51 protein-coding genes (2 of these 51 only partly in view) are annotated in these 57174 nt (G+C 67.7%); 26 read left to right on the top strand and 25 right to left on the bottom strand.

Annotated elements, in window-relative coordinates:
- The 11 genes from ACQZ13_RS06105 to ACQZ13_RS06055 all read left to right on the top strand — a co-directional run.
- Positions 1-720, top strand: partial view of an extracellular solute-binding protein gene (locus ACQZ13_RS06105; protein WP_431050322.1) — the 3' portion only. Its footprint begins 582 nt before the window's first position; only the last 720 of its 1302 coding nucleotides appear in the window; the start codon falls outside the window, past its left edge; it ends in the stop codon at positions 718-720.
- Positions 721-736: 16 nt separating this feature from the next.
- Complete coding sequence (locus ACQZ13_RS06100; protein ID WP_431050321.1) at positions 737-1672, top strand: carbohydrate ABC transporter permease; 936 nt, start codon at positions 737-739, stop codon at positions 1670-1672.
- Between the two features lie 57 nt (positions 1673-1729).
- On the top strand, positions 1730-2602 hold the full coding sequence (locus ACQZ13_RS06095; protein ID WP_431050320.1) for a carbohydrate ABC transporter permease: 873 nt from the start codon (positions 1730-1732) through the stop codon (positions 2600-2602).
- Between the two features lie 48 nt (positions 2603-2650).
- A complete protein-coding gene (locus ACQZ13_RS06090; protein WP_431050319.1) occupies positions 2651-4048 on the top strand; it encodes a GH1 family beta-glucosidase in 1398 nt (465 codons plus the stop codon).
- 13 nt (positions 4049-4061) lie between these two features.
- Positions 4062-5150 (top strand): ABC transporter ATP-binding protein, encoded by a 1089-nt coding sequence (locus tag ACQZ13_RS06085; protein WP_431050318.1) that lies wholly within the window; start codon positions 4062-4064, stop codon positions 5148-5150.
- 216 nt (positions 5151-5366) lie between these two features.
- Positions 5367-8414 carry a TonB-dependent receptor gene (locus ACQZ13_RS06080; RefSeq protein WP_431050317.1) on the top strand — a complete coding sequence of 1016 codons (3048 nt, stop codon included), beginning with the start codon at positions 5367-5369 and terminating at the stop codon, positions 8412-8414.
- Positions 8415-8558: 144 nt separating this feature from the next.
- Positions 8559-9308 (top strand): SapC family protein, encoded by a 750-nt coding sequence (locus tag ACQZ13_RS06075; RefSeq protein ID WP_431050316.1) that lies wholly within the window; start codon positions 8559-8561, stop codon positions 9306-9308.
- Positions 9309-9341: 33 nt separating this feature from the next.
- A complete protein-coding gene (locus ACQZ13_RS06070; protein WP_431050315.1) occupies positions 9342-10340 on the top strand; it encodes a cupin-like domain-containing protein in 999 nt (332 codons plus the stop codon).
- A 10-nt stretch (positions 10341-10350) separates the two neighbouring features.
- Complete coding sequence (locus ACQZ13_RS06065; RefSeq protein WP_431050314.1) at positions 10351-11904, top strand: tryptophan halogenase family protein; 1554 nt, start codon at positions 10351-10353, stop codon at positions 11902-11904.
- A 499-nt stretch (positions 11905-12403) separates the two neighbouring features.
- Complete coding sequence (locus ACQZ13_RS06060) at positions 12404-12736, top strand: hypothetical protein (protein ID WP_431050313.1); 333 nt, start codon at positions 12404-12406, stop codon at positions 12734-12736.
- Positions 12737-12753: 17 nt separating this feature from the next.
- A complete protein-coding gene (locus ACQZ13_RS06055; protein WP_431050312.1) occupies positions 12754-12927 on the top strand; it encodes a hypothetical protein in 174 nt (57 codons plus the stop codon).
- A gap of 93 nt (positions 12928-13020) precedes the next feature.
- Here the strand turns inward: ACQZ13_RS06055 and ACQZ13_RS06050 are convergent, their stop codons facing one another.
- Positions 13021-13872: an amidohydrolase family protein gene (locus ACQZ13_RS06050; RefSeq protein ID WP_431050311.1), complete on the bottom strand. Its 852-nt coding sequence runs from the start codon at positions 13870-13872 to the stop codon at positions 13021-13023.
- A gap of 79 nt (positions 13873-13951) precedes the next feature.
- Here ACQZ13_RS06050 and ACQZ13_RS06045 point away from each other — a divergent pair, with 79 nt between their 5' ends.
- Complete coding sequence (locus ACQZ13_RS06045; protein WP_431050310.1) at positions 13952-14245, top strand: DUF2007 domain-containing protein; 294 nt, start codon at positions 13952-13954, stop codon at positions 14243-14245.
- A gap of 179 nt (positions 14246-14424) precedes the next feature.
- Here ACQZ13_RS06045 and ACQZ13_RS06040 read toward each other — a convergent pair whose 3' ends face one another.
- Positions 14425-15093 carry a PEP-CTERM sorting domain-containing protein gene (locus tag ACQZ13_RS06040; RefSeq protein WP_431050309.1) on the bottom strand — a complete coding sequence of 223 codons (669 nt, stop codon included), beginning with the start codon at positions 15091-15093 and terminating at the stop codon, positions 14425-14427.
- A gap of 246 nt (positions 15094-15339) precedes the next feature.
- Between ACQZ13_RS06040 and ACQZ13_RS06035 the strand changes: the two genes are divergently transcribed.
- A complete protein-coding gene (locus tag ACQZ13_RS06035) occupies positions 15340-16038 on the top strand; it encodes a hypothetical protein (RefSeq protein ID WP_431050308.1) in 699 nt (232 codons plus the stop codon).
- A 35-nt stretch (positions 16039-16073) separates the two neighbouring features.
- On the opposite strand, the gene ACQZ13_RS06030 is transcribed toward ACQZ13_RS06035, so the two are convergent.
- Both ACQZ13_RS06030 and ACQZ13_RS06025 read right to left on the bottom strand, forming a co-directional pair.
- Entirely contained in the window at positions 16074-16499 is a 426-nt protein-coding gene (locus tag ACQZ13_RS06030; RefSeq protein ID WP_431050307.1) for a hypothetical protein, read from the bottom strand.
- Positions 16500-16606: 107 nt separating this feature from the next.
- Positions 16607-17419 (bottom strand): GNAT family N-acetyltransferase, encoded by an 813-nt coding sequence (locus ACQZ13_RS06025; protein WP_431050306.1) that lies wholly within the window; start codon positions 17417-17419, stop codon positions 16607-16609.
- Between the two features lie 75 nt (positions 17420-17494).
- Between ACQZ13_RS06025 and ACQZ13_RS06020 the strand changes: the two genes are divergently transcribed.
- Both ACQZ13_RS06020 and ACQZ13_RS06015 read left to right on the top strand, forming a co-directional pair.
- Complete coding sequence (locus ACQZ13_RS06020) at positions 17495-18085, top strand: TetR/AcrR family transcriptional regulator (RefSeq protein WP_431050305.1); 591 nt, start codon at positions 17495-17497, stop codon at positions 18083-18085.
- Positions 18086-18088: 3 nt separating this feature from the next.
- Positions 18089-19117 (top strand): SDR family oxidoreductase, encoded by a 1029-nt coding sequence (locus ACQZ13_RS06015; protein WP_431050304.1) that lies wholly within the window; start codon positions 18089-18091, stop codon positions 19115-19117.
- A 4-nt stretch (positions 19118-19121) separates the two neighbouring features.
- Here ACQZ13_RS06015 and ACQZ13_RS06010 read toward each other — a convergent pair whose 3' ends face one another.
- Entirely contained in the window at positions 19122-19481 is a 360-nt protein-coding gene (locus ACQZ13_RS06010; protein WP_431050303.1) for a hypothetical protein, read from the bottom strand.
- 264 nt (positions 19482-19745) lie between these two features.
- On the opposite strand from ACQZ13_RS06010, the gene ACQZ13_RS06005 reads away from it, so the two are divergent.
- Together ACQZ13_RS06005 and ACQZ13_RS06000 are read left to right on the top strand one after the other, a co-directional pair.
- A complete protein-coding gene (locus ACQZ13_RS06005) occupies positions 19746-22367 on the top strand; it encodes a phosphocholine-specific phospholipase C (protein WP_431050302.1) in 2622 nt (873 codons plus the stop codon).
- Positions 22368-22375: 8 nt separating this feature from the next.
- Positions 22376-22960, top strand: coding sequence for a cohesin domain-containing protein (locus tag ACQZ13_RS06000; RefSeq protein WP_431050301.1), 585 nt, complete (start codon positions 22376-22378; stop codon positions 22958-22960).
- Between the two features lie 129 nt (positions 22961-23089).
- Here ACQZ13_RS06000 and fusA read toward each other — a convergent pair whose 3' ends face one another.
- The gene (fusA, locus tag ACQZ13_RS05995) at positions 23090-25141 is read right to left on the bottom strand and encodes an elongation factor G (RefSeq protein ID WP_431050300.1); all 2052 of its coding nucleotides are present in this window, start codon (positions 25139-25141) and stop codon (positions 23090-23092) included.
- Between the two features lie 601 nt (positions 25142-25742).
- On the opposite strand from fusA, the gene ACQZ13_RS05990 reads away from it, so the two are divergent.
- Entirely contained in the window at positions 25743-26120 is a 378-nt protein-coding gene (locus ACQZ13_RS05990) for a hypothetical protein (protein ID WP_431050299.1), read from the top strand.
- Positions 26121-26186: 66 nt separating this feature from the next.
- On the opposite strand, the gene ACQZ13_RS05985 is transcribed toward ACQZ13_RS05990, so the two are convergent.
- On the bottom strand, positions 26187-27521 hold the full coding sequence (locus tag ACQZ13_RS05985) for a C13 family peptidase (protein WP_431050298.1): 1335 nt from the start codon (positions 27519-27521) through the stop codon (positions 26187-26189).
- A 191-nt stretch (positions 27522-27712) separates the two neighbouring features.
- Here ACQZ13_RS05985 and ACQZ13_RS05980 point away from each other — a divergent pair, with 191 nt between their 5' ends.
- Complete coding sequence (locus ACQZ13_RS05980) at positions 27713-28393, top strand: type 1 glutamine amidotransferase domain-containing protein (RefSeq protein WP_431050297.1); 681 nt, start codon at positions 27713-27715, stop codon at positions 28391-28393.
- The gene (locus ACQZ13_RS05975) at positions 28390-28692 is read left to right on the top strand and encodes a putative quinol monooxygenase (RefSeq protein ID WP_431050296.1); all 303 of its coding nucleotides are present in this window, start codon (positions 28390-28392) and stop codon (positions 28690-28692) included. The genes ACQZ13_RS05980 and ACQZ13_RS05975 overlap by 4 nt, the downstream gene beginning before the upstream one ends.
- A 28-nt stretch (positions 28693-28720) precedes the next feature.
- On the opposite strand, the gene ACQZ13_RS05970 is transcribed toward ACQZ13_RS05975, so the two are convergent.
- Positions 28721-29134, bottom strand: a complete 414-nt coding sequence (locus ACQZ13_RS05970; protein ID WP_431050295.1) for a VOC family protein — start codon at positions 29132-29134, stop codon at positions 28721-28723.
- A 212-nt stretch (positions 29135-29346) separates the two neighbouring features.
- Between ACQZ13_RS05970 and ACQZ13_RS05965 the strand changes: the two genes are divergently transcribed.
- Genes ACQZ13_RS05965 through ACQZ13_RS05955 form a run of 3 tightly spaced genes read left to right on the top strand, consistent with a single transcriptional unit; the run spans position 29347 to position 31012 of the window.
- Positions 29347-30339 carry an ABC-three component system protein gene (locus ACQZ13_RS05965; protein WP_431050294.1) on the top strand — a complete coding sequence of 331 codons (993 nt, stop codon included), beginning with the start codon at positions 29347-29349 and terminating at the stop codon, positions 30337-30339.
- Positions 30336-30584 carry an ABC-three component system middle component 6 gene (locus tag ACQZ13_RS05960; protein WP_431050293.1) on the top strand — a complete coding sequence of 83 codons (249 nt, stop codon included), beginning with the start codon at positions 30336-30338 and terminating at the stop codon, positions 30582-30584. Before ACQZ13_RS05965 ends, ACQZ13_RS05960 begins: the two co-directional genes overlap by 4 nt.
- Complete coding sequence (locus tag ACQZ13_RS05955; RefSeq protein ID WP_431050292.1) at positions 30581-31012, top strand: hypothetical protein; 432 nt, start codon at positions 30581-30583, stop codon at positions 31010-31012. Before ACQZ13_RS05960 ends, ACQZ13_RS05955 begins: the two co-directional genes overlap by 4 nt.
- Here ACQZ13_RS05955 and yddG read toward each other — a convergent pair.
- Both yddG and ACQZ13_RS05945 read right to left on the bottom strand, forming a co-directional pair.
- Positions 30987-31901 carry an aromatic amino acid DMT transporter YddG gene (gene yddG / locus ACQZ13_RS05950; protein ID WP_431050291.1) on the bottom strand — a complete coding sequence of 305 codons (915 nt, stop codon included), beginning with the start codon at positions 31899-31901 and terminating at the stop codon, positions 30987-30989. The genes ACQZ13_RS05955 and yddG overlap by 26 nt on opposite strands.
- Positions 31888-32823, bottom strand: a complete 936-nt coding sequence (locus ACQZ13_RS05945) for an AraC family transcriptional regulator (RefSeq protein ID WP_431050290.1) — start codon at positions 32821-32823, stop codon at positions 31888-31890. The genes yddG and ACQZ13_RS05945 overlap by 14 nt, the downstream gene beginning before the upstream one ends.
- A gap of 92 nt (positions 32824-32915) precedes the next feature.
- Here ACQZ13_RS05945 and ACQZ13_RS05940 point away from each other — a divergent pair, with 92 nt between their 5' ends.
- Positions 32916-33680: an SDR family oxidoreductase gene (locus ACQZ13_RS05940; RefSeq protein ID WP_431050289.1), complete on the top strand. Its 765-nt coding sequence runs from the start codon at positions 32916-32918 to the stop codon at positions 33678-33680.
- A 31-nt stretch (positions 33681-33711) separates the two neighbouring features.
- Here ACQZ13_RS05940 and ACQZ13_RS05935 read toward each other — a convergent pair whose 3' ends face one another.
- The 4 genes from ACQZ13_RS05935 to ACQZ13_RS05920 are packed head-to-tail and all read right to left on the bottom strand — an operon-like array spanning position 33712 to position 38232.
- Positions 33712-34581, bottom strand: coding sequence for a glycoside hydrolase family 16 protein (locus ACQZ13_RS05935; RefSeq protein ID WP_431050288.1), 870 nt, complete (start codon positions 34579-34581; stop codon positions 33712-33714).
- A gap of 27 nt (positions 34582-34608) precedes the next feature.
- Complete coding sequence (locus tag ACQZ13_RS05930) at positions 34609-35916, bottom strand: extracellular solute-binding protein (RefSeq protein ID WP_431050287.1); 1308 nt, start codon at positions 35914-35916, stop codon at positions 34609-34611.
- Entirely contained in the window at positions 35913-36821 is a 909-nt protein-coding gene (locus tag ACQZ13_RS05925) for an MOSC domain-containing protein (protein ID WP_431050286.1), read from the bottom strand. Before ACQZ13_RS05925 ends, ACQZ13_RS05930 begins: the two co-directional genes overlap by 4 nt.
- 7 nt (positions 36822-36828) lie before the next feature.
- Positions 36829-38232, bottom strand: a complete 1404-nt coding sequence (locus ACQZ13_RS05920) for a glycoside hydrolase family 30 protein (protein WP_431050285.1) — start codon at positions 38230-38232, stop codon at positions 36829-36831.
- A gap of 268 nt (positions 38233-38500) precedes the next feature.
- Here ACQZ13_RS05920 and ACQZ13_RS05915 point away from each other — a divergent pair, with 268 nt between their 5' ends.
- Positions 38501-40123 carry an AAA family ATPase gene (locus tag ACQZ13_RS05915; RefSeq protein WP_431050284.1) on the top strand — a complete coding sequence of 541 codons (1623 nt, stop codon included), beginning with the start codon at positions 38501-38503 and terminating at the stop codon, positions 40121-40123.
- Positions 40124-40981, top strand: a complete 858-nt coding sequence (locus ACQZ13_RS05910) for a hypothetical protein (protein ID WP_431050283.1) — start codon at positions 40124-40126, stop codon at positions 40979-40981.
- A 19-nt stretch (positions 40982-41000) separates the two neighbouring features.
- Here the strand turns inward: ACQZ13_RS05910 and ACQZ13_RS05905 are convergent, their stop codons facing one another.
- The 11 genes from ACQZ13_RS05905 to ACQZ13_RS05855 form a co-directional block, all read right to left on the bottom strand.
- Entirely contained in the window at positions 41001-42098 is a 1098-nt protein-coding gene (locus ACQZ13_RS05905) for a hypothetical protein (RefSeq protein ID WP_431050282.1), read from the bottom strand.
- A gap of 67 nt (positions 42099-42165) precedes the next feature.
- Entirely contained in the window at positions 42166-44154 is a 1989-nt protein-coding gene (locus tag ACQZ13_RS05900; protein ID WP_431050281.1) for an RICIN domain-containing protein, read from the bottom strand.
- A 112-nt stretch (positions 44155-44266) separates the two neighbouring features.
- The gene (locus ACQZ13_RS05895; protein WP_431050280.1) at positions 44267-46120 is read right to left on the bottom strand and encodes a glycoside hydrolase family 2 protein; all 1854 of its coding nucleotides are present in this window, start codon (positions 46118-46120) and stop codon (positions 44267-44269) included.
- A gap of 40 nt (positions 46121-46160) precedes the next feature.
- Positions 46161-47165, bottom strand: coding sequence for a galactofuranose ABC transporter, permease protein YjfF (gene yjfF, locus ACQZ13_RS05890; protein WP_431050279.1), 1005 nt, complete (start codon positions 47163-47165; stop codon positions 46161-46163).
- Positions 47162-48250 (bottom strand): ABC transporter permease, encoded by a 1089-nt coding sequence (locus ACQZ13_RS05885; protein ID WP_431050278.1) that lies wholly within the window; start codon positions 48248-48250, stop codon positions 47162-47164. Before ACQZ13_RS05885 ends, yjfF begins: the two co-directional genes overlap by 4 nt.
- On the bottom strand, positions 48247-49938 hold the full coding sequence (locus ACQZ13_RS05880; RefSeq protein ID WP_431050277.1) for a sugar ABC transporter ATP-binding protein: 1692 nt from the start codon (positions 49936-49938) through the stop codon (positions 48247-48249). The genes ACQZ13_RS05885 and ACQZ13_RS05880 overlap by 4 nt, the downstream gene beginning before the upstream one ends.
- Positions 49938-50930 (bottom strand): ABC transporter substrate-binding protein, encoded by a 993-nt coding sequence (locus ACQZ13_RS05875; protein ID WP_431050276.1) that lies wholly within the window; start codon positions 50928-50930, stop codon positions 49938-49940. The genes ACQZ13_RS05880 and ACQZ13_RS05875 overlap by 1 nt, the downstream gene beginning before the upstream one ends.
- 249 nt (positions 50931-51179) lie before the next feature.
- The gene (locus tag ACQZ13_RS05870; RefSeq protein ID WP_431050275.1) at positions 51180-53963 is read right to left on the bottom strand and encodes a TonB-dependent receptor; all 2784 of its coding nucleotides are present in this window, start codon (positions 53961-53963) and stop codon (positions 51180-51182) included.
- A gap of 243 nt (positions 53964-54206) precedes the next feature.
- Entirely contained in the window at positions 54207-55631 is a 1425-nt protein-coding gene (locus ACQZ13_RS05865) for an ABC transporter substrate-binding protein (RefSeq protein WP_431050274.1), read from the bottom strand.
- 35 nt (positions 55632-55666) lie between these two features.
- Positions 55667-56506, bottom strand: coding sequence for a carbohydrate ABC transporter permease (locus tag ACQZ13_RS05860; protein WP_431050273.1), 840 nt, complete (start codon positions 56504-56506; stop codon positions 55667-55669).
- On the bottom strand, positions 56503-57174 hold the 3' portion of the coding sequence (locus ACQZ13_RS05855; protein WP_431050272.1) for a carbohydrate ABC transporter permease. It continues 324 nt past the right edge of the window; the window shows 672 of its 996 coding nt (coding positions 325-996); the start codon falls outside the window, past its right edge; it ends in the stop codon at positions 56503-56505. The genes ACQZ13_RS05860 and ACQZ13_RS05855 overlap by 4 nt, the downstream gene beginning before the upstream one ends.

The raw sequence follows: 57174 nt of genomic DNA, 5'->3' as shown, positions 1-57174 counted from the left end.
GGCGCCTACCTGATGGCCCACGCCCGCGACATGAAGGACATCCTCATCCGCACCGGCCTCGAGCCGGGCGAGGGCCTGTTCTTCGACAAGGATTCCCGCCCGCTGGTGAACACGCCGCGCTTCGTCCGCGCCTTCGAGCTCGCCCGCGCCGTGCGCCGCCAGCAGCTCGACGCCAAGGTCATCGCCTGGTCCTCCGACTGGTCCGAGGGCTTCAAGCGCGGCGGCATCGCCACGCAGATGTCGGGCGCCTGGCTGGCCGGCCACCTGAACACCTGGCTCGCCCCCAGCACCCGCGGCAAGTGGCGCTCGGCGCAGCTCCCCGAGGGCGCCTTCGCCGCCTACGGCGGCACCTTCTTCGCCATCGCCCGCCACGCCGACGCGTCCCGCAAGCCCATGGCCTACGAGTTCATCCGCTTCATGACGATGAACCGCACGCAGCAGCTCGCCGCCTTCAAGGCGCAGGACGCCTTCCCCGCCCTGATCGCCGCCCAGACCGATGCCTTCTACGATCTGCCGCTGCCCTTCCTCGGCGGCCAGCAGGCCCGCCGCGACTGGCGCGAGGCCGCCGACCACATCCGCGCCTACCCCGTGCACAAGCAGGACAACTTCGCCAAGGAAGTGATCGACACCGAACTCGACAAGGTGCTCGACCGCGGCAAGGACATCCCCACCGCCCTGGCCGACGCGCAGCGTCTGCTGCAGCTGCGCGCGCACCGCTGACCCGGGACCCATCGCCATGAGCTTCCGCCTTCCCCAAGCCCTGCGCCTGTCGCCGCGCTACGCCCCCTACGCACTGCTGGCGCCGTTCCTGCTGCTGTTCGTGGTCTTCGGGCTGTTCCCGCTGCTGTTCTCGCTCTACCTGGCCTTCCACAGCTGGGAACCGACCAGCGGCCTGGGCGCCATGCACTGGGTCGGCCTGGACAACTTCGCCTTCGCGCTCCAGGACGAATGGTTCTGGAAGTCGCTGCGCAACACCGGCTGGCTCGCGATCGCCTCGGGCGTGCCGCAGCACCTGGTCGCCATCCCGCTCGCCACCTTCCTGCACATCGCCTTCAAGCGCTGGCGCAATCCGATGGTCGGCGCCTACTTCCTGCCCTACATCACGTCCTCTGTCGCAATCGCGATCCTGTTCAGCTCGCTGTTCTCGACCGACTACGGCCTGATCAACCTCGCCATCGCCACCGTGCGCGAGATCCCGCTGATCGGCCACCTGATGCCGCAGGCCGCCGTCGACTGGCTCAACGACCCCGACGCGCTCAAGCCCGCCATCTCGATGATCGTGTTCTGGCGCTACGTCGGCTTCAACGTCGTGCTCTACCTGGCCGCGCTGCAGACCATCCCGCCCGACCTCTACGAGGCCGCGACCATGGACGGCGCCAGCCGCCTGCAGCAGTTCTTCCACATCACGCTGCCCAGCCTGCGGCCCATGATCTTCTTCGGCGTGACGCTGAGCGTCATCGGCGGGCTGCAGCTGTTCGAGGAACCCTTCATCCTCACCGGCGGCAAGGGCGGCTCCGACCAGGCCGGCATGAGCGCCGCCGTCTACCTCTACCGCAACGCGTTCGACTTCAACGACTTCGGCGCCGCCAGCGCGATGTCGTGGCTGCTGTTCTTCATCGTGGCCGGGCTGACCTGGCTCACCAACCGCGCCTTCCGGCGCAAGGACGACTGAGGCCCCCATGAACGTCACTCGGACACGACGGACCCCGCGGAGCCTCCGGACCCTGCCATGAGCACCACGATGCACGCCCCCCTCGACGCCGCCGCGCCGCACGCCGCGCAGCCGCCGCGCATGACGACCTGGTCGGCCTACCTGCTGGTCGGCGCCGGCGCGCTGATCATGCTGGCGCCGTTCTATTTCATGTTCGTCTTCGCGACGCACTCGCGCACCGAGATCTTCAGCCTGCCGCCGCCGATGTGGTTCGGCGACGACTTCCTGGCCAACGTCGACATCCTCACCAAGCGCCTGCCCTTCTGGCGCAACCTCGGCCTGAGCCTGTACGTCGGCATCTGCAACACCGGCCTGACGCTGCTGTTCTGCTCGATGGGCGGCTACGCCTTCGCGATGTACGAGTTCCGCTTCAAGAAGGCGCTGTTCGGCCTGGTCATGGGCACCATGCTGCTGCCCAGCTTCATGAACATGATCCCGAGCTTCATGATCATGGACCTGCTCGGCTGGATCGATCAGCCGCGCGCGCTCTACATCCCCGGCGCGGCCAGCGCCTTCGGCATCTTCCTGATGCGCCAGTTCATCGGCTCGGCCGTGCCGCGTGAGCTGGTCGAGGCCGCCCGCATGGACGGCTGCGGCGAGCTGGGCATCTACGCCCGCATCGTGCTGCCGCTGCTCAAGCCGGCGCTGGGCACGCTGGGGCTGATCACCTTCATCTCCTCCTGGAACAACTTCATCGGGCCGCTGGTCGTCATGCGCTCGCCCGACATGTACACGCTGCCGCTGGCGCTGCGATCGCTGCAGAGCCCGGTGGACACCGAATGGGGCGCGCTGATGGCCGGATCCGCCATCGCCACGCTGCCGTTGATCGTGCTCTTCGTCCTGTGCTCGCGGCAGCTCATCTCGGGCCTGACCGTCGGCGCGGTGAAGTGACACCCGACGCCCGCGCCCTCTCCTCCCACACCTAGAACAACACCCTCGATGTCATCTTCCACGCCTGTCTCCTCCGCCGCTTCGTCAGCGCTGCCCACGGCCGCCGCCAAGGACTTCCCCGCCGACTTCGTCTGGGGCGTCGCCACCAGCGCCTTCCAGATCGAAGGCGCGCACGACGCCGACGGCAAGGGCCCGTCGATCTGGGACACCTTCTGCCGCCAGCCCGGCGTGATCGCGGACGCCAGCAACGGCGACGTCGCCTGCGAGCACTACCAGCGCTGGGAAGAGGACCTGGACCTGATCAAGAGCCTGGGCGTCGACGCGTACCGCTTCTCGGTGTCCTGGCCGCGCGTGCAGCCGACCGGGCAAGGCGACTGGAACGAGGCCGGCCTCGCGTTCTACGAGAAGCTCGTGGACGGCATGCTCGCGCGCGGTCTCAAGCCCTACCTGACGCTGAACCACTGGGACCTGCCGCAGGCGCTGCAGGACATCGGCGGCTGGGGCAACCGCGTCACCACCGAACGCTTCGTCGAGTACGCCGTCGGCATCGCCAAGCGCCTGGGCGGCAAGGTCGCCTCCATCGCCACGCACAACGAGCCCTGGGTGGTTGCGCAGCTCGGCCACGAATCCGGCGTCTTCGCGCCCGGCATCAAGGACCGCCGCATCGCCGCGCAGGTCTCGCACCACCTGCTGCTGAGCCACGGCCTGGCGATCACCGCGATGCGCGCGCTCAAGCTGAAGGCCTCGCTCGGCATCGTGCTGAACATGGCGCCGATGTACCCGGCGACGGACTCCGACGCCGACCGCACCGCCGCGCGGCTCGAAGACGGCAAGCTGCGCCGCTGGTACATGGACCCGCTCTTCGAGGGCCGTTATCCGCAGGACGTGCTGGACTACCTCGGCCACGACGCGCCCTACGTCGAAGCCGGCGACATGGCCAAGATCCAGGTGCCCATCGACTTCGTCGGCATCAACTACTACTCGCGCGGCATGATCAGCGCCAACGGTCCGGTCGACAACAAGACCAGCGGGCTGGAACTGACCGACATGGGCTGGGAGGTCTACCCGCAGGGCCTGACCGACCTGCTGGTGTCGATCAAGCGCGACTACCCGGGTGCGAAGCGCCTGTACGTGACCGAGAACGGCGGCGCCTTCCCGGATCCGGTCGGCGCCGACGGCCGCGTGCACGACGCCGACCGCACCCGCTACCTCGACACGCACATCGCCGCCGTCGGGGACGCGCTCGCGCAGGGCGTGCCCATGGGCGGCTACATGGTGTGGAGCCTGCTGGACAACTTCGAATGGGCTTCGGGCTACGCCAAGCGCTTCGGCATCGTGCACGTCGACTACGCGACGCAGCGGCGCACGCCCAAGGACAGCGCGCTGGCCTACAAGGATTTCGTCGTGCAACAAGTGTCACAACGGCGCACCGCGCGCCAGGGCTGATCGGGAGACCGTCATGGGACAAGTCACGCTGCGCGGCATCCGCAAGCGCTACGGCGATCACGAGGTGATCCAGGGCATCGACCTCGACGTCCGGGACGGCGAGTTCATGGTCTTCGTCGGCCCCTCGGGCTGCGGCAAGAGCACGACGCTGCGCATGATCGCGGGCCTGGAGGAGATCTCCGGCGGCGACCTGCTGATCGACGGCAACCGCGCCAACGACCTGCGCCCCGCCGACCGCGGCGCGGCGATGGTGTTCCAGAGCTACGCGCTCTACCCGCACATGACGGTGGCGGAGAACATGGGCTTCGCGCTGAAGATGGCCGGCGTCGGCCGCTCCGAGCGCGACGAGCAGGTGCGCCGCACCGCCGAGATCCTGCGCATCACCGACCTGCTGCAGCGCACGCCCAAGCAGCTGTCCGGCGGCCAGCGCCAGCGCGTGGCCATCGGCCGCGCGATCGTGCGCAAGCCCAAGGTCTTCCTGTTCGACGAGCCGTTGTCCAACCTGGACGCCGCCCTGCGCGTGGACATGCGCATCGAGCTGACGCGGCTGCATCAGCAGCTCGGCACGACCATGATCTACGTCACCCACGACCAGGTCGAGGCGATGACCATGGGCGACCGCATCGCCGTGTTCAACAAGGGCCGCATCGAGCAGCTCGGCGCGCCGATGGACCTCTACCGCCGTCCGGCCAACGAGTTCGTCGCCAGCTTCCTGGGCGCGCCCAAGATCAACTTCATCGAGCGCCCGACGTCCAACGCGCCCGGCGCGGCGCGGCGGCTGTGGGACGCGCTCGGCGGCGCCGCGCGACCCGCGGCGAACCGGCTCGGCCTGCGGCCCGAGCACCTGCTTCTGGGGACAAGCGGCGACGAGAGCGCCGTGCCCGCCACGGTCGTGCTCGCCGAGCACCTGGGCGACACCTCGATCCTGCACCTGCGCGTCGACGGCATCGCCGACCTGCTCACCGCCAAGCTCCCCGCGGGCGCGGCGTCGCTGCATGACGGCGACACCGTCCGCCTGATCGCCGCCGCCGACCACGCACTGGCTTTCGACGCCGAGACGCGCGCGCTCGAACCGCGCGCCGCCGTCCCTGTCGCGGCCTGAGCCGCGCCCCCGTTCCGCAGTACCCCCCGCGCCCGTGTGTGGCGCGGAACCCCTCGCTAGGGAAAGTCAGTAGAGGGCCCTTGGCTGAAGCGGATAAATTCTGAAAGCGCTTTCAAAGTTACCGCCGAATACACGGATCCAGCTTGCCCTGCAGACAATCGGGCCCGCCATCGCATGGGGGTCATGGTCAAGACTGAGAGATAACAAGGAGACAAGATGAAGCACGTCCACCCCACCCGACAGCGGCAGGTCCGCGGCCTGCAACGTCAGCCCGTCGCGGCTGCCTGCGCCCTGTTGTTCTTCGCCGCTGCCGCTCACGCGCAGCAGGCCCCCGCGGCGCCTGAAGCGGCCGCCTCCGAAGCCCAGCGCAAGGCCGACGCGCAGATCGACACCGTCGTCGTCACCGGCATCCGCCAGTCGCTGGACACCTCGCTGAACCTCAAGCGCCAGCAACGCGGCGTGGTGGACGGCATCGTCGCCGAGGACATCGGCAAGTTCCCCGACACCAACCTGGCCGAGTCGATGCAGCGCATCTCGGGCGTGTCGATCGACCGCTCGCTGGGCGAGGGCTCCAAGGTCACCGTGCGCGGCGTCGGCCCCGACTTCAACCTGGTGCTGCTCAACGGCCGCCAGATGCCGTCGTCGTCGATCCTGGACACGGCGCCGTCGAACTCCCGCGCCTTCGACTTCGCCAACCTGGCGTCGGAATCGATCGGTGCGCTGGAGGTCTACAAGACCAGCCGCGCCAGCACGCCCACCGGCGGCATCGGCGCCACCATCAACATCAAGACCGCGCGCCCGCTGGACTCGAAGAAGACCGTGGCCAGCATCGGCGTCAAGGCGGTGCACGACGGCGGCAATTCGCGCCTGCCCGACAACCTCAAGGGCGACAGCGTGACGCCGGAAGTCTCCGGCATCTACAGCACGACCTTCGCCGACGGCATGTTCGGCATCGCCCTGTCGGGCAGCTTCCAGCGCCGCGACGCGGGCTACAACAACGCCGGCGTTCCCGGCGGCTGGCTGCCCTTCAAGGGCGACGAAGGTGGCTGGGGTTCGATCCCGCAGACCGGCCAGCCCGGCGGCCAGAACATCACGAACCGGCCCGGCGCGACCGACGTGTATTCGGTCCCGCAGAACATCAACTACAACATGAACGGCATCCGGCGCGACCGGACGAACGGTCAACTCACGCTGCAGTACGCGCCGACCAAGGACCTGACGGCGACGGTGGACTTCACCGGCTCGCAGAACAAGGTCCACACGCGCCGCAACGACTACTCGGCCTGGTTCAACTTCGGCGCCTCCAGCAGCTCGTGGACCAACGGCCCGGTCGCATCGCCCATCACCTACACCGAGACCATCGTGCCGGCCACGTCCGACCTGGCCATGGGCGGCGGCGACTTCGCGACGAAGAACACCAACAAGTCGGTCGGCCTGAACCTCGACTGGAAGGCCACCGACCGCCTGCGCTTCGAATTCGACGCGCACAAGTCCACGGCGACTTCCGGCGCGGACAGTCCCTGGGGATCGAACAACGTGATCGGCACCGCGAGCTTCAACCGCGGCACGACCACCGGCGACTTCTCGCAGGACATGCCGATCCTGATCATCGACGGCTCGCAGCCCGACGCGACGCGCCAGCTGGTGACGGGCTCGGCCTTCCGCAACGGCTACATGCGCTCCGAGGTGGACCAGCAGCAGGGCCGCGGCTCGTTCAAGCTGGACGACGCCTCCAAGGTGGACTTCGGCATCGGACAGACCAAGGTCAAGAACCGCTCCGCCTATTCCAACGTCCAGCTGGACACCTGGGGCGGCGCGACGAGCGCGGCGGACTACCCGGACAACATCTTCATCCCCGCCAACCTGCACGATTACTTCAGCCACATCGGCGGCGGCAACGATCCGCGACTGGCGGCCAACTTCTACACCTTCGACTTCGCGACGCTGCGCAACCTGGCCGCGGCGGCCGCGGACAAGGCGGATCCTTCCAAGGGCCTGTCGTCGAGCAAGTACCTGGCCAATCCGAACTGGGACGTGGACCGCCGCACGACGGAGAAGTCCACCAGCGCCTACGCCGAGTACACCCGCGAGTGGGAGCTGTGGGTGCCCATGAGCGCCACGCTGGGCATGCGCTACGAGAAGACCAAGGTGACCTCGACCGCGCTGGTCCCGATCATGACCGGCATCAGCTGGGGGTCCAACAACGAGCTGACGGTGCAGAAGGGCACGCCGGGCTTCACCACGCAGAGCGGCGACTACAAGTACTGGCTGCCCAGCATCGACTGGGATGCGGACATCACCGACAAGCTCAAGTTCCGCGCCAGCTACGGCACCTCGCTGGGCCGGCCGCTGTGGGACCAGATCCAGGGCGGACAGACGCTCAACGAGCTGGCGCGCCTGAACGGCGGCACCGGCTCCTCGGGCAACCCGGGCCTCAAGCCGCTGAAGGCCAAGAGCATCGACTTCTCGCTGGAGTACTACTACGCGAAGTCCAGCTACATCTCGGCCGGGTTCTTCCGCAAGAACATCTCGAACTACATCGGCACGACGCTGGTCAACGCCACGCCGTTCAACCTGCACACGCCGGTCGGCGGCAAGCTGTACACCGAGGCGTCAACGACCGGGGCCTGCGCCGGCGACATCACCTGCATCCGCAACTACATCCTGAACAAGTACAACGGGACCAACGGCGTGGTGCGGACCGGCTTCGACGACAACGGCAACGCGCAGGGCACGATCCAGGGCCAGCCCGACGATCCGGTCGCCAACTTCCAGATCACGGTGCCGGCCAACACGCACAACAACAGCCTGAGCGGCTACGAGTTGAACGTGCAGCACGCGTTCGGCCGGTCGGGCTTCGGCGTGCAGGCCAACTACACGCACGTGAAGTCGGGCCTGAAGTACGACCCGATGAGCTTCGACCAGCAGTACGCGCTGGTGGGCCTGAGCGACTCCGCCAACCTGGTGGGCTACTACGAGGATGCGCGCTTCAGCGTGCGCCTGGCCTTCAACTGGCGCGACAAGTTCCTGCAGGCGCTGAACGACGGCAACACGCTGGGTCGGTCCGCGCCGGTCTATGTCGAGCCGTACAAGCAGCTGGACCTGAGCGTGGGCTACAACTTCAGCGAGCGGCTCAGCTTCCAGGCCGAGGCGATCAACCTGACGGACGAGGTCTACCGCACCTACGGGCGGACCAAGTCCGAGACCTTGAACGTGACCTCGACCGGACGTCGCTACATGGTCGGCATGCGCTACAAGTTCTGATCGCCGCGGCGATGTGAGCTCCGGGCCGACTCCGACGGCCCTTCGCCCGGCGCGCGATGCCCTCACCGGCCCCGCGCGCCGGGCTGTTTTCAAGCCCAGGCTTTTCCCCTTTCCGGGCGGACCGCGTTCCGCCACCATCGCCCCATGACCTCAGTCCTCCTCAACAGCCGCGACCACGCCGCGATGCGCGTGGTCACCCGCCGAGGCACGGCCTACGGCGACGGCGCGATCCTGGCGCCGATCTTCCCCGCCGAGTTCCGCAACGCGCAGGCGCACTACCCGATCGTCTTCCGCGACGACGGCGCCGGTGGGCTGTATCCGGTGGCGCTCTTCGGCCTGGTCGAAGGCCGCAACCTGTTCCTCGCGCATGCGGGCTCCGAGACGGTCTGGGAGGCGCACTACCTGCCCTGGTCCCTCGAGCGGCAGCCCTTCATGATCGGCCGCTCGCCTTCGGCGGGTGCTCCGGGGGCTCCGGGGGCCGCCGGTGACGACTTGCAGCTCCACGTCGACCTCGCGCATCCGCGCGTGCGGCTGGCCGAGGACGACGATGCGGCGCTGTTCGACGAACACGGTCAGCCGACCGAGATGGTCGAACGGGCCGCCTCGCTGCTGCGCGCGATCCACGAAGGCATGCTGGCGCTGCCCGCCTTCATGGATGCGCTGCTGACGCACCGTCTGCTGGAGTCCTTCGTGCTGGACATCGAATCCGACCAGGGCGGCATCTCGCGCATCTCCGGCTTCCAGGCCATCCACGAGGAGCGTCTGGAAGCGCTGGACGCCGAGGCGCTGGGCGCGCTGCATCGCGCCGGCTTCCTTGAACCGGTCTACATGGCCGTCGCCTCGATGGCGCAGTTGCGCGGTCTCATCGAGCGGCATCGCCGCTCGGGCTCGTGAGGCCGCGCCGGTGACGACGACGAAGGCGATGACGTGAAATCGATCCGCGAGATCGTCGCGACGCCGGGCCGCCTGCCCGACGACCTGCTCGAACGGGCCGAGCCGGTCGTGCTGCGCGGCGTCGTCGCGCACTGGCCGATGGTCGAGGCGGCGCGCCGGTCCGACCGTGCGGCGGTCGACTATCTGCGCCAGTGTTGGCGCGACGAACCCGTCGCGATCATGACCGGCCCGCCGGAGATCGAGGGACGCTTCTTCTACAACGCGGACTTCAGCGGCTTCAACTTCGGCCGCCACGACGCCCCGCTGCCCGCGGTGATGGAAGCCCTGCTCGAGCTCAAGCGAGACCCGCGGCCGCCGTGTTTCTACGTCGGATCGACGAGCGTGGACACCTGCCTGCCCGGTTTCCGCGCGCACAACGACCTCGACGTCGGCCACCCCGATCCGCTGGTCAGCGTGTGGCTGGGCAATCGCAGCCGCATCGCGGCCCACTACGACCTGCCCGACAACATCGCCTGCGTGGTCGCCGGGCGGCGCCGATTCACGCTGTTCCCGCCGGAGCAGCTGCCCAACCTCTACGTCGGGCCGCTCGACTTCACGCCGGCCGGTCAGCCGGTGAGCCTGGTCGATCTGAAGCGACCCGATCTCGACCGCTACCCGCGCTTCTCCGAAGCGCTGGCCAACGGTCAGGAGGCCGTCCTCGAAGCCGGGGATGCCCTCTACATCCCCAGCATGTGGTGGCACCACGTGGAGGCGCTGGAAGGCTTCAACGTGCTGGTGAACTACTGGTGGCGCCAGTCGCCGGACCAGATGGACTCCCCGGTGGCGGCGCTGATGCTGGCGCTGCTGACGATGCGCGACCTGCCGCCGGCGCAGCGCCGCGCGTGGGAAGGGATCTTCGATCACTACGTGTTCCACGCCGACGGCGAGACCGCGGCCCACATTCCCCCGCCTGCGCGCCACGCGCTGGCGCCGCTGAGCGCCGACGGGGCGTTGCACCTGCGCGCCCACCTGATCAAACGCCTGCAACGCTGAGGAGCTCTCCATGAGCCAGCATTCCCCTTCGACCGACGCCCCTTCGACCGACCCCTCGCGCGCTCCGGTGCGCCGCGTCGTCATCGCCGGCGGCGGCACCGCCGGCTGGATGGTGGCCGCCTGCCTGTCCAAGACGCTGGGCAAAGGCCTGGACATCCGCCTGGTCGAATCCGACGAGATCGGGACGGTGGGCGTCGGCGAGGCCACCATCCCGACGCTGCTGACCTTCAACCATCTGCTGGGCATTCCGGAGCAGGAGTTCATGGCCGCGACGCAGGCCACCTTCAAGCTCGGCATCAAGTTCGAAGGCTGGCGCGATGTCGGCGAGGACTACATCCACTCCTTCGGCACCACCGGCACGGACCACTGGACGGCGGGTTTCCAGCACTTCTGGCGCAAGGGCCGGGAGCGCGGTCTGGCGACCGACTACGGCGACTACTGCCTGGAACTGCGCGCGGCGCAGGAGAACCGTTTCGCGCACCTGCCGCGGGCGGGCATGAACTACGCCTTCCACATCGACGCGACGCTGTACGGACGCTACCTGCGGCGCTTCAGCGAGGCGCTGGGGGTGGTGCGCGTCGAAGGCAAGATCGCCGAGGTGCTGCGGCACGGACCGGACGGCGACCTGCGCGCGCTGAAGCTGCAGGACGGCACGGAGATCGAGGGCGACCTGTTCATCGACTGCACGGGGATGCGCTCGCTGCTGCTGGGGCAGACGCTGGGGGTGGGCTACCAGGACTGGTCGGAATGGCTGCCGTGCGACAGCGCGATCGCGGTCCAGACCGCGGGCGTGCGCGAGGCGGTGCCGTACACGCGCTCGATCGCGCATCCCTGGGGCTGGCAGTGGCAGATCCCGCTGCAGCACCGTGTCGGCAACGGCGTGGTCTTCAGCAGCCGCTACACCGATGACGACACGGCCAGGGCGGCGCTGCTGGGCAACATCGAGGGCGAGGTGCTGACCGAGCCGCGGGTGATCCGTTTCAAGCCCGGTCAGCGGGACGTGGTGTGGAAGCGCAACGTGGTCGGCATCGGCCTGGCGAGCGGCTTCCTCGAACCGCTGGAGTCGACCAGCATCCACCTGATCCAGCGCAGCGCGATCCGGCTGATGCAGATGTTCCCCAAGGACGGCATCCGGCAGTCCGACGTGGACGAGTACAACGCGCAGATGGCGCACGAACTGGAGCACATCCGCGACTTCATCGTGCTGCACTACCACGTCACGAACCGCGTGGACTCGCCGATGTGGCGGGACATGCGGGCCATGGGCGTGCCGGCCTCGCTGCAGCATCGGCTGGACCTGTTCAGGGAGACGGGGCGCGTGTTTCGCGTGCCCAATGAGCTGTTCACCGAGAACTCGTGGATCCAGGTCATGCTGGGTCAGGGTCTGATGCCGGAGCAGCATCACCCGATCGCGGACCTCATGGACGATCGCGAACTGGGTGGCTTCCTCGGCGAGATGCGCGAGCGCATCGAGCAGACGGTGCGGCAGCTGCCGGGGCATCAGCAGTACGTGGCGCGGTATGCGCCGGCGGCGACGGGGCCGAAGGCGGCGATTCCAGCCTAGAGTTGCGATTAGTCAAGGAAAGGTGCGCGCGACGCGCCAAGCCTCGGTCACATCCGTTATTTCCTGGACTGGTCCGAACTATCATTTGCCCGTGGTCGCTTGGACCGTTAGCTCCGAGAGGAGTCGAAGAATGTCTTTTGATTCTGCTGACATTGCACGCTGGGAAGCTCGTGCTATCGCTTTCGGTGAGCGCTTGGCTGGCAACGATGCGCTACGCGCGTCCTTGGAGCAAAGTCAGGAAGCGTCCCGGAACGCCGTGGGTGGCACGGGTGGGACCAACTCGTCCGTCGCGTTGCTCGCTTCGCTGAACGACGACCCGTTTGAGTTCTCGAGAGCCTTCCAAGACGAATAACTCAAGGTCGCACCGACGAGAGCACGGGCTTCCCGTGCTTTTTTTTGGCCTGAACACATGATCCCAGTGAACCAAGTCGCCGCGGCAGTGGCCGCGCCTGCCCCATCGACGCCTGCTCAACTCTCGCCGAACCAGCAGAACTTCCTCATGCTGAAGAAGCTGGGGGTCGCCTTTCTAGATTGGAAGCCGCTCCCGCAGGACTTCGATGCTCTGTACAAGGGTCGCGACATCGACGACCCAGAGTTTGCCGGGGTGGGCGTGGGCCTCATGGACCTCTACCAAGCCGACGTGGAGTCCTTTTGTGACGTCATCGAGAACCCGACCAGCGAGTTCTTCTTGCTGCGCAACGCCGTGAAGCGGGTGGACGAGTATTGCAAGTATTTCGACGTCAAGCCCAACGGTCCGGATGTCCTGAAGTACGCATTGGCCTTCGGTTGCGCGCTGGAAAGGTATCTTGACATCACGGCCAGCGACCGATGATCGGAGCGCTCGTGCGCATGCGAACGATCCATATCCTGCGCGTGCTGGCCGGGCTCCACTGCCCTCGCAAAGCCGCCCCACCTCGGGTGATGTTCGACAAGATCCGCAAGGTCTGGCGTCACGGCGAAGAGGACAAGATGCTCGGCCTGCATGGGACGTACATGGTCTTCAAGACCTGGAGCCTGGCCTAGGTGTGAAGCGTCAGGCGTCCTCGCAGCGCCGCTTCGCCGTCGTCGCGGCGCCTGCCAACGTCCCCCTGTTCAGACCTGACACCGCGCGTGCGCTCAAGGCAAGCCGAACAGCCTGCGCGCATTCCCGTAGCGGATCTTCGCCTTCTCCTCGTCGGTGAGCTTCAGCCGGTCGAGCGCGGCGAGCGTCTGCGGCAACGTGAGCTGCGGGAAGTCCGATCCCAGCAGCAGATGGTCGATGCCGACGTTGCGCAGCGTCCAGACGAATTCGTCCGCGATAGGCGAGCCGGCGACGATGACGCTGGTCGCGGAGATGTCGAAGTAGATGTTGTCGCCGAAGAGTCCTTCGGCGGTGCGGGCGAGCGCGAGGATGTTCCAGAAGCGGAAGTTCAAGCCGCCGATGTGGGCGAAGATGAACTTCGTCTTCGACGCCTTGAGCGCGAGATTGAAGAGCTTCTCGCTGTCGCCGGGGAGGATGTTGGCGTTGTCCATCAGCACGATGACGTTGAGCTCGCCGGCGCGCTTCACGAGCGCCAGCACGCGCGGGTCGTCCGGATCGAAGCGCTGCGTGTGCGGATGGATCTTCAGCACCTTCACGCCGAGCTTCGCGACGCGCGCCAGTTCGGTCAGCGCGGCGTCGCCGTCGTAGGGATGCACGGTGGCGATGGGCAGCAGCTCGGGATGCTGCTTCGCGAGCGCGACCACGCTGTCGTTGCCAACGCGGATCCTGTCGGGATCGCCGACCAAAGCCTGGTTCGGTCCACCAAACCACATGGCCGCCAGGCCGTCTCCAGAAGACCGTCCAGCGGACTTCAACTGCTGCTGGTACTCCCGCAGCGAGGTCTCGCCGTTCCACAGATGGACGTGGGAGTCGAACACCTTGTCCTGCGCATGCGCCAAGGGCGCGAACAGCAAGGCACTCAGGACGATCAAGGGCAGCAGGCGCATGAGGTCTCCGAACACTGAGGGGTGCCCGTCGATTGTGCGTGTCTCCGGACGCCTTATGCTTCACCACACCGGAGGACCCATGCCAGCTCACAACGATCCGACATCCGATGATTTCGTCTGCGTCGCGACGCTGGACTCACCGACCGAAGCCCACCTGCTGAAGGGCGTGCTGGAAGCGGTCCACCTCACGCCGCATCTCGCGGACGAGCACATGGTGCGGAACTATTCGCTGCTGTCGCCGGCGCTCGGCGGCGTACGTGTGCTGGTGCCTGCCTCGGAAGTCGCGGCCGCGCACAGGGCCCTCGCGGAGTTCGAGGCCGGGGCTTACCAGCTTGACGACGATCAAGACGACGATCTCGGCCCCAAGGGCTGATGCAGCGCTATGCGCTCCAACTGCGGCGACGAAGAGGTCTGCATCGGTGAGCGGGCACTGCGCGGGGTGCGGGTCGCTTCATGCGGATGAACTCGCGGCCCCTGAAACAAAACGGGCTGCCCCAAGGCAGCCCGTTGTGAGGCGAGCAGGACCGGCGACGCCGGTCCATGCCCGGGCGCTCAGCGCGACTTGCGACGCGTCGAGAAGCCGAGGCCCATCAGCGCGATGGCGGCCAGGGCCAGCGACGTCGGCTCCGGGATCTTGGCGTCGATGACGCTGTCCAGGAAACGCAGGGTGGGCGCCGCGGCCTGGTCACCCCAGTCGTAGCCGGCCACCCACACGGTGCCGCGGCCGTAGGAGCCGCCGACCAGCGCCGTGGCGCCGTTGGAGCCACGCGTGCCGTAGACCGTGCCGCGGCCCAGGCTCAGGAAGTCCTGGAAGAACTCGGTCGAGCCGCTGTCCGAGTAGGACGTCAGACCCAGCGCAATGCCGGCGGCGGTCATGCTGATCGTGTCTCCGTTGCGATACGAGCTGTAGTTGTCTCGCGCAACGCCGCCCAGCAGGCTCATGCCGTACTGCGCCGACGACCATTCGGTGATCAGCTTGCCGCCGTTGAACACGAAATTGGCGATGTCTGCATTGACGGGCGCGCCGCGGCCCAGCAGCAGCACGTCCACGGTGCTGAGGCTGGCGGCGTTCAGGCTGCCCAGCGACACGACGGTGTTGCCCAGGGCATTCAGCCCCGTGACGCCGTTCACCCCATAGGTGCCGACTGCGGCGGCCTGGGCACCGACAGCGGCCAAGGTCAGGGCGGCCGTGACGGCCATCTTCTTGAAAGTCTTCGACATGGAACGGATCCTCATCCTCGTTTGATTGCCCCCTGCTTCAGCGAGATGCGTGCCATGCGCCGAAAGCTGAATGGTGTCAATCACTTAGAAGCCGTTATAGGGGACAAACTGTCGCCAGCTGTAAGTTCGGCCGACACGCCCGTCCCGGGGATTGCCCGCGCCGTTCGTGAAATCCGCACGCGGGGCGGAAAACGCCTATCTGGGCCCAGGTCTTGCCCGTTGGGCGACTCCCCCCGGAGATCCACCATGCGCGGCGCACTCGACTTCACTTCCTGGCAGACGATGCTCTCGACGCTGATCGGGCTCGTCATCGTCTCGCTCATCGCCGTCGGCGTGCGGTTGCTCGTGATGCAGTCGGTGCAGCAGCGGCGCGAGCGCGCCAACCGTCAGATCAATGAGCGGCTGAAGACGCTGATCGCCGCGTACAAGACGCTGGGCGGATCGTTCACCGGCACGCTCGCCGTCGATCCGCGCCATCTGCGGGAACTGCGCCAGCTCGCCGAGCCTGGCACGATGGCGATCGGCGCCTCGGATCGCGCACGCCGCATGCGCGACGCCGTCGAGGCTGCGCTGTCGGACATCATCCTGCTCGGCACCGACGAGCAGGTCCGCCTCGCCGCACAGGCGGCGCAGGACATGGTCACGGGCAAGCCGGTGGAGACGGCGGCGCTCGTCGCGTCGCTGCGCGACTTCATCCGCGAGGTGCTGGAGCTCGATCCGATCCCGGCGTCCGTCGTGATCCCGAAGCAGGGTCCGCTGAGGCCCGCGGGCAGCGGCGGTGGCAAGGGCGGTGGCGCCGGTGGGCGCGAAGGCGGCTCGCGCGGTGGCGGTGGCGGTGGCGGCGCCGCAGGTGCTGGAGGCCTCGGCGCAGGACTTGGGCTCGGAGCAGCGGGCAGTCATGCGGCTGAGGGCACTCAGGATCCGGAAGAAGACCCGGCGAAGTGAGCGACGCGTCGCAAAGCGCCGGGCTGGCGTTCAGTTCACCGCGATTCGCCAGCCTTCTCGACCACCCGGCTGCCCCACTCGCCCAGAGCGCCGATCCCGGCGACAACGGCGCTCGCGAGCCAGACCCAGTAGCCCGCATCGAGGCCGATGACCTTCAAGCGGGCGGCCGCCAGGCTGTTCCAGGACCAGAGCGCCTCACGCACCTGGAGCGCTCCGAGCATCAACGCCACGGCCGCGCCCAGCACGATCAGCGTGAGCACAGGCCGTCGCAGGGCCAGCAGCGCCCACGCCGCCCACACCAGGGGATTCGCCAGCCAATGGACCGTGCCGTTGAGGTAGCCCAGACACAGCAGGAAGAAGCCGCTGTGATGGTCGCCGTTGGCGAAGCGGATCGCCGGCAGCGCGAGAGAGCCCAGATAGAGCAGCACGCTGAAGGCCAGGAAGATGAAGCGGGGCGACATGGACGTGGAGGCCGGAGCGGTTGGTTGCGACGCCGCGCAGTGTGTGCGCCGCCTCGCCAGCGACGATAGTCTCGTCTTCTCGGTACCGGCTCCCGCGACCGAGGGGGTCAGGGCGTGACACCGCGCGCCGTCTGGCGCTGCCAGTTGTACGGCGTCGTCGTCGACACCTTCACCATCCCCGAGGCTTCGAGGATGGGCCGCGAGAAGTCCGTGGAGTCGCTGTGGATCAGCGTCTTCCCCAGCGCCAGCGCTTCGCGCGCCCGCGCTGCGGTCAATGCGCGGTAGATGCCTTTCCCGCGCCACGCCGGACGCGTGGCGCCGCCCCAGATCCCGGCGAAGGCCGTTCCGGCCACCGGCTCCAACCGCCCGGCGGTGATCAGCTCTCCGTCGGCCTCTGCGATCCACAAGGACATCCCGTCGTCGCGCGCGAGCCGCTCCAGCAGCGACTGCGTCATCGGATCCGGATCGAGGTCGCCGAAGACCTCCGCCTGCATCGCGCACATGCGCGCCACCTCCTGCGGCTCGCGGATGGTGCGCATCGTCACGCCCTCCGGCAGCGGGACATCGGCGACCAGCAGTCGCGCCTCGCCGATCATGATCGACTCCGGCGGATCGGGCTCGAAGCCATGCGCGAGGAGCGCCTCATGCAGCCCCGGTGCCAGGTCGTGCCCGCGTGACTTCCACTCGACATGGGTGATGGCGGGATCAGCCTGATAGTGCAGTAGCGCCTCTCCGACGAGCCGATGGATTTCCTGCGCATCCGCGCCGCCAAGATCGCGATACGTCACGAAGCCCCGACCGCGTGCGAAGGTCACCAGCCGCAACGACCCCAGCCGCGTGACTGCAATGGCGCTCGGCGTCTCGGCGTCGGAGCGGAGTTGGGAGTCGTAGGCGGCGAGCAGAGCGGTGGCGTCAGTCATGCCGCCACATGGTAGTGGAGGATCAGCAAAAACCATTAGGTTGACCATTTTGACCATTTCAGTACACTTGGTCAAATGAAATCAAGCAGCGAAGCTCAGCCGACCGCGACCAATGCGCGACGGGACACCATCCTCGACGCGGCGATCCGGGAGTTCGGACAGCGCGGTTACCGCAAGACCTCGATCGAGGATCTCGCCTCTGCGGCGCAAATCTCCAAGCAGGGTCTCTACCTGCACTTCGCGGGAAAGAACGAGGTGTTCGTCGCCGCGATGCAGAAGTACCTCACGGACGGTCTGACGCTCGTCGACGAAGCGCTCGGCCGCACCGACCAGCCGCTCTCCAAGCGACTCGCCGCCGCCATGGACGCCTGGTTCGGTCGCCATCTCGTCACCTTCACGCCGAGCGCTTTCGACGTGATCGAGGCCGGCGACCAGCTCTCCTCGAAGGAGGTCGAGAAAGTGAAGCTCGCCTTCCAGCAGCGCATCGTCAAGGCGCTGGCATCGGCGCCCGAGTTCGTGGATGTCCCCTCGAACCGGTCGCCGCAGGACGTCGCGCAAGTGCTGTTCCTGTGCGGCCTCACCTGGAAGGACGGCAAGCCGACACCTCAGGAATTCTCGAGACGCGTCCGGCTGTGCGTGCGCGTCTGCTGCCATCTGGAGGAATGATCCATGAGCAAGGTCCTCGTCACCGGCGGATCCGGCTTCCTCGGCAGCCACTGCATCGTCCAACTCCTCCAGGCCGGCCATGACGTCCGTGCCACCGTGCGCTCAGCCTGCCGGGCGTCCGTGGTGCGGGACATGGTCCGGCAAGGCGGCGCCGGTCCCGACACCCGCCTCGACATCGTGGTCGCGGATCTGGGCGCTGACGCCGGATGGGCGGAGGCCGTTGCCGGCTGCGATCACGTGCTGCACACGGCATCGCCATTTCCTCCAGGGACGCCCAAGCATGAAGATGAGCTGATCGTCCCCGCGCGCGAGGGCACGTTGAGAGTCCTGCGAGCCGCACGGGCGGCCGGCGTGAGGCGCGTGGTGCTGACGTCCTCGTTCGCCGCGATCGGGTATGGGCACACCAAGCTCGCCCATCCGCTCGACGAATCTTCCTGGAGTCGTCTGGAATCCGGCAGCACCGCCTACGTGAAGTCGAAGACGCTGGCCGAGCGCGCCGCCTGGGACTTCGTCGCCGCAGAGGGCCGCGGCCTGGAGCTTGTAGTGATCAATCCGGTCGGGATCTTCGGTCCGGTGCTCGGTCCCGACTACTCGTCGTCGATCGCCTTGGTCAAGCGCATGCTGGACGGCCACGTCAGCGCCTGCCCGCAATTGCACTTCGGTGTCGTCGACGTCCGGGACGTCGCCGAACTTCATCTGCGCGCGATGACGAATCCCCAGGCGGCCAGCCAGCGCTTCCTCGCTTCCGCCGGAGACTGCGTGTCAATGCTTGCGGTGGCGCAGATGCTGCGGGCCGGTCTCGGCGAAACGGCGACGCTGGTGCCGACGCGGCAACTGCCGAACTGGCTCGTGCGCCTCGCCGCCCGCTTCAGGCCCGAATTGCGCCAGTTGCTGCCCGAGCTCGGCAAGGTGAAGCACCTCTCGAACCGCAAGGCCAGGAGCGTGCTTGGCTGGCAACCGCGCGGCGACGCCGAAGCGGTGATCGCGACCGCAGAGAGTCTCGTCCGCATGGGCCTGCTGGGCGCCCGCTGAGCCTTCACTCCCTCGACCGCATCAAGCTCAGCACGCAGAACCCCAACCCCGCGATGCCGGCCGGCAGCGCGTACACGAGCAAGGCTTCCCAGCCGTGCCCGTTGCGCAGCCCGAGTCCCACCAGGCCGACGAGCAGCGCGCCGACGCTGCCGATCAGCAGCACGATCAGCGCCAGCCCGCCGAACACCCCATCCAGCGGACGGTCGAAGTCGTCGCGGTCGTCTTCGGCGATGGTCATCCAGATGACCGGCGATAGGATCACCAGGAAGGCCCAGTTCGGCACCACGTTGCCGTGCTTGCCGCTCCAGTGCATCACGCCCAGCACCACCGCCCCCAGGATCAGCGTCCAGATCACGCGCTTCATTTCTTCCCTCGTTGAAAAGCAACGACGCGCAGTGTGGGCGGGACCGCCGTCGCCACCCGCGCCGCGATCGCGCGGTATCGATCGGCGAGACCCACCGGGCCGTTCCGCGACACCGCGGCGGGTCTGACCGGGCGACACGAACTACGCCCCTCCGCTGCTCGCACCGATTGTGTCGCCCACGCCGGGCGCTACGTCCGCCCTTCACGCTGCTGACTTCCTCCGCGAAAAAAATCACGCGCTTCACGACCTCCCAGGTGAAGCTTCATGAGCACGACATCCCGCCGGTCCTTCCTGACCGCCGCGGTCGCCGGCATGGCCAGCAGCCATGCGTTCGCGCAGACCCTCCGACAGGCGCTCGCCACACCCGCCAACAACGCCACCGGCACCCTCGCCGACATCGAGCACGTGGTCATCCTGATGCAGGAGAACCGCTCCTTCGACCACTACCTCGGCACCCTCGCCGGCGTGCGCGGCTACAGCGATCCGCGCCCCATCGCCCTGCCCTCCGGCCAGCCCGTCTGGATGCAGCCCGGCACCGCCGTCGGCTCCCAGGTGCTCCCGTACCACTTCGACATCCGCAACACCAACGCGCTGCGCGTCGGCCTGGACCACAGCTGGAAAGGCACCGAGGCGACCTGGAAGGACTGGAACGTCTGGGTGCCCAAGAAGTCGTCCCGCACCATGGGCTACTTCGATCGCAGCGACCTGCCCTTCTATTACGCCCTCGCCGACGCGTTCACCGTCTGCGACGCCTACCACTGCTCCATCTTCGGCCCGACCGACCCCAACCGCTTCTACGCCCTCAGCGGCCACAGCAACGCGGTCGTCACCGGCATCGCCGATTCCAAGCTCTACAACGTCACCAACGGCACCTACAACGGCGACATCGCCAACGACAACCCCGCCGCCAAGGGCAATGAGTGGCTGACCTACGCCGAGACCCTGGAGAACGCCGGCGTGAGCTGGAAGGTCTATCAGGAGTGGGACAACTACGGCGACAACTACCTCCAGTACTTCAAGAACTTCCGTACCGACGCCAACGGCCAGAAGCTGACCAGCGCCTCGCCGCTGTACCGCAAGGGCCGCGCACTGGCCGCAGGTTCGACGCAAGCCAACGCGGCGGGCACGACCGGCCAATGGCTGATCGACCAGTTCGCCGCCGACGTCCGCAGCGGCAACCTGCCGCGCGTGTCCTACATCTGCGCGCCGACCGAGTACTGCGAGCATCCCGACGACACGCCCAACGCCGGCGAGAACTTCACCGCGCGCCTGCTGCAGGCGCTGGTGCAGACGCCCGAGGTCTGGTCGAAGACGGCGCTGATCCTGACCTACGACGAGAACGACGGCTTCTTCGACCACATGCCGTCGGTGATGGCGCCGCTGAACAGCGACCGCGGCCGCACGACGATGGCCAACGCCACGCAGGGCGAGATCGCCAACAGCCAGCCGATCGGCCTCGGCCCGCGCGTGCCGACGATGGTGATCTCGCCGTGGAGCAAGGGCGGCCGCGTCTGCTCGCAGCTGTTCGACCACACCTCGCTGATCCGCTTCACGGAGGAATGGCTGGTCGCGCTCGGCCATCCGCGCAGCAGCGTGCAGTGCAACGGCATCTCGCCGTGGCGCCGCGCGGTCTGCGGCGACATGACCAGCGCCTTCGACTTCAAGTCCGGCGGCGCCGAGTTCCCGTCCTCGGTGCCGGCGAACGCCGTGTACTTCAAGGGCTGGGGCACCAAGGACGCGCTGCCGCCGACCAACCAGAGCCTGCCGCGCCAGGAGAAGGCCGCCAGCGGCATCCCGCGCCGCGCGACGCCGCTGCCGTACCGCTCGACCGTCGAGGGCATCGCCGCGACCAACGCGAAGCAGTTCGCGCTGAGCTTCGCCAACGAAGGCAGCGTCACGGCCGCATTCATCGTCTACTCGACGCTGCGCACCGACGGCCCGTGGCACTACACCGTCGAGCCAGGCAAGCGCATCGACCAGGAAGTCTGGAACTGGAGCAGCGCACCGCTGCAGCTCGCCGTGCACGGCGACAACGGCTTCCTGCGCGAGTTCCGCATGAGCTTCGACGGCATCGGCCGCCTGGCCGCGACCAGCCTGAAGGAACAGCCGGCCAGCGCGAGCATCACGCTGACGCTGCGCAACGCGAGCACGCAGACGATGCGCTTCCGCATCGTCGACAACGCCTACGGCGACAAGACTGTGGTGACGATCGACGTGCCGGCGGGAGCTAGCCGCGACCAGGTCCGCGCGGTCACGGCCAGCTACGGCTGGTACGACCTGCTCGTCACCGTGGACGGCGACAACACCTTCCAGCGCCGCCTGGCCGGACACGTCGAAGGTGCGGGCCTCGACTTCACCGACCCGGTGCTGAACGGCCTCGCGCAGGTCACGTGGAACGCGCCGCCGGTGCTGCCGCCCAGCACGCCGACGGCCACGTTCAAGGCCGACGTCGACCGCGTGCGGATCGGCGGCAGCGTGTCGCTGACCTGGACCGGCCTGCCGTCGAGCACGACGAACTGGATCGGCCTCTACCGCGTCGGCATGACGCCCGGCGGCCCGGGTTCGCTGAAGTGGAACTACGTGGCGAGCCCGTCGGGATCGCAGGTGTTCGCGCTCGCGGGCCAGCCGGAGGGCGACTACTTCCTCGGCCTGTTCCTCAACGACGGCTACGGCGAAGCCGCGGCGCGCCTGCCGGTCCGCATCCGCAAGAACGGCGACGTGAACGCCGACGGCGCCGTCACCGCCGCCGATCGCGACACGCTGCGCAACGCCATCGGCAGCTGCGCCGGCGACGCGCGCTTCGAGCCGCTGGCCGACATGGACGGCGACAAGTGCATCACGCAAGCGGACTACCGCGTCTGGTACCAGCTCTTCAGCACCCTGTGAGAACCCTCATGACCCTCATGCTCCGCAACCCCCTGCTCGCCGCCGCCGCGCTGGCGATCGCCTCGCTGCTCGCACCGGCCGCCCACGCCGCCACCGTCTCGCTCACCGCCGCCGGTCCGGCCAAGGTCGGCGAAGGCGTGGACCTGCTCATCAGCCTGGTGGATCCGTTCGGCGGCCTGCCCTCCGATGAAGAGCTGCTGTCCTTCGGCTTCCGCCTCAGCTACGACACGACCAGGCTCTCCTTCGGCAGCTTCACCGCCGCGGCCGGCTGGGATGACGACAGCCCGTGGCTGGGCGCCGGCACCTTCGGCGGATCGAGCTTCCCCGGCGTCGCCAACGGCGGTCAGACCTCGCTGCTGCTCGGCACGCTGCACTTCGACGCGCTGCAGGGCGGCCTCGCGCAGATCGGCCTGATCACCGATGCCGGCAACCTCAACCACGGCCTCAGCTACCTGTGGAGCGACGTGCAGCCGCTCAACGCGTCGCTGAACCTCGCGGTGTCGGCGGTGCCGGAACCGACGTCGATGCTGCTCGCGGCGCTGGGCCTGGGCGCGCTCGGCTTCACGACGCGTCGTCGCAAGACCTCGCACTGACCCCACCGACGGAAAAAAAGGGAGCCCGTTCTCACGGGCTCCCTTGGGGACCGCCTTCCTCAGGCGGCTGTCAGACGACGATCAGTCGAGTGGCCGACCGGTCGACCAGCCTGTCCGTCGATCAATCGATCACTGGACCACGGCATCGCGCACCTTGCGCGGCGCCAGTTCGTGACGCTCGAACTGCATCGAGAACGACGCGCGGCCCGACGAGAGCGCACGCAGGTTGCCGATGTAGCCGAACATCTCGCTCAGCGGCACCTGGGCGTCAACGACGATCGCAGTGCCGCGCAGTTCCTGACCACGGACCAGCCCGCGCCGGCGATTCAGGTCGCCGATGCAGTCACCGAGCGACTCGGCCGGCGTGACGACTTCGACGGCCATCACCGGCTCCAGCAACTGCGCATCGGCCTTCGCGAAGGCCTCGCGCGTCGCATTCGCCGCCGCGAGCTCGAACGCCATGGCCGACGAATCGCGCTCGTGGAAACCGCCGTCCAGCAGCGTGACCTGGAAGTCCACGCACGGGAAGCCCGCGATCACGCCGCTGAGTGCCGCGCGCCGGATGCCCGCCTCCACCGCGGGAATGAACTCGCGGGGGATCGCGCCGCCGACGACCCGGCTCTCGAAACGCAGGCCTTCGCCGCGCGCCAGCGGCTCGAAGCGCAGTACGACCTCGGCGAACTGACCGGGGCCGCCGCTCTGCTTCTTGTGGACGTGATGCACGTCCACCGCCCGCCCGAGCGTCTCGCGATACGCCACCTGCGGTCGGCCGACCTGCACCTCCACGCCGTGACGCGCGCGCAACTTCTCGATCGAGACCTCCAGCTGCAGCTCGCCCATGCCGGAGAGGATCGTCTGCCCGGTCTCGCCGTCGAAGCGCATGCGCAGGCTCGGGTCCTCGCGCAGCATGGCCTGCAGCGCCTTCGACAGCTGCGCCACGTCGTCGCGCGTCTTCGGCTCGATCGCCACGTCGATCACCGGCTCGGGCACGCTGATCTCCTCGAGATGCAACGGGCTCGCCGGTTCGCACAGCGTGTGACCGGTCAGCGTCTCCTTCAGGCCGATCACGGCCGCGATGTCGCCGGCGCGCAGCTCGTCGCGCTCCACGCGGTCGTCCGCGTGGATCTCGTAGAGCCGCCCGACCCGTTCCATGCGCCCCGTGTTGACGTCGAGCACGGCGTCGCCGCGTCGCAGCCGTCCGCGATAGACACGCACGAAGACCATCGTCCCGTGACCGTCGGCCGCCACCTTGAACGCGAGCGCGGCGAAAGGACCGTCCGGGTCGGACGGCGACTGCTCCGCGACGTCGATGTCGGCGCGACGGATGTCCTCCGGCGCCGGCAGGTAGTCGACGACCGCGTCCAGCAGCGGCTCCACGCCGCGGTTGCGGAACGCCGAGCCCGCGAGCGCCGGCACAAACGCGCCCGACAGCACGCCGCGTCGGATGCAGCGGCGCAGTGTCGCGTCGTCGATCGGCTGACCGTCGAGCCACGCGGCGAGCACGGCGTCGTCCTGCTCGACCACGGTCTCGATCAGGCGGGCGCGATGGGCGCGCGCCTGGTCCAGCATCGCGGCGGGCACGTCCGACTCGACGTACGGCGCCGAAGCGTCGTCGCGTTCCCAGACGAACGCCTTCATCGCAATCAGATCGACGACGCCGCGGAAGTCGCCTTCCGCGCCTATCGGCAGCTGCAGCGGCAGCACGGTCGCGCCGAGACGCTCCTCCATCATCGCCACGACGCGCAGGAAGTCCGCGCCGACGCGGTCGAGCTTGTTGATGAAGGCGATGCGCGGCACGCGGTACTTGTCCGCGAGGCGCCAGTTGGTCTCGGTCTGCGGCTCCACGCCGGCGACGCCGTCGAACACCACGACCGCGCCGTCGAGCACGCGCAGCGAGCGGTTGACCTCGATGTTGAAGTCGATGTGCCCGGGCGTGTCGATCAGGTTGAGCTGCGTGCCCTTCCACTGGACGGACACGGCGGCGCTGTTGATCGTGATGCCGCGGCGGCGCTCCTGCGGATCGAAGTCCATGCGGGTGGTGCCGTCGTTGACGTCGCCGATGCGATGGCTTTCACCCGTGTAGAACAGGATGCGTTCGGTGGTGGTGGTCTTGCCGGCGTCGACATGGGCGATGACGCCGAGGTTGCGCAGGGGCTTATGGGTCGTGTGGCGCGAGTTCATGGTGAATCCTTCTTTCGAAATCTGAGGGCAAGACGCTGCCCTCAGGCGGATTCACCTGATGCGGGCTAGCGTCGAGAGGGATGCGGCGGAATGCCGGATCGAGAGCCGGAGCGCGGGCGCGCGCGGACGCAAGTCCGGCGGACGGGAATCGTCGCGATCAGCTTGTCGTAGGTGCGGGTGCGCATGGTTGAACTCGGAGAGAAGGAAGAATTCAGGAAGCGGAAAACAGAAAACCCCGGGGGGCGCTGGGCCTGCCGGGGTTCTGTGGAAGACCGGAAGGCGCGCACGCCTTCCGAATGCGATCGGAGGGCGCGTCAGGTGGCGAAAGTCGCCTTGATCACTTGGGAGGTCTTCATGATGGACTCGATTCTGAGCGAACGAGCGCGGTCGCGCAATGGGATGTCGCGATGACCGTACTCGATTCGGGGTCAGGTGTTGCGATGGTTGGACAGCGTGCGCTGCGATCACTCATTGCTGCCTATGCCGACTACTCATCCGCGTCTATTCGCGATGACGAAACCCCAGAACCAGTCAGTGCCAGATCGGACCCGCGAGCGTAGATTCATCTCTCCGCAATGACTCGCTGAAAGTGAGGTGGTGAATGGAAATCGATGTGTTCCTGGCGCTGAAGAGCGCCGGCATTCCCGACAAGGAGGCCCGCGCGGCTACGGCGGCGATACGAGAGGACGTGGGCGCTGAAGTCCGCGAGGCGACGAAGGAGATGGCCACGACCAGCGATCTGAAGGAGATGGCGACCAAGAGTGATCTTAAGGAGATGGCGACCAAGGTAGATCTGAAGGACATGGCCACCAAGAGTGACTTGGCGCTGCTGAAGGCGGAGTTCAAGATGGACATGGTCAATCTGAAGAATGAGCTCTCTGCGCAGATGGTTGCCATACAACGCTCGACCGTCACGACGATGTTCGGCGGCTTGGGGATGATGGCAGCGGTGATGGCAATGCTCCACTTTCTGCACTGACATGACGACGCGAAGAAGGAAGACCGCCCGAGGGCGGTCTTCTTCATGGTGCCATCACCATCAACATCAACGATCCCGCTGCTGCGCCTCCAAGCGCTTCAGCACTTCGCCGATCCCGGCGCCTTCACGGATCTGCGGATTCGAGTAGCCATCGGTCTTCCCCGCTTCCTTCTCGCGGACCTCGATCAGCTGGCGCGCCTGCTCATGCGCCTGCTGGAAGGACCAGGTCTGCTTCAGCGCGTCGACATACATCGCCTGGCCGAAGAAGGTCAGCGGCGATTTCGAGCCGCAGCCATACGAGGTGTGCGTCGCGTCCGCCGCCGTCATCACCAGCGTGCCGTCATCGGCCAGCGGCTCGATCCAGCTGCCGGAGAAACACGCCGAGACCGAGATCACCCGCCAGCGGATGCCCGCCTCGTCGAGCCATTGCTTGAGCAGCGCGGGCGTCATGGGCTCGCTCTCCAGCGGATACGAATCCGTGGCGAGCAGACCGTCGCGACCGCCGTGCGAGGTCAGGTGCAGGAACAGCACATCCTTCTCGCGGTCCATGACGGCGCCGATGCGCGCGATCGTCCGGTGCAGGTTCGGCCGCGTCGCCCAGGGGATCGTGTCCTGCGACTTCGCATTCGTCACCAGCTGGACGGTACGTCCGCCCGTGCCGAAGCGCTCGGTCATCGTCTTCGCGACGACGGCGCTCTCATGCATGAACACGTCCTGGGAGGCATACGGCGCATAGGTGGCAGCGTAGACGTTCACCAGGCCCGGTTGGGACGGCGGCAGCGCACGGAGGGTTTCGGCGATCAGCGTCGACTGCTTGTCGAGGACCTCTTCGCTCAGCGAGAGTCCTGAGTACTCCGCGCCCGCCTCGGCGGACCGCGCCGGCCACCAGAAGTACATCGGATCGAGCCAGCCGCTGATCGCGATCGGCAGCGGCGTGAGCAGGATCGCGATCACGCGCACCACGCCGGAGGTGGTGAGCCGCCACCACAGGCGCAGGCTCGCCAACCCTTCCCAGACCATCGGGAACAACCAGGCGACCCATCGCGCCCAGTCCGGCCAGGCGTCCGAAGGCCCGAACACCGCCGGCGAGAGTCTGGCCATGGCGCCGTCGGCGATGTTCAGCAACAGCGTCACGGCGACAAGCAGCGTCACCAACGTGCCGACGTTGACGGGACCGGGCTCGCGCCGCCCGGCCGAGGCGAGCAGCAGCCAGCAGATCCACACGGACACGACCGTGCCGCTCCAACTCTTGTAGATGGCGCTCCACTCGAAGGTGGCGGCGCCGTCGATCGCCTCGCGCTGCAGGCCGAGGCCGACAGCCAGCGACAGCAGCACGAATCCGACCAGCGTCCACGGCCCACCCTCCAGCCGCTCCCAGCGCGGCGCGCGGAAGCTCAACACGCGTGCGGCTTCGGTGAGCCAGGCCGCTGCGGGAGTCCTGCTCCGCTGTGAATGACTGATATCCATCGAATAAATTTCATGAATTGAAGTCGGACGCCCATCATTCCCTGGCGACGTCGACATCCATCTCCCCCAGGGGAGCGACGACCTTCGAATCCGCCCGCGACGCGGGCACCGCCAAGGAGCACATCATGACCGTCAAGCATGTCCTTTTCGTCCTGACAAACACCGCCCACATCGGTCCGAGCGACCGTCCGACCGGTTACTTCTTCGCCGAGGTGGCGCATCCGTTCGAGGTATTCGACCACGCCGGCGTGGCGGTGGACTTCGTGTCGCCGCTCGGCGGCACGCCGCCCTCGGACGCGTATGACGAATCCGACCCGGCGCAGCGCGCTTTCCGTGAGAGCGCCTCCTTCCGCCGACTGTCGCGCAGCCGCAAGCTGTCCGAGGTCGACGTGCTGGACTACGACGCGATCTTCTTCCCCGGCGGCCTCGGCCCGATGGCCGACATCGCGACCGATCCCGACGTGAAGCAGGCCGTGATCCGCGCCTGGAACGGCGGCAAGATCGTCTCCGCCGTGTGTCACGGTCCGGTGGCCTTCTCCGGCGCCAACTTCGAGGACGGCACGCCGTTCCTGAAAGGCCGTCGCGTCACCGGCTTTTCGAATGCGGAGGAGGAAGGCTACGCCATCGCCGACGTGCCCTTCCTGCTGGAGAGTGCGCTGGTCGAGCAGGGCGCGACCTACGAGAAGGCAGACGTGTGGCAGCCCAAGGTCGTCGTCGACGGCCGCCTGATGACGGGCCAGAACCCGGCGTCCGGCGCCCCGCTGGCCAAGGAGATCGTGGCGGCGCTGAACAAGGACGTGGCATGAGCGCCGGCACTCCGCTCGTGGTCGTGGCCCGCTGGCGGATGGCGCCGGAGGCGGTGCCGGAGGTGCTGGGGCTGGTCGCCGCGTTGCGCGAGCAATCGCTGGACGAGCCCGGCTGCAAGGGCTACGAGGCGTTCCAGAGTGTCGGCACCCCGGGCGAGCTGCTCCTGCTGGAGCGCTACGCAGACCAGGCCGCCATCGAGGCGCATCGCGCCTCGGCCCACTACCAGACGCTGGTGGTGCAGCGCATCCTGCCGGTGCTGAGTGGCCGGCAGGTGGAGCTTCTGCAGGCGAAGGCCTGAGCCTTCACGGGGCCGGGTGTTGCCCGGCTCAGAACGTGGCGACGCTCAACGCCCACGTCACGCCGAACTTGTCGGTGAGCATCCCGTAGAGCGGCGACCAGGCCGAGGGCGCGAGATCCTGCAGGATCGAGGCGCCCTCGGCCAACTGCTTCCAGAAGGCCGAGATCTCGTCGGCCTCGCCGCTCTGGATGGACACGAGGAAGGCGCGGTCGCCGCGGTCCCAGCTCAGATCGATCGGCACGTCGTAGGCCATGACGCGGAAGCCGTTGGGGGCGACGACCTGTCCGAACAGCAGGAGCGCCGTGTCGGCCTCGGAGCGCGCGGCGTGCGCCTCGCCATAGGTCACGGCCATCAGGTCGCCGCCGAAGATGCCGTGATAGAAGCTCAACGCCTCGCGGGCCTGGGCGCGGAAGTTGAGGTGGGGGGTGACGGTGAGGGACATGGAGATTCCTGGACGTGTTGGGGGTTGGGCCTACCGCCTTCCGGGGGAGAGGACTGGCGATCGGCTCCCACCAATGTAGGAATCGAGTTGGCATACGCATGGCAGCAGGCCCTGCTGCCATCCCTCGTCAGCAGGAATCGGTTAGGCGAGGCGTTGCGCCGCGGGCACAGGGGTGAAATCGGACCCGGTCAGGCGACCGCAGAATTTCCGTCTTGCAGCGAGATCCCGCTGCGACACGCTGCAAGCCCGCCTTCGCCATGCCACTCGACTCAGAGATCAACGTTGAACAGCGCTATTGGTGGCGTATCGCCCTGGAGCGCCGGCTGCGGCAATGCAGCGGCGAGGCCTTCCAGCAGTTCTTCAGCGACGTCATGGCGCTGGCGCATGGCGACGACTTCGTTCGGGTCCGGTCCTTCGGCAGGTTGGGAGACAAGGGCTGCGATGGCTATCTCCGCTCCGCCGGCCGGCTGTACCAGTGCTTCGGCGCATTGAACGGCCACACGCGTCAGGCCTCCCGGCTGGCCCGCAAGATCGACACCGACTTCGCGACAGCCGCCATGGCGCTGCCGGACCTCATGAGGGAGTGGCACTTCGTCCACAACCTGATCGACGGCATGCCTGTCGAGGCCATGGCGGCGCTGACGACTTTGGAGCGCGCCCATCCCGCAATCAGGTTGGGCTTCTTCGGACTCGAATCGTTCATCGAGGTCATCTTCAAGATGAGCACGGGGCGGATCTCAGTCCTGCTGGGACCCGCAGCATCAGAAGGCGACGTCGAAAACCTCGATATCGCCGTGCTACGAAAACTTGTGCAAGACCTCGGTGCGACCGCCGACACCAGCGATTTCCAGCCGATCGAATTGAGGCCCGCGCCTTTGGACAAGCTGAATTTCAACCAGCTCCCGAATCATTGGAAGATGTTGATCTCCGGTGGTTGGGTCAACACAAAGCTGATCGCCGATTACTTCGAAAAATCTGACGATCCGATGTTGAAGGACCGGATCTCAGCGATGTTCTCGGCCAAGTACGACTACTTCAAAGCGCAGCTACTGCCACCCAGCGAGATCATGGCCGCGCTCTTCGAGTTGGTCACCGGCATCGGCCATGTCACGCCTCCACAACAGGTCGCGGCCCAAGCGCTGTTGGCATATCTCTTCGATGGTTGCCACATCTTCGAGCGAGCGCCTGATGGCGTCTCCCAATGATCCTTCCAACCAAAGGCCTGGCCCCGGAGTACGCCCTGCTGAGCGTCGGTGCGGACATCCTCGAACACCTGCAGGACGCGATGTCCGTCGCAGAGCTTTGGGACCGCGTGCTATCGGCTCGCTACATATCTAATCCAAGGCAGCCGCTGTCCTTCGACTGGTTCAGCCTGGCGCTTGATCTGCTCTACGCAATCTACGCGATCGACTACGACGACGGACTCCTCCGTCGTGGAGCTCAAAAGTGACCACGTCATCTCCTCAAACCTCGGTCGTTCCTATGCATGCAAGCAATGAGACCCGCTACGAATCAACACAACGGATCGTTCAGTTGGCGGTGGAGCTCAAAGCCAAATTCAAATCGCTCACCTATCAGTCCATCGGCTTGAAAGATCGTCTTGCCCATATCGAAAGTGCGCTGGTCGACGACCGACCGCCGCTGCGTGTAGAGATGCGGCGCCTCTATTCATCGATCGGCATTGAATTGCCCGACGCAGCCCTCCGTCGATTCGAAGAGGTCGAGATCTTCCATGACTCCGTGCTGGCGAATCGCCGAATCCATCTCGTGCCGGAGATCGAGCAGATAAAAGCACAGGTGGATGAGTTGGACCGCCAAGCCGCGCAAGTCGATCAACTGCGATCTGACCTGCTCAGGCAGCTGGACGAGCGGCTCTAGCCCCGATCCCCGCGATCAGCGACCCCACCGCGACCATCGCCGCGCCGCCCCAGAACACAGTCGGCAGCGGCGCGCTGAGCAGTACCGATGCGAACAGCGCCGACATCAGCGGCGTCCCGTTCGCCGCCAGGCCGAGCAGGTGGATATTCCCGCGCAGCACGCCGATGTTCCAGAGCATGTAGGCCAGCGTCACGGCCGCGCTCGCCAGCGCGACCTGGATGACGACATGCGTGGACCAGTTCATCGGCGTCCGCTCCGCGTTGCACGCGTGCACGATCCAGAAGCCGACCGCGCTCAGCGCCATGAAGAACCAGAGCGCGTTCTTTCCTTCGGCCATGTGCTTGGTGCAGGTGCTGTAGAGGGCCCACACGATGGCGCCGATGAAGGCCAGGCCGTAGCTGAGCGGATTCGACGCCGCGTTGTGGAAGAACTGGCTGAGCGACAACCCTTCCGGCGGCGAGGACGCCGCGATCACCCCGGCGAACGCCAGCGCCAGTCCGCCCAGCATCAGCACATTCAGCCGCTTGCGGCCGGCGATCGCGGAGCACAACACGGTGAGGCTGGGCCAGAGGTAGTTGACCATGCCGACCTCGATGGCCTCGTGGCGCGAGCGCGCGAAACCGAGCGCCAGGACGAAGCAGAGCTCGTAGCCGACGAACAGCGCGGCGCCCAGCCACAGGTAGCGGCGCGGCAGCTCGCGCAGCGAGGTGCGCGTCGGCAGGAGCAGCAGCGCGGACACGGTGAACAGCATCGCCGGCGCGCCGGTCCGGCCGAGGAATTCGATCGTGCTGCGCGTGACGCCGACGGAGGTGCTCCAGAACAGGATGGCCACCAGGCCCAGCAGCGTGGCGCCGCTCGACACGGACTTGGACAGGTCAGACTTCGACATTCATGCTTTCGTTTGCCTGCCGGGCGAATCGCCCCGGCGGCATGCCCACGTGCCGCGTGAACGCGACGCCGAACGGACCGACGGCGCTGTAGCCCACGCGCTCGGCGATCTCCGCGATCGACAGCTCGCGCTGCCGCAGCCATTGTTTGGCCAGCGCCATGCGCCAGGCGAGCAGGTACTCCATCGGCGCGACGCCGATCGCACGACTGAATCGCTCGAAGAAGGCGGAGCGCGACATGGACGCCTCCTTCGCCAACTCCACGACCGTCCAGGGCGACGAGGGCGCCTCATGCATGCGCCGCAGCGCCTGCGCCAGCTTCGGATCCGCGAGCCCGCGCACCAGACCCGGCGTGGCCGCCGTGCTGGCCGTCGCGCGGAAGGCCTCGATCAGGAGCACCTCCAGCAGGCGCGACATGACGATCTCCCGTGCCGGCCGATCAGCGCGCGATTCGTCTCCGACGAGCTGGACCAGCGTCGACAGCCGGCTCTCCCCGCGGACGTGCACCCATCGCGGTAGCAGCGACACCAGCAGCTCCGCATCCGGTGATCCGAGCACGCAGTGGCCGACCAGCATCCGCATGTCGACCTTCCCCGCCGGATCGCCGATGCGCGCGCCGCCGGGCATGGGCACGATCGGCGTGGTGACGGGTTCGTCCTCGCGCGGCGGCTGGCGATCCAGGCTGGAGGTCGCGAAGTTGCGTGCGGCCGGAAGCAGCACGAAGTCGCCCTCGTGCACCGTGATCGTCTCGCTGTGGGTGGGGCCGTCGATCGTCAGATGGCAGGCTCCTTCGAGCGCGACGAAGTAGAACGGCCGGCCCGTCTCGCTGCGGCGCACCGCCCACGGCGCCGAGGCCACGACGAGCTTCGAGAACGGCGCCTGCGGCCGCAACAGCGAGACGACTTCAGCCAAGGGGTCGATCATCTGGACGATCTCGACAAATGTATGGACTTCGCAGTGTAGTCAGTCCTGAACGCACGCCCTATCGTGCGGACTTCCCCAACCAGGAGTTCCCGATGTCCCGTGCTTCCACCGTCCTGATCACCGGCTGTTCGTCCGGCTTCGGCCTCGAGACGGCGCGTTTCTTCCTCGACCAGGGCTGGCGCGTCGTCGCGACGATGCGCACGCCGCGCGAAGACCTGCTACCGAAGTCCGAAGCGCTGCGCGTGCTGCCGCTCGACGTCACCGATGCCGAGAGCATCCGCCAATGCCTCTGGGACGCCGGCCCGATCGATGCGCTGGTCAACAACGCCGGCGTCGGCCTGCTGTCCCCGCTGGAGGCCGTCGACATGGCCAACGCTCGCGCGCTCTACGAGACCAACGTGCTGGGCACGATCGCGATGACGCAGGCCGTGCTGCCTCAGTTCCGCGAACGCCGCGCGGGCGTGGTGGTGAACGTCACTTCCAGCGTGACGTTGAAGTCGCTCCCGCTGCTGTCGGTCTACACCGGCAGCAAGGCGGCGGTGAATGCGTTCACCGAGTCGCTCGCGCTGGAGCTCGCGCCCTTCAACATCCGCGCGCGCCTCGTGCTGCCGGGCCGCTCGCCGACCACGAGCTTCGGCGACAACGCGCGCAAGCTGATGAGCCCCGACGTCCCCGAGGCCTACGTGGCGTTCCGCGATCAGGTCTTCGCGGCGGTGCGCGACCTGTCGACGCCGGTGACCGTCGCGCAGGACGTGGCCGAGGCCGTCTGGCGCGCCGTCACGGATCCGCAGGCGCCGATGCGGATTCCGGCGGGGGCGGATGCGGTGGCGCTGGCGGAGTCGTTGACAGGCGCTTGAAGCTGAATCTGAGGCCGGGCCTCAGGCGCGTTCACTTCCCCGCCTGATACACCTTCACGTACTCGACCTCGTACCCGATCGGGAAGATCTTGTCGTCGATCTCGCCGCCGAGGTCGCCGCCGATCGCGAGGTTGAGGATCAGGAACTGCGGCTTGTCGAATGGCCATTGCGCCGTTCCCTGGCCCAGGTTGGGATACGCCGCGTGCACCTGGCCGTCGATGCCGAAGCGGATCTCCTGGGGCGTCCACAGCATCTGGTAGTTGTGGAACCCGCCGCAGGCCGTGGCGAGCTTGCGGCCGTCGCCGACGCCGTGACCGCCGTGGCCCGAGGTCGTGTGCACGGTGCTGAACACCCAGTCCGGCTTCTGCCCCATGTGCTCAAGGATGTCGAGTTCCCCCGACGCCGGCCAGTCGCCCTGGCTGCCGAGCGTCCAGATCGCCGGCCACGTGCCCTGCCCGCAGGGCAGCTTCGCGCGGATCTCGAAGTAGCCGTAGGTCCACTCGGCCTTGCCCTTCGTGATCAGCCGCGTGGAGGTGTACTTCTGGCCGCCCCAGTCGGGCTGCGACGACAGCGACTCCTTGCGCGCCGTGATCACCAGCCGGCCGTCCTTCAGCGCGGCGTTCTCCGCGCGCGGGCCCGAGTAGTACTGCTTCTCCCGGTTGTGCCAGCCCTGCTTGTTCATGCCGGTGTCGTAGGCCCACTTGGCCTCGTCGGGCAGCGCGCCCTTGTCGAACTCGTCGGACCAGACCAGCGTGTATCCCGCCGGCAGTCCGATCGGACCGGTCGCCGCGCCGCCCTTGCCCGTCGCCGTCTGCGCCTGCGCAAGCGCAGCGCCGCTGTCGATCGCCAGGGCCGCCAGCAGCGGCAGCGCCGCCCAGCGACGCGTCAGTCGTTGCTTCATGAACCAGGTCTCCGTGTCTGTGGATGATCAGCGCTTCGCGCGCCGCTGCAGCAGCTGCTCGGCATCCGCGAGCGCCGCCTTGATCGTCTTCTTTCCGCGCAGCACCTGGTCGAGCTCGGTCTGCACGACTTCCTCCGCGAACTTGGCCTGCTTGTGCACCGGCAGCGCCGTGATGCGCAGCGCGTCGTCGCGCCACAGCAGCCGCGCGCGCTGTCCGCCAAGGAAGTCCACCGGCTCGCTGAAGAACGGGTCGTCGTGGACGTCCCGCAGCGCGGGGAACGCGTCGTAGGACTTGAACGCCTGCAACTGCCGCTGCGGGTTCAGCGACATCAGCTGGATGAAGTCCCACGCCAGCCGCTTGCGCGAGGCCGCCGACTTGCGCGCGATCGCGTAGAAGGTGCCCCCATACGGCGCATGCGAGCCGCCCGGCAGCGAGGACGCGCGCCACAGCCCCTTGGTCTCCGGCGCGATGAAGGCATTGAGCTGCCCCACCAGCCACGCGCCCGACAGCTCCGTCGCCAGCCGCCCCTGCTTGAAGCCCGCGCCCCAGTCGTTCGACCATGCGGGCACCTTCGCGTCGAGGCCCTTCTGCCGCGCCCGCAGCGCGACCTCGAACGCGCGCTCGAAGCGCGGCGAGTTCACCAGCACGCGGGACTCGGTGTCGAAGTAGATGCCCTCGCCCGGCTTCAGGCCGTCGGCGATCAGGATGTCCTTGATCTCCTGCACGTTCGCGATCAGGTACGCGCCGGTGCGGGACTTGATGCGCTCGCCGGTGGCGACGTAGTTGTCCCAGCTGCGCGTCAGTTCCTCCGGCGCCACGTCGGCCCGCTCGATGATGTCCTTGCGATACAGCATCGTGCCCGGTCCGATGTCCGCGGGCACTGCCACCACCGCGCCGCTGCGCGCCACCGCCTGGTCGTAGGCGTAGGGCACCAGCCGCGAGCGGAAGGCCTCGATGCCGAACGGCGGCTGACGCAGGTCGTCCAGCCCGCCGCCCTGCGCGAAGCGGCCGACGAAGCTCGACTCCAGCGCCATCACGTCCGGCAGGCCCACCGCCGTCGACAGCGCGGTCGTCATCGCCGTGTGGTGGTCGGTGTACTGGCGCATCAGGATGCGCAGCTCCACGTCGGGATGCATCGCCTGCCACGCCGGGATCGCCGCCTTGGCGATCTCGTCCATCAGCGGGAAGGCCGCGATCGTCAGCACCTCGCGCGTCTGCGCCAGCGCCGGCACCACCAGCACGCCGGACCACGCCGGCGCCGTCATCGCCGCCAGCATCCCGCGGCGGGTCAATCCCTGGCGGATGCGACCGCCCTCGTCGTTGTTCGCGCTCAAAAGTCGAGCTCCATCGTCATGACCGTGCCTTCGCTGATCGAGCCGCCGGTCGGCGGCCGCAGATAGACGCCGAAGCGCGAGGCCTGACCCGGCCAGCGCTGCGCACTGAGCGCCGCGATCGCCGCGTCCACGCCGCCTTGCACCTCGCCGGTGTCGGGATCGACGTTGGGCACGATGCAGCGCTCGCAGGCGGCCGCGTGCGTCATGCGACGCCACCAGCCCTCCCCGTCCCGCCAGACCAGCTGCAGCAGGTGTTCCTCGATGAACGGCACCAGCGCCTCCTGCAGGCCGCGCAGCACGAGGTTGGGCCGCAGCCGCCGCACGTCGACGCGCGCGCGCCCCAGCACGGCAAGCTGTTCGTTGAGCTCGATCACCGAGCCCGTGGAGACCGCGTGCAAGGCGTTGGGCGCCGTCGCCAACGCCGCGCTCCGGTCCAGCTTCACCAGCCGGAGTTCGTCGCCCGTGACCTCGCGCAGGAACTGCGCCGCCACCGCGCCGGCATCCCGGCCGCGATGGCTCACCATGCGGCCTTCCTCCGGATTCCAGATCAGGGCGTAGGTCGACGCGCCTTCCGCTTCGCGCGCCAGCCGCAAGGGTTGCTGACCTTGCGCGCAGAGCAGCAGCGCGTCAGTCAGCAGCTTGGGCTGAAGCAGGGCCAGCTTCGGATGCGAGCCGAGCCAAGCCAGCTCGCCGCGGCTGTCGACGACGATCCATTCGCGGTCGCCGACGATGCGGCCGTCGGCGTCGAAGCGCAGGTCGGACACGCGCACGCCGGCGCAGGACTTCACCGGGTAGACGTACAGCGCCTCGATGCAGGCATAGGCCGTGGAGGACGTGGCGGCGGGCGTCTCCGAGCGATCGCCGTGGAGGGCGGCCATGGCGGCGAGGGCGGAGTGCCGGTCCACGTCGCCCTCAGCGCGGCAGCACGTAGGTCGCGATGCAGCGCGGGGGCAGCGACGCGACGCCGGCCTGGCCGTCGATGCGCAGCGAGAAGCGGTGCTCCCGTTCGCTGCGGTTCATGACGACGACGGCGACGCTGCCGTCCTCGTTGACCGCGGCCGTGCATTCGAGGTCCTGGCTGCTCGCCGAGCACAGCACGCGGAAGGCGCCCGGCTTGATGAAGCGGCTGAAGTGGCCGAGGTAGTCGTAGGAGCTCTGCGGCATCAGCCGGTTCTGCTCGCGGTCCGCGAGCATGGGCGCGCTGCACAGGTTGCCGACGTGGTTCGGACCGCCGGTTTCATCGAGCAGCAGGTTCCAGTCGATCCAGCCGACGGTCCAGCGGTTCAGGTCGTTGAGGATGCTGCGGCCGTAGCGCTCGCCGGTGTTCCACGAGCCGATGTGCGGTCCGCCTTCCTGGCAGCCCTCGGTGAACAGCAGCTGCTTGTCGGGATACGCGTCGTGCAGCAGGCCGACGTGGTCGAAGTGGTCCTCGACGTACCAGTGGAAGCCGCAGCCCCACACGTACTTCGCGGCCTCGGGGTCCGAGTACACGATGTCGGCGCGCTGCACCATCTGGTCGCGGTTGTGGTCCCAGATGACGACCTTGATGCGCTGCAGTCCGGCCGCATGCAGGGCGGGGCCCAAGTGGTCGCGGACGAAGTCGCGCTCCTCCTCCGCGGTGTAGACGCAGGAGTCCCAGCGCTGGACGGCATCGGGCTCGTTCTGCACGGACACGCCCCAGACGGGCACGCCCTCGGCCTCATAGGCCTGGATGAACTTCACGTAGCACTGCGCCCAGGCCTTCGCGTACTGCGGCAGCAGCTTGCCGCCGTTGTTCATCTGCCCGTTGGTCTTCATCCACGCGGGCGGGCTCCAGGGCGATACCAGCAGCTTCATCGGACCCGGCGCGACCTTCATCGCGGCCTGGATCATGGGCAGCAGCGCGCGGCGGTCGCGGTCGATGTTGAAGTGTTCAAGCGCCTCGTCGCCCGGCACGTCCGCATGCGCGTAGTTGCCCAGCGAGAAGTCGCAGCTGTTCATGTGGACGCGGTTGAACGTGTAGCCGTGGCCCGCGGTCGCGTCGAAGTAGGCATGGAGCAGCGCGTTGGCCTCGGCGGGCGGCAGCTTCTGCCACGTCGTCGCGGCAGACTCGGTGAACGCGCCGCCGAAGCCCTCGATCCGCTGGAAGCGCCGCGCGCTGTTCACGACCAGCTTGGGCATGCCGGCGATCGCGGCATCGGCCATCAGTTGCGCCACCGGCTGAAGCGCGAGCTCGGGCTGCGCTTTCAGGCGTGTCGAGCTCGCCAGGTCCGCGCCTTTGGCGGACAGGGTCCATCGCAGGGACGCGCGTACGCCCGCTGAAGTTGTCTCCGTCATCGAACTACCTTTTGTTGTCGTGTCAGGCCAGCGCGTGAAAGCGCTTTCATGACCCGAGCATAGAGGCAGTCGCGACGACGGTCAATTCAGGGATGGCCCGGAGTCGGGGCTCTCCGCGCGCCAGAAAGAGTCCGGCCGATCGGGAGGACGGCGCCCGCTCGACCACCGGCGATCCATGGATGAGATTCGGACCTCTGAGACTGAGCCAGAATCACATCAGGCGCATGCCCAGGGGAAATGCCGTTCCCGCCCAGCAAGAGAGAACCCGATGACCGATGCAGCCGCCCTGCCAATGTCCGACGCCGATGGCGGGAGCCGTCACGCGATGTTGGCGTTGTCAAGTCTCTACCTCGATCCGGACAACGGTCGCCTTTCCAGGCAGCGTGCTGACGAATCGCTCGCTGGGAGTCACGTGACTGACGAATCCGTCCAGCGGCGCCTGCTGCGGCAGTTCCTGGGCGCTCATGGAGAGCACGTCGGCGATATCGTCGCAAGCCTTCTCCAGAACGGGTGGCAGGACATTGAGCCGATCATCGTACGCAAGCTGTCCACGCAGCGATATCTGGTCGTGGAAGGCAATCGACGGGTCGCAGCCCTCAAACACCTGGAACCCCGAAGGAGGGAGCCGGCGGAGGCGCTCGGTCAACTCGACCCTGCGATCTTTGACAAGGTGCCATGCATCATCATCCGCGAGAACCTTGACGGCCCCGAGCGCCTTGTGGACCTTCTGCGCCACATGTCGAGCAGCGATTTCGATCGCCTCGCCACGCTCGTGACGCGCCTCGACGCCCCGTCATGGCGGGGGAACCCGGAAACGGCCAGCGTCTCCGACCAACCCTGGAGAATTCACTCCGACCCCACGGGAAGCAGCTTCAGCCTCGTCGACATCAAGCAGTACCGCGGTCTGGCGGGACTGTCCCTCAAAGACCTGGGGCGCGTGAATCTCATCGTGGGGATCAACAACGCCGGCAAGACCAGCGTACTGGAAGCGATCTATCTGCTGGCCAACCAGACGGACCCCCGCGCGCTGCTCGAGCTTCTGCGCCGTCGGACTCGTATCGACCCTGTCGCGAGTCCCACGTTTGCCGTGACCCAGTTGCCGTCCCTTGTCTTGCTGGGCGCTCAGGCCGGTACAGGGAGTGCGGGCGCCGTCACGCTGGATATCGACCTCCTGGACCGGCCGGAAGACAAGAATGAGGACTGGGCCGCTTATCTGCGGACCTTGCGCATCGTGGTCAAGCACGGGAGCGAGACCCGGTCGTCGATGACGGACTTTTTCGCCGGCCGTTCACGTCGAACGCGCCTGACCGGCGAGCCTCGCTGGCTCAGCAGTTCGGTGTTCCATTCGCCCTTTTCGCTGTCGGACCCCGAGCTTCTCGTGCGCTGCAACGAGGAGAGCATCAAATGGAAGCTGAAGGACCGCGTCGTCGAGTTCATTCGAACGCACATCGATCCGGACCTGCGTGACGTGGCGCTCGCCAATGAGCATCGTCGCTTCCTCGTCACACACGACAGTTTCCCGGAAGCCGTCGACCTGTCGTCGTTCGGCGAGGGACTGCAACGCGTCTTCCTGACGGGTCTGCTGTTCGCGGGCGCACGCGGAGGCGTGGTCCTCATCGACGAGTTCGAGAACGCACTCCACACCTCGCTTCTCATCGCTTTCACCAAGTTCGTCCATGAACTTGCCGTGGAGTTCGGCTGCCAGGTGTTTCTCACGACGCACAGCAAGGAGACCGTCGATGCGTTCCTGCTGAATGGCTACCGGATCGACGAGATCGTCTCCTACCTGCTCAAGCGCGGAGATGACGGCCAACAAGCGGTTGTTCGAATCGGCGGCTCAGACCTCAAGCGTGCCGTCGAGGTTGGCGATGTCGATCTGCGGAGGATGTGAATGAAGGCAGTGTTTGTTTTCTGCGAAGGGCATCACGACGTCACTTTCATCGCACGCAGTCTTGGTCAACTGGCTCAAGCCACCTGGGTCGGCGGTCCCGTCGGCAAGCTGCCTTCACCGCTCGGTCCCGTTCCAGACCCGGAGAACCCGCTCAGGCCCAAGCTGGAAGGCCTGATCGTCAGGCGCTATTCGAATCGAAGCTTGAATGACCTGCAGTTGAGGGCCGCGGCACATGCGCCTTTGCCTGCGTTTGACGCCGTCGTCCGAGCTGGCGACACGCTCTACGTGCTGGTCCGGTGCCAGGGCGACGCTGCGGCAAGGGCCGCAATGGATCTCCTCGACGATGTGGCCGCTGTCCTGAATCCAGCGTTCGGAACCGACATCACGACCGTCGCGGCAGCGTTCTTCTTCGACGCGGATGCAGCGGTTGCCGTGCGCGAGGCCACCTTCTCCATCGACTTTGCTCCGTTGCTGCGCGGGCGACTGTCTCCATTGCACGGCGCTTGGGCGACGGGAAGCCCGCATGTCGGCCTGTTCGTGTTTCATGACGCAGCCTCCCGCTCGGGTACCCTGGAGGAGTTGATAGCGCCAATGCTGGCAACGGAGTGGAACGCCCGGTGGCAAGCCGCCGACGCCTTTCTCCAGCAACACGCCGAGCCAGCCGACCCTGTCAGCGAGAAACGTTCGGAACGTCTCAAGGCCCAGATCAGCATGACCGGCCAGTTCCTCTTCCCAGGCGATCCGATGAGCGTCGTGATCGGCAGGCCCCAGGGGAACAGGCCCGGCCTGTCCGACCAGCACTTCAGTGGCCTCGCTTCGCAATCGCTCGTCGACTTCCTTCTGGGCGTGCCCTGGTGATGCCTTGGCGGCCTGAGGCTTATCTCTCCGGATACGCCTTCCGCAGCGCCTCGTACTGCGCCTTCGTGATCGGCATCATCGACCCGTGGCGCAGCTGCGCGGGCATCTCGAAGCGGTCCCATTCCTTGCGGCGCGAGTTGCCCCAGACCTCCACCCACGGACCTTCCAGCCGTGGCGCCATCGACAGGCCGTAGCCGTTGCCCGCGTACTGCTCGTAGTACAGCAACCAGTCGACGCCGTTGGGCGCGCGCACCAGCGTGGGCGCCTCGCGGAACGCGGGGCTCAGCGCCGGGCCGGGCTCGGGGTATGGGCCGAGCAGGTCCTTCGCGCAGGTCATGCGGATCGTCTTGCCGGTCGTCCAGATGTAGGACGGGTAGCGCTCGTCCTTGATCACCGCGCAGTAGCCGCCTTCCGGATTCGCGATCAGGAAGGTGTCGATGGTCGCGATCTCCCACTTGAACAGCCGCTTGGGCGGTGCGTCGAAGCGCTTCAGGTCCGGCGACAGCGCGTAGAGCGTGCGCTGGCTGGACCAGTAGCGCTCGGGATCCTCTGGAACGCCTGGCACCGTTGCCGTATGCCACAGCACGACGAACTGATTCGACGGCTTGTCGAAGTAGAGCTTGGGCGCGCCGATGCGCTGCATCGCGTTGGGCAGCCCTGCCACCTTCGACAGGTCTGGCCGGTACGTACCAAACACCTGCCACTTGATCAGGTCGTCGGAGACCCAGAAGCGGATGTCCGGATCGTCGTCGCTCTTGTTGCCGACCAGGTAGAAGCGCCCGTCCGGGCCTTGCGCGATGGACGGGTGCCCGTGGTATTCCTCGTTGACGGCCTTGCCGCCGTTGAGCTTCGTCCAGTGCAGCCCGTCCAGGCTCACGGCGTAGTGCAGCACGCCGTAGCGCGCATCGGTCATGTGGGCGAAGAGGTAGGCCTCCGGCCCGGTCTGCGCGAGCGCGGCCGCGCTCGGCGGACCGGCCGTGTGGGCCGGGTTCGCCACGACTGCGGGTCGCGCCGCGGCAGGCGAGGCGGTCGTCGGGCTCTGTGCCGCAGCGCCCACCGTCGCCGTCACCGCGGCCATCGCCAGGATCGCGCCCGCAAGCGCTCGGATTCGTCTCATGTCTCTCTCCTTGTTGTCACTGCTGGATCGATCCTGGTCGATGGCTTCTCAACCCGGCGTCAAGGCGTCACGGCGCCGAGATCGCCCATCGTTGGCAGTCGCCGCCCAGCCATTCCCATTGCTGGACCTTGGCGCCGTTGGCCGTGGAGCACCCGTCCACGTCGAGCACGCGGCCGCTGTTCTTGTTGATGAAGCGCCAGTAGCCGGCGCCGACGTTCTCGATGCCCCAACGCTGCGTGGCTGCGTTGTTCGACGTCCATTGCCGCACCTGAGCCCCCATCGCCAGAGAGGCGTCCTGCACCTCCAGCTTCAGGCCGCTGTTCACCGAGGTCAGTTCGTAGAAGCCGTCCGAGGTCGCGGTGACGTTCCAGCGCTGGCAGTTGGCGCCGCTGTAGGGCCACTGCTGCACCAGCCCGCCCGCGGCCGTCGAGCAGCCCGCCACGTCCAGCGCCTGCGCGCTGTGCTTCGCGATCACCTTGTAGGTGCCGTTGGCGGCGTTGTTCGGGCTCACGCGTTCGAACTTCCAGCGTTGGCAGTCGCCGCCTATCCAGCTCCATTGCTGGACCTTGGTCCCCGCCGCCGTCGAGCACGCGTCCACGTCCAGCACCAGGTTGCTGTTCTTGTTGATGACGCGGAAGTAGCCGTCGCCGACCGGCTCGATGCGCCACTTCTGGCAGTTGTTGTTGACCGCCGTCCAGGTCTGCACCTTGCCGCCGTTGGTCGTCGAGCAGCCGTCGACATCGAGCTGCTGCCCGCTGTGCTGCGCCGTCAGCGTGTAGTCGCCGTTGCCGGTGTTGGTCACGCGCCAGCGTTGGCAGTCGCCGCCGACCCAGCTCCACTGCTCGATCTGCGTGCCGACGGCCGTCGAGCAGCCCGTCACGTCGAGCACCTGCCCGCTGTGCTTCGCGACCAGGCGGTAGACGCCGTCCGCCACCGGATGGTTCAGCGGCGCACTCGCGAACTGCACGCGGCAGGCGATGTTGGCCATCTGAAGCACGCGCGTTCCGTCCGCCGACGGCAGCAGCTGACTGCTGTAGTTGCTGCACGGATCGGTGCCGGTGTTGGGCGTGACCAGCGGCGCGGCGGACTCGGTCCACTGCCCTGCCCCACCGTTCGTGTTGAACATGTAGATGCGGCCGTTGACGTCGTCGTTGATCGCGTTGCCGGCGTTGCGACGCACGATCTGCCCGATCAGCAGCAAGCGCCCCTGCGCGCTGCCGTCATTCATCCACGACACCGTCGGCGCATGCGAGAAGTGGTTGCCCGCCGTCGACTCGACGCGCGTGCCCATGTTGCTCGCCGTGCCCCAGCTGCTGCCGTTGGTCGAGGTCCGGATGTACACATCGCAACTGCGCGACCCGCAGATCTCGTAGCTCATCACGTAGCTGCCGTTGGGCAGCTTGCGCACGATGGGCATGCCGGGACGCAGGTCGCCGTTGTCGCTGATGCCGACGTCGATCGTGTCCGCGCTCCAGGTGAGGCCGCCGTCGGTCGAGACCTTGTGCGCGATCAGCTGGTTGAAGCCGCCGGACTTGTACTCCTCGCTCGAATAGAACATCAGCAACCGCCCGGCGCTGTCGACCGAGAACTCCGGCTCCCACGTACCGACGCTGCCGGTCGCCGCGATCGCGTGCGAGGTCCAGGTCCGGCCGACGTCCGTGCTGCGGTAGATGCGGATCGAATACGCGCTGCCGTTTCGCGTCGTCGTCGCCCAGAAGAGCGTGCCGGGCGCGGTCGAGCCGAGCTGCTGCGGCACCTCCCACATCCCGCTGCAGCAGTGCCAGGGTTCGGGCACCGTGACGCTGCCGACCTGGGTCCAGGTCGCGCCCTGGTTGGTGCTCTCGTAGATCAGCGACTGCGCGCCGCCGAGGTCGTAGGACGCGATCAGGCGGCCGTTGGCGCCGCCGCTGGCCGCCAGCCGGATCATCCGCGGGTAGAAGCTGTCCTGGTTGCCCAGGACCGTCTCCGCCGCCTGCGACGGTCCGGCGACGAAGGCCGTCGCCGCCATCACCATCGCGAGCAGCCAGCGCCACCCACTCCAAGCGAACTTGCTCATGCGTGTCTCCATGTGCGGCCTCGCGGGCCGCGTTGCTGTCGTCGATCGGCGAGGTAAGCGGCGCCGGTCAGGGGATTGGGGCGGCTCTTCGGCCGCCGCCGGGGTCACGTGCTTATCGGCCGTCGATCAACGCCTTGTTGACCTTGCTCACGCGGTCGAAGTCCAGCTTCTTCACGCGGCGGTCGTAGGTGAAGAAGCCGTTGAGCTCTTCCTCGACGTCCGTCGTCTCCGTGTAGATCGCGGCGCTCAGGCCCTTGTCGGCGCGGAAGCCGCGCAGCTTGTCGACCTGCGCGACGTAGGCGTCGTTGATCGCCGCCGCGCTGTCGAACAGGTGGTAGCAGCACTTCGACTCGGGCCGGTACATGTGACCGGGCACCTTCAGGCTGTTGCCGCCGTACTCGCCGAGCACGGCGATGCGCCACGGCTGGTACGTCGGCGCGGCGGGGCCCGGGTAGTCGTGCAGGTCGATCAGGTCGCCGCCGCCTTCGTCATGCGGCGCGAAGTTGATGCCGGAGTGCGCGTTGATCAGCCGCGTCGGGTCCATCGCGCGGAACTGCGCGGCCATGCGGCGGTGCTCGAAGTCGCCCCAGCTCTCGTTGAAGATCACCCAGGTGACGATGGACGTTTCCGAGCGCAGCTGGTCGACGATCTCGCGCCACTCGATCTCGGTCTTCGCGCGCACGGCGAGGTCGGTCTCGGCGTCCCAGGCCTGCGGCATGTCCTGCCACACCAGCAGGCCGAGCTTGTCGGCGTAGTGGAACCAGCGCGCCGGCTCCACCTTGATGTGCTTGCGGACCATGTTGAAACCGAGCTTCTTCGTCTCCTCGAGGTCGAAGCGGAGCGCGGCGTCGGTCGGCGCGGTGTAGAGGCCGTCGGGCCAGAAGCCCTGGTCCAGCGGCCCGAACTGGAACACGAACCTGCCGTTCAGCAGCGGGCGCGGCACGCCGTCGACCATGCCCACCTCGATGCTGCGCATGCCGAAGTAGCTGTCGACCTGGTCGACGACCTTGCCGTCGCGGCGCAGCGTGACCTTCAGGTCGTAGAGGAAGGGATCGTCGGGGGACCAGAGCCGAGGCTGCGGCACCGGCAGCGACAGCGCCTTGTCGGCGGCGCCGCGCACGCGGCCGACCACCTGACCGTCCTTGAGCGCGACCGCTTCGACCTGGAGACCCTTCGTCTCGCCGGCGCGCACGGTCAGCGCGAGGCGCTGCTCGCCGACCACCGGCGTCATGTCGAGCTTGGCGATGTGCGCCTGGCCCACCGGCTCCAGCCACACCGTCTGCCAGATGCCGGAGCTCGGCGTGTAGAAGATCCCGCCTGGCTTCAGCGACTGCTTGCCGAGCGTGCCGTCGTTGGTGCTCGGATCGAAGGCGGCGACGACCAGCTCGTTGCGGCCCGGCTTGAGCAGCGGCGTGATGTCGAAACCGAAGGAGGTGTAGCCGCCCTCATGCTGACCGACGCGCGTACCGTTGACGTAGATGGTGGCCAGACGATCGACCGCGCCGAAGTTGATGCGGACGCGCCGGCCCTTCCACGCGGCGGGGATCTCGAAGCCGCGGCGGTACCAGAGGTTCACCTCGCCGAGTCGCTCGACGCCGGAGAGCATCGATTCCACCGGATACGGCACGCGGACGCGCTCGGTCTTCTCGGGGAAGCGCGGCGCGGAACCCGGCGCAAGACGCGCGTCCGGCGCGCCCTTCCCGCCCCAGTAGTCCCACTGGCCGTTGAGGTTGAGCCATTCGGTACGGACCAGTTGCGGGCGCGGGTACTCCGGGAACGGAACCGGCGCTTTCAGGGCCTCGTCGGTCCAAGGCGTGGTCAGGCGCACATGCGGTGCCGGGGCGACGACGGCCTGCGCGTCCTGCATGGGCTGCGCCGTCGCGATCATGGGCGTCATGGCCGTGGTGGCGAAGGCGGCGACCGTCGCGAACATCGCGGCGATGCGGGCGGGAGACTTCGATGACATCGATCAGTTCCTCGTTGTTCCGATGAAGACGTTCAGGGATTCAGAAGCGCCGCGTCGAGCGGCCGTGCCACAGCACCATCACGCGCTGGAGTCCGCAGAACAGCCCGAGCAGCGCGCCGATGACGATGCGGGTCCACCACGAGCTCAGGGTGCCGTCGAACAGGATCAGCGTCTGGATCAGGCCCAGCATCAGCACGCCGGTCAGCGCGCCCAGCACGTGGCCGATGCCGCCGCTGAGCAGCGCACCGCCGATCACCACCGCGGCGATCGCGTCGAGCTCCAGACCCTGCGCATGAAGTCCGTAGCCCGACAGCGTGTAGATGCCGAAGAGCACGCCGCCCAGCGCCGCGCAGCCGCCGCTGAGGGCGTAGACGCCGATGCGGGTGGCGGCGACGGGCAGGCCCATGAGGCGCGCGGAGGTCTCCTGCCCGCCGAGCGCGAAGACGGCGCGGCCGAACGGCGTGGAGCGCGACACAGCGACCGCCAGCGCGAGCACGACGAGCGCGCAGACCGCGCCGGGAGTGATCTCGCCGAGCGGTCCGAGCGACCAGCGCGACTGCGACCACGCGGTGAGCGTCGCGTCGGTGATCGGGATCGAATCGACGCTCAGCAGATAGCAGAGCCCACGCGCCAGGAACAGGCCGGCGAGCGTCACGATGAAGGGCGGGATCGCGAAGACGTGGATCACCGCGCCCATCGCCGCGCCGAATGCGGCGCCGCCTAGCAGCAGCAGCGGGATCAGCACCAGCGGCGACAGGTGCGCGCGTTCGACACCGAGCGCCAGCAGCATCGTCGTCAGTGCCACCACCGAGCCCACCGACAGGTCGATGCCGCCGGAGAGGATCACGAAGCTCATGCCGACGGCGACGACCAGCAGGAAGGCGTTGTCGATCAGCAGGTTCAGCAGCACCTGGCTGGACAGCAATCCCGGATAGGCTGACGCGCCGGCGAGCGTGCCGACCACCAGCAGCAGCACGGAGGCCCAGCTCGGCAGGTCGCGGGCGTGGACGAGCGAACGGACGTGAAGACGGGAGCGTGCGTTCATAACGTCGCTCCCGCGCGCCGCTGCCCGCGCTCGCGCCAGACGCGCCATGCCGGCGCCTGACTGATCGACACCGCGAAGACGACGGCGGCCTTCACCACCAGCGTGACCTCGGGCGCGATGCCCAGCGCGTAGATGCTGGTCGTCAGCGTCTGGATGATCAGCGCGCCCAGCAGGCTGCCGCGCAGGCTGAACCGGCCGCCGAGCAGCGAGGTCCCGCCCAGCGCCACCGCGAGGATCGCGTCCAGCTCCAGCATCAGACCTGCGTTGTTGGCGTCGGCGCTCTTGATGTTGGCGCTGATCATCAGGCCGGCCACGCCGGCGCAGAGGCCGCACGCGATGTAGACCGCCAGCATCAGTCCGGCAGCGTGAACGCCGGCCAGCCGCGCGGCAGCCGGGTTGGCGCCGCTGGCTTGAAGGAAGAGGCCGAGCGCGGTGCGGTGCTTCAACAGTCCGAAGAGCGCCGCGACGCCGAGCGCGATCCATGGCGCGAACGGCAGTCCGAGCAGGAAGCCGCTGCCGAGGAAGAAGTAGGGCTCGTGATAGATCGTGATGATCTGGCCGTCGGTGATCAGCTGCGCGATCCCTCGGCCGGCGACCATCAGGATCAAGGTCGCGATGATCGGCTGGATGCCGCCGGCGACGACGAGCAGGCCATTGAACAGGCCGCACACCGCCGCCGCGCCGAGCGCGCCGAGGATCGCCGCCGTCATCGGCATCGCCGCACCGTCGCGAGTCACCAGCGACGCCGCCACCGCGCCCGCGATCGCGACCACCGCACCGACCGAGATGTCGATCCCGCGTACCGCGATCACCAGTGTCATGCCCATCGCGACGACCATCAGCGGGGCCGCACGGTTCAGGATGTCGATCAGCGGTCCGTAGGCGTGACCGTCCTGCCAGCGCAGGCTGAGGAACTGCGGATTCAGGATCGCGTTCAGCGCCCAGAGGGCGAGCAGGACGTAGGCGGCGTGACGGGCGCCAGCGTGGTGGTCCGCGCCTCGCCTCGGGCGAGGGGGGCGCGCGTCGAGGGTTGCGTCCGCGTCCGCGGCACGCCGCCGGCGACGCAGGAAGGCGGGGGCGCTCATGCGTGGGCCTCCGCGGCGCCCGCCATCACGTGCAGCAGGCGGTCCTCGTCGAGGCCGCGCGCGTCAAGCTCCGCCACCTGGCGACGCTCGCGCAGGACGGTGATGCGGTCGCTCGCGCGCAGGACTTCGGGCAGCTCCGACGAGATGAAGATCAAGGCCATGCCTTGCCGGCACAGCGACAGCACCTGGTCCATCAGGTCCTGCTTCGCGGCGATGTCGATGCCGCGGGTGGGTTCGTCGAGGATCAGCAGGCGCGGCGTCGTCGCGAGCCAGCGCGCGAGGATCGCCTTCTGCTGGTTGCCGCCGGAGAGCAGGCCGATGGGCGTCTCCGCGTCGGCGGTCTTGATGCCGAGTTGGGTGATGAAGCGTTGGGCGAGCTCGCGTTGCGCGGTGCCTGTCAGCGTTCTGAAGACGCCGCGTCTGGCTTGCAGGGCGAGCACGATGTTCTCGCGCACGCTGAGTTCGGCGACGATGCCGTCGACCTTGCGTTCCTCCGGGCAGAAGGCCATGCCGGCGCGGACGGCGTCGCGCGGACTGCGCAGGCGCACGGCGGTGCCGTCGATGCGGATCTCGCCGGCGTCGGCGCGATCGGCGCCGAAGAGCAGGCGCGCGGTTTCGGTCCGGCCCGCGCCGAGCAGGCCGGCCAGGCCCAGCACTTCTCCGGCAGCAACGCGCAGATCGATGCCCTCGACCGCGCCACGGCGCCCGAGCCCCAGGGTGGAGAGGATCGACGGCCGCTGGCCCTCACCCCCACCCTCTCCCGCAAGCGGGAGAGGGAGCAAGAGGCCGCTTGACTGCCCAGACCCCGCGCGCTGCGCGCGCCCCTCACCCCTGCCCTCTCCCGCAAGCGGGAGAGGGGGTAAGACGGGTGGCGCGGTCCGGTCAGCTCGGTGCATTCTCACTCCCTCTCCCGCTTGCGGGAGAGGGTGGGGGTGAGGGCCAGCAGCCGTGGCAGTGCTGAACTCCCGACCGAGCATCAACGTCACCAGTTCCATGCGCACCAGTTCTGTCGCTGGCCGCTCCCCGACGAACTCTCCATTCCGGAACACCGTGAAGCGGTCTGCCACCGCGTAGGCCTGGTCGAGGAAGTGGGTGACGAGCAGCACCGCGACGCCTTCGTCGCGGAGTTGCCGGATCATGGCGAGCAGCCGTGCCGTTTCTGCCTCGTCGAGCGACGACGTTGGTTCATCGAGGATCAGCACCCGTGCCTGCTGATGCAGCGCGCGGGCGATGGCGATCATCTGCTGCACCGCCACGGGGAAGTCGCCGAGCGGTCGCCGCACGTCGGCCTGGATGCCGAGTCGCGCGAGCGCCGCGCCGGCCTCCTCGCGCACCTTCGGCCAGTCGATCGCCACGCCGCCCCAGCGGCGCGGGAAGCGTCCTGCAAGCACGTTCTCCGCCACCGACAGATTCGGGCAGAGCTGGACTTCCTGATGCACGACCGCGATGCCTGCGCGCTGCGCCTCCAGCGGCGAGCGTGCCGCAAAGGCCACGCCGTCGAGCGCGATCGTCCCTGCATCCCGATCCTGCACGCCCGCGAGGATCTTGATCAGCGTCGACTTCCCCGCGCCGTTCTGCCCCATCAGCACCTGCACCTCGCCGGCACGCAGCGTCAGCGCCGCGTCGACCAATGCGGGCACGCCGCGGAAGGCCTTCGCCACACCGCGCGCCTCCAGCACGACGCTCATCAGTACTTCCGCTTGGGCAGTTCCTGCGCCGCGACCTCCGCGGGGAACACGCCCTCTTCGGTCACGATGCGGCGCGGCACGGTCTTGCCGGCCTTCAGGTCCTTCACCGTCTGCATCAGCTGCGGCCCGAGCAGCGGGCTGCATTCCACGGTCACGTTGAGCTTGCCCGCGACCATCGCCTGGAACGCGCCCTTCACGCCGTCGATCGAGATGATCAGGATGTCCTTGGCCGGCTTGAGACCGGCTTCCTCGATCGCCTGGATCGCGCCGATCGCCATGTCGTCGTTATGCGCGTAGAGCACGTCGATGTTGCGACCCTCAGCCTTCAGGAAGGCCTCCATGACCTCCTTGCCCTTGGCGCGGCTGAAGTCGCCCGTCTGCGAGCGCACGATCTTCAGGCGCGGATCGGCCTTGATGCCCTCCTCGAAACCCTTCTTGCGATCCAGTGCTGGCGCCGCGCCGACGGTGCCCTGCAGCTCGACGATGCGGATCTCCTTGCCGGCAGGACGGCTCTTGACCTTGTCGGTCAGCCACTTCGCCGCGCGACGGCCTTCCTCGACGAAGTCGGAGCCCATGAAGGTCGCCCACAGCGTGGTGTCGGTCTCCTGCACGGTGCGGTCGGTCAGGATGACGGGGATGCCGGCGGCCTTCGCCTCCCGCAGCACCGTGCCCCAGCCGGTCTCCACGACGGGCGAGAGCGCGATCACATCGACCTTCTGCGCGATGAAGGCACGCAGGGCCTTGATCTGGTTCTCCTGCTTCTGCTGGGCATCGGCGAACTTGAGATCGATGCCGGACTCCTTCGCCGCGGATTTGATGGAGGCGGAGTTGGCGGTGCGCCACTCCGACTCGGCACCGATCTGGGAGAAGCCGAGGACGATCTTCTTGTCGGCGGCGAACGCAGCGGGCATCGCCCCGAGCGCGGCGATCGCGCCCATGGCCACGGATCCGAGAACGAAACGGCGGCGTGCAGCCGGACGAGCTTGACGCATGAAAACTCCTTTGTCTGCGACGGTCGCGGGCCCTCACCCCCGCCCTCTCCCGCAAGCGGGAGAGGGAGTCCGACCGACTCTGCTCGCGACGCCTGCTCCTCTTGCTCCCTCTCCCGCTTGCGGGAGAGGGCAGGGGTGAGGGCCAGCGGTCGTCGAAGTACCCCACCCTTCTTGCTCCCTCTCCCGCTTGCGGGAGAGGGTGGGGGTGAGGGCCAGCGGCGGTGGAAGTGAAGAGGCCTCGGGAAAGGCTCAGTACTTCGCGTTGAAGCTCAACCCGTAGAACTTGTCGTCCGACCGGATGTCGTGCGGGAAGCTCTCGTTCTGGAAGTAGCTGTAGTACTTCGACCCGGTCAGGTTGTTGGCGTTGAAGCTCACGCTCAGCTTTTCGCTGAACGCGTAGCCGATCGCGAAGTCCAGACGGCCGTAGTCCTTGACGCGGTTGTAGGTCGGCGGCACGTTCGGGTCGCAGGCCGCGACCGCCATGCCGTTCTCGGCCGACGGCGCCAGCAGGCAGCCGAAGGAGCCTTCGTTGAACTTGCTCCGCCAGGTGTAGGTCAGGCGGCTGGTGAAGCCGTACTTCTCGTACAGCAGCCCCGCGTTGAAGCTGTGCTTGGACACGCCCAGCAGCGGCTTGCCGAACAGCGGATCGGTCTTGGTGTTCACCTCGCTGTCCGCCAGCGTGTAGTTGCCGAAGACGCCCAGCCCGCTGAACGCGCCCGGCAGGAAGTCCATGAAGTACTGGCCGCTCAGCTCCAGGCCCTTCAGCGTCGCCTTGCCCAGGTTGCGCGGACGGCTGATGTCGTACTCGACGCCGTCGATGACCTCCGGCGCGGTCGAGCGCACGACGCGGTTCTTCAGCACGCGGTGGTAGACCGCCGCCTGCAGGTAGCTGCCCTTGTTGAAGTACTTCTCGATCGACAGGTCGTAGGCCGTGCTGGTCTGGTCCTTCAGCTCCGAGTTGCCGCCGCTGCCGCTCGGGCGGATGTTGGCGTTGGTCGGGATCGAGTAGGTCAGCGACGGGTTCAGATCACCCAGCGCCGGACGCGACATCGTCTTGCCGGCGGTGGCACGGACCAGCAGGTTGGGCACGACCTCCAGCTTGGCGCTGAAGTTGGGCAGGAAACGCGAGGCCGTCGAGTTCGCCGTCTGCGGCGTCACCACGCCGTTGACCCGGCCGGCGCCGCTGATGTCGCGCTCCAGGCGGACGAAGCGGCCGCCGATCACGCCGTCCAGCGGCAGACCCGCCAGCTTGGTCTCGTAGTGCGGCTGCACGTAGACGGCGTAGGTCTTCTCGTCGCTGTCGTAGTTGTTGAGCGGGTCGTAGCCCGGATCACCCGCTGTGCCGCCGTACAAGGCGCGCAACGTGTCCGTGTTGTTGAGCAGGTAGTCCGGATTCGGCGTCATCCACGGCGAGCAGTTGTTGATCTGCGGGATGCAATTCGGCGCCGTGATCAGGAAGTTGCTCGGCAGCTGCGTCGCGCTGCTCACCAGCGTCACGCGGTTGCCGCCGGGCGCGTTCGGGCCGCCCGGCGCATTGGCGCGCCAGTGCGATTCGCGCTTGGTCATGCGGGCGCCGAAGTCGACGTTGCTGATGAAGCCGCCCAGCTCGTAGTTGCCGCTCAGCGCCACCGCGTCCTGCTTGGACTTCGCGCGGTTGATGTCCTGGAACAGCGAGTTGGCGAAGCGGAAGTCCGTCGCCTGGCCGAGCGGGTTGCCCGGCATGTTGGTCGTGCCGTAGCCGCCGTTGTTGATGACGATGTCGACGGCGCTGATCTGCTTGCCGAGGTCGACGATGATGGTCCGGTTGCTGTTGGTCGACTCCATCCGCGACAGGTCGAGGTTCATAGCCAGCGGACCCGAGTTGTACTTCCAGCCGCCCGCCAGCACGCGCTGGTCGGTGGACTGCTTCTTGGCCTGCGTGCTGGTCAGTCCGGGCACGTTGTTGAAGGTCGCCGACACGCCGTTGCACAGGCGCTGGATCGGCTGCGACGACGGGCCGAGGAAGCCGGCGCCATCGACGTGCGCATCGAAGCAGTCGTCGCTGCCCTTGGGGTTGGTGATGTTCTGCGCCGCGAAGATGTCCGAGAAGATGAAGAAGGTCGCGAACTTCGCGCGGTAGCCCGCGTAGAGGCCGTCGACGTAGAACTCGTTCTCCTGGTTGGGGCGCCACTGGAAGGACGCGTTGACCTGCGGACGCTGGTACTCGCCGGTGTCGGTCAGGCCGCCGACGCAGGTCGGGAGCACCAGGCCGGGCGCTCCGGGCGGGCCGTTGGTGCCCGAGCGCGGATCGCAGTTGAACGAGATCGGCCGGTTGAACTTGTGGTCGGCGTAGGAGATGTCGACCAGGCCGCCCATCTCGCCCGCCGGCGTGTTGGTGCGGTAGGAGCCGAGCACGCCCAGCTTGGTGCTGGGCTTGTCGGCGTAGTCGCCCTGGCTGGCGCGGCCGTTGACGACCAGCGTCAGGCCCTTGCTGAATTCCATCGGCTTGCGCAGGCGCAGGTCGATCGCGCCGGCGACGCCGCCTTCGATCAGGTTGGCGCCGGCCGACTTGTAGACGTTGGCGCGCGAGATCGCTTCCGCGGGCAGGTCCTGGAACGCGAAGCCGCGGCCCACGCCGGTGAACATCTCGCGGCCGTCGACGGTCGTGATGATGTCGCCGATGCCGCGGATCAGCGGATTGACGATCTCGTTGTTGAAGTTGACGACGGTCTGCACGCCCGGGACGCGCTGCAGCGCCTCGGCCACCGTGTTGTCGGGGAACTTGCCGATGTCGTCGGCGACGATGGATTCGACGACCTGGTCGGCGTCGCGCTTGGTCTGCACCGCCGCCGCGCGGCTGGCGCGCTGGCCGACGATGACGACCTGTTCCAGCTTCGTGCCCGCCGCGCCCGAGGCGGCGGTCTCAGGAGCGGCCGGTGCGGCCGCCGGCTTGGGCGCGTCCTGCGCCAGGACCTGCTGGCCGGCCAGGCACAGCGTCAGGCAGGCCGCCGCCGAGATCGGCGACAGCCGGAGGGAGTGGGGGATTCGATTCATTGTTGTCTCCAAGGGCCTCGTGACCGGTGCGCGGGGAGGAACGCGCGCCTGGTCCGGGCCGGGTTTTAATACAAACAACTTTTCTTGCAGTATTCGACGAGATTCGGCGCCTGCCACCACCTGGTTGTGCTGGTCATCGCCCCGGTGCGCGGGATCTCCGCCGGAACCGGGCATTCCGACACGGTCTTTCAGGACCTTAGCGTTCGGTTTTTGTGATTATTCACCAATTAATTCGTTATAAACCTAGCGCAAACCATGAGAGACGCTGGCCTGTGCCGTCGGCGCCACGCCGGCCTCGGTGGCCGTCGCGCCGAGGAAGCGCGATTCGCGCTCCAGCAGGCGGTTGATGCGCTGCTGGCCCTTGGCCAGCGTCGCGTCCAGCGGCTCGCCGGAGACGACGATGGAAGCCACCGTGTCGCCCAGCAGGCCCATCACACGGGACTGCCGCGCGACGGTCGTCGGCAGGCCGGTGCCGTGCGCGGCGACCGGGCCGAGCGACGCGCGCATCGGCAGCGCCTTGAACGCGGCGCTGTCGACCGCCGACTGCCGCGCGGGCAGTTGCCCGGTGCGGGCCCAGGCCAGGCTCTCGTCGTTGAGGAAGCGGAGGAAACGCAGCGCGGCGGCGCGCTCCTGCGGCGTCTGCCGCGGGTTGCGCAGCATCACCCACACGTGGCTGTCGGCCCAGGTCGCGGGCTGCGTGAAGAGCGTCGGCTCGGGCACCGCCTCGTATTGATTGCTCAGCGGATTGCCGGGCTTGGCCGCGCGCGTGGTCAGGTCGCCCAGCAGCCAGGTGCCGTTGGGCATCACGCCGCCGGCGCCGGCCATGAAGGCCTGCAGCGCGGCGCTGTAGTCCATGTTGCGCGTGGACAGGCCCTCCGCGTAGACGGTGCGCATGAACTGCACGGCCTCGCGGACCTGCGGGGACGTCAGGTCGACGGTCTGGTCGCTGCGCGGGAACAGCGTCCCGCCCTGCTGCGCGACCAACCCCAGCACCGAGCGTGCGAAGAAGCTCGGATCGTTCAGCGTCAGCCAGACGAAGTAGGGTTTGCCGGTCGCGCGCTTGAAGGCGCGCGCCTGATCAAGCGCCTCGGCGGTCGACTTGGGCAGGCGTGCATGGCCTTTCGCATCCACGAGTCCCGCCTGCTTCATCAACCCGAGGTTGATGTGCCACAGCGCCGCGTGCGAGTCGTACGGCAGCGCGACCACGTGGCCCGCGAAGGTCACGCCGTGGCGCGCATGCGGCGTGAAGTCGGCGACGGCGACGCCTTCCCGCGCGAAGCCGTCTTCGAGCGGCTGCAGGAGGTCGCGCTTGGCGAAGTCGCCCAGCACCGAGCTGTGCATGATCGCGATGCTCGGCAGGTCGCCGCCGACGATGCGCGCGCCCAGCTGCTGGTAGTAGGCCGAGTGCTCCACCACCTGCGTGTCGACGCGGATGCGGCCGGACTCCCGCGCGTTGAAGCGGTTGGTGAGCGCGGTGATGATGCCGCACTCGCTGCTGGCCTTGGACGGATCGGTCACCTGACCGTACTCGGCGTCGCAGCTGCCGAAGAAGCGGGCGAGCGTGATGTGGACTTCACCGCCCTGCCCCGCCTGTCCTTGCGCGAAGGCCGCGAGGCCTGCAAGGCTCAGACACGCGGCGACGGCGAGCCGGCGCAATGGGGAGCGCACGCGCGAGCTTGCGTTCTGCTTGTTGCACTGCTGCCTCATGCCGCCTTCCCCCCCGCCACCGCCGCGACGATGTGCCGCTGGAAGAAGGCGTAAAGCACCAGCACCGGCAGCGCCGCGAAGACCGCCTGCGCCATCAGGAAGCCCAGGCCCTCGGACTGCGCGAAGTTGGTCTGCGTGGCCGCCAGGCCCAGCGTCAGCGTGTACATCTCGGGACGGGTCGCGGAGATCAGCGGCCACAGATAGTCGTTCCAGGCCGCCAGGAAGCTGAAGATGCCCAGCGTCGCCTGCGCCGGCAGCGTCTGCGGCAGGATCACGCGCCAGAAGATCTTCCAGCGCGAGGCGTTGTCCATCAGCGCGGCTTCTTCCAGTTCGCGCGGGATTGCCTTGAAGAACTGCGTCATCAGGAACACGCCGAACGGCGCCGCCAGACGCGGCAGGATCAGCCCGGCGTAGCTGTTGTGCAGGCCGAGCTCCGCGAAGATGCGGTGCAACGGGATCACGACCGCGGGCTCCGGCACGGCGAGGCCAGCCAGCGCCAGCGCGAAAGCGATGCGGCGGCCGGGGAACTCGCAGCGCGCAAAGCCGTAGCCCGCCAGCGAGGAGATGAACAGCACCAGCGCCGTCTGCACCAGCGCGACGATGCAGCTGTTGAGCACCCAGCGGAACACCGCCGGGTTGGCGAGGATGTCCGCGTAGTTGCGCAGCGTGAAGGGCGTGGTGAGGATGGCGTCGGTGCGCTCCATCAGCACCGCGTTCGACTTCAGCGACAGCGCGAAGACCCACGCGAGCGGGAGCATCCACAGCAGCGCGAGCGCGATGGCCGAACCGAGGAGCACGCGGTCCCAGGGACCGTTCTGCCAGACGCGGCCGCTCATGTCTGCGCTCCTTCGCGGCGCTCGGCCCAGCGCTGGAACGAGACCCCGAGCACCATCAGCACGAACAGGATCTGCGCCGCCGCGGCGGAGTAGCCCAGCGCCCATTGGTCGAAGAGCGCCTCGTAGATGAACATCACCAGCGTGCGGGTGCTGTTGTTGGGTCCGCCGTTGGTGAGCAGCTGCGCCTGGCCGAAGACCTGCAGCTGGCCGATGACCTGGATGATGGCGACCATGATCAGCGTGCGGCGCAGCGCCGGCAGCGTGATGAAGCGGAAGCTGCGCCAGCGGCTGGCGTTGTCCAGGGCGGCGGCTTCGTAGAGGTCGGGCGGGATCTGCTGCAGCGCGGCGAGGATCAGCATCATCGGCAGGCCGATGCCCCACCACAGCGTGACCAGCGCGATGAAGGGCAGCGCGAGGGATTCGTTGCTCAGCGGCGCGAGGTCCGGCAGGCCGAAGGCCGCGAGGCTCTGGCTCAGCAGCCCGCGGTCGGGCAGCAGGACCAGGCGCCAGATCAGCGTGACGACGGTCACCGACAGCACGTTGGAGGCGAAGAAGGTGCCGCGCAGCCAGGCGCCGGTGCGCCCGGGCCGGTTGAGCACCAGCGCGAGCGCCAGGCCCAGGCCGACGAAGGCCGGCGTGCAGATCGCCGCAAAGAAGATGGTGTTGCG

It is taken from the genome of Roseateles sp. L2-2 (assembly GCF_050613215.1).
In the GTDB taxonomy this organism is placed as follows: domain Bacteria; phylum Pseudomonadota; class Gammaproteobacteria; order Burkholderiales; family Burkholderiaceae_C; genus Roseateles; species Roseateles noduli.
This window is presented reverse-complemented; position numbering and strand designations above follow the sequence as displayed.

Coding starts and splice junctions, on each gene's coding strand:
- ACQZ13_RS05880 (WP_431050277.1), bottom strand. CDS start 49,938: ATGAGCGTCGTGCTGGAGGCGCGCGGTGTGGCGAAGGCCTTCCGCGGC.
- ACQZ13_RS06080 (WP_431050317.1), top strand. CDS start 5,367: ATGAAGCACGTCCACCCCACCCGACAGCGGCAGGTCCGCGGCCTGCAA.
- ACQZ13_RS06095 (WP_431050320.1), top strand. CDS start 1,730: ATGAGCACCACGATGCACGCCCCCCTCGACGCCGCCGCGCCGCACGCC.
- ACQZ13_RS06045 (WP_431050310.1), top strand. CDS start 13,952: ATGCCAGCTCACAACGATCCGACATCCGATGATTTCGTCTGCGTCGCG.
- ACQZ13_RS06000 (WP_431050301.1), top strand. CDS start 22,376: ATGACCCTCATGCTCCGCAACCCCCTGCTCGCCGCCGCCGCGCTGGCG.
- ACQZ13_RS05940 (WP_431050289.1), top strand. CDS start 32,916: ATGTCCCGTGCTTCCACCGTCCTGATCACCGGCTGTTCGTCCGGCTTC.
- fusA (WP_431050300.1), bottom strand. CDS start 25,141: ATGAACTCGCGCCACACGACCCATAAGCCCCTGCGCAACCTCGGCGTC.
- ACQZ13_RS05885 (WP_431050278.1), bottom strand. CDS start 48,250: ATGAGCGCCCCCGCCTTCCTGCGTCGCCGGCGGCGTGCCGCGGACGCG.
- ACQZ13_RS06100 (WP_431050321.1), top strand. CDS start 737: ATGAGCTTCCGCCTTCCCCAAGCCCTGCGCCTGTCGCCGCGCTACGCC.
- ACQZ13_RS05915 (WP_431050284.1), top strand. CDS start 38,501: ATGACCGATGCAGCCGCCCTGCCAATGTCCGACGCCGATGGCGGGAGC.
- ACQZ13_RS06050 (WP_431050311.1), bottom strand. CDS start 13,872: ATGCGCCTGCTGCCCTTGATCGTCCTGAGTGCCTTGCTGTTCGCGCCC.
- ACQZ13_RS05900 (WP_431050281.1), bottom strand. CDS start 44,154: ATGAGCAAGTTCGCTTGGAGTGGGTGGCGCTGGCTGCTCGCGATGGTG.
- ACQZ13_RS06005 (WP_431050302.1), top strand. CDS start 19,746: ATGAGCACGACATCCCGCCGGTCCTTCCTGACCGCCGCGGTCGCCGGC.
- ACQZ13_RS05980 (WP_431050297.1), top strand. CDS start 27,713: ATGACCGTCAAGCATGTCCTTTTCGTCCTGACAAACACCGCCCACATC.
- ACQZ13_RS05975 (WP_431050296.1), top strand. CDS start 28,390: ATGAGCGCCGGCACTCCGCTCGTGGTCGTGGCCCGCTGGCGGATGGCG.
- ACQZ13_RS05875 (WP_431050276.1), bottom strand. CDS start 50,930: ATGCGTCAAGCTCGTCCGGCTGCACGCCGCCGTTTCGTTCTCGGATCC.
- ACQZ13_RS06065 (WP_431050314.1), top strand. CDS start 10,351: ATGAGCCAGCATTCCCCTTCGACCGACGCCCCTTCGACCGACCCCTCG.
- ACQZ13_RS06010 (WP_431050303.1), bottom strand. CDS start 19,481: ATGAAGCGCGTGATCTGGACGCTGATCCTGGGGGCGGTGGTGCTGGGC.
- ACQZ13_RS05905 (WP_431050282.1), bottom strand. CDS start 42,098: ATGAGACGAATCCGAGCGCTTGCGGGCGCGATCCTGGCGATGGCCGCG.
- ACQZ13_RS06040 (WP_431050309.1), bottom strand. CDS start 15,093: ATGTCGAAGACTTTCAAGAAGATGGCCGTCACGGCCGCCCTGACCTTG.
- ACQZ13_RS06015 (WP_431050304.1), top strand. CDS start 18,089: ATGAGCAAGGTCCTCGTCACCGGCGGATCCGGCTTCCTCGGCAGCCAC.
- ACQZ13_RS05910 (WP_431050283.1), top strand. CDS start 40,124: ATGAAGGCAGTGTTTGTTTTCTGCGAAGGGCATCACGACGTCACTTTC.
- ACQZ13_RS05870 (WP_431050275.1), bottom strand. CDS start 53,963: ATGAATCGAATCCCCCACTCCCTCCGGCTGTCGCCGATCTCGGCGGCG.
- ACQZ13_RS05945 (WP_431050290.1), bottom strand. CDS start 32,823: ATGATCGACCCCTTGGCTGAAGTCGTCTCGCTGTTGCGGCCGCAGGCG.
- yjfF (WP_431050279.1), bottom strand. CDS start 47,165: ATGAACGCACGCTCCCGTCTTCACGTCCGTTCGCTCGTCCACGCCCGC.
- ACQZ13_RS05990 (WP_431050299.1), top strand. CDS start 25,743: ATGGAAATCGATGTGTTCCTGGCGCTGAAGAGCGCCGGCATTCCCGAC.
- ACQZ13_RS06055 (WP_431050312.1), top strand. CDS start 12,754: ATGCGAACGATCCATATCCTGCGCGTGCTGGCCGGGCTCCACTGCCCT.
- yddG (WP_431050291.1), bottom strand. CDS start 31,901: ATGTCGAAGTCTGACCTGTCCAAGTCCGTGTCGAGCGGCGCCACGCTG.
- ACQZ13_RS05935 (WP_431050288.1), bottom strand. CDS start 34,581: ATGAAGCAACGACTGACGCGTCGCTGGGCGGCGCTGCCGCTGCTGGCG.
- ACQZ13_RS05920 (WP_431050285.1), bottom strand. CDS start 38,232: ATGACGGAGACAACTTCAGCGGGCGTACGCGCGTCCCTGCGATGGACC.
- ACQZ13_RS06030 (WP_431050307.1), bottom strand. CDS start 16,499: ATGTCGCCCCGCTTCATCTTCCTGGCCTTCAGCGTGCTGCTCTATCTG.
- ACQZ13_RS05960 (WP_431050293.1), top strand. CDS start 30,336: ATGATCCTTCCAACCAAAGGCCTGGCCCCGGAGTACGCCCTGCTGAGC.
- ACQZ13_RS06035 (WP_431050308.1), top strand. CDS start 15,340: ATGCGCGGCGCACTCGACTTCACTTCCTGGCAGACGATGCTCTCGACG.
- ACQZ13_RS05970 (WP_431050295.1), bottom strand. CDS start 29,134: ATGTCCCTCACCGTCACCCCCCACCTCAACTTCCGCGCCCAGGCCCGC.
- ACQZ13_RS06020 (WP_431050305.1), top strand. CDS start 17,495: ATGAAATCAAGCAGCGAAGCTCAGCCGACCGCGACCAATGCGCGACGG.
- ACQZ13_RS06090 (WP_431050319.1), top strand. CDS start 2,651: ATGTCATCTTCCACGCCTGTCTCCTCCGCCGCTTCGTCAGCGCTGCCC.
- ACQZ13_RS06025 (WP_431050306.1), bottom strand. CDS start 17,419: ATGACTGACGCCACCGCTCTGCTCGCCGCCTACGACTCCCAACTCCGC.
- ACQZ13_RS06075 (WP_431050316.1), top strand. CDS start 8,559: ATGACCTCAGTCCTCCTCAACAGCCGCGACCACGCCGCGATGCGCGTG.
- ACQZ13_RS05860 (WP_431050273.1), bottom strand. CDS start 56,506: ATGAGCGGCCGCGTCTGGCAGAACGGTCCCTGGGACCGCGTGCTCCTC.
- ACQZ13_RS06060 (WP_431050313.1), top strand. CDS start 12,404: ATGCTGAAGAAGCTGGGGGTCGCCTTTCTAGATTGGAAGCCGCTCCCG.
- ACQZ13_RS06085 (WP_431050318.1), top strand. CDS start 4,062: ATGGGACAAGTCACGCTGCGCGGCATCCGCAAGCGCTACGGCGATCAC.
- ACQZ13_RS05895 (WP_431050280.1), bottom strand. CDS start 46,120: ATGTCATCGAAGTCTCCCGCCCGCATCGCCGCGATGTTCGCGACGGTC.